Genomic DNA, 57048 nt, shown 5'->3' on the forward strand with positions numbered 1-57048 from the left:
GCCGCCCCGCACCTGCGCGGCGCCCCCATCACCCTGCTGCACCTCGCCACCCACACCTCCGGCCTGCCGCGGCTTCCCCCCGGCCTGCTGCGCAGCGGGGCGGCCCACTGGTTCAGCAACCCCTACGCCGCCTTCTCCGCCACCGACCTCGCCGCCGCCCTCGCCCGCACCCGGCCGCGCGCCGCCCCCGGCACCCGCGTGCGCTACTCCAACCTCGGCGTCGGCCTGCTCGGCGCCCTCCTCGCCCACGCCGCCCACGGCCCCGGCGCCCCCTTCGCACCCCTGCTCGCCGCCCGCGTCCTCGACCCGCTCGGCCTGACCCGCACCAGCTGCGCCGCCGACCAGCCGCAGGCCGTCGGCCACTGGCACGGCAGGGAGCGCCCCACCTGGCAGATCCCCGCCCTGCCCGGCGCCGGAGCGGGCCGTTCCAGCGCCCGCGACCTGCTGACCTGCCTGGACGCCCTGCTCGACCCGGCCGCGGCACCCGCCGCCGTCCCCGCCACGCTGCGCACCGCGCTCGCCGACGTCACGACACCCCGCATCGCCCTGCCGCGCACCGGCCGACGCATCGCCCTCATCTGGAACATCCGCCCCCGCCCGACCCACGACCTCTATCACCACTCCGGCGGCACGAGGGGCTTCACCGCCTTCGCGGGCTTCAGCCCGCGCAAGCACGTGGCGCTCGTCGCGCTCGCCAACACGAGCCCCGCCCTGACCGGGACGTTCATCCAGCGGGCGTACCTGGAGCTGTGGGCGCTCGCCCAGACCGCGCAGCCGCGCCGGGACAGCCAGGGCGTGCCCTAGGGCCTGTCCGACGGGTCGGCGTGGCGTCGCGGCACGGGAGTCAGCCAGTCGGCCGACGGCGTGTTCTTGCCGGTCACCGCGTCCAGATACGCGTCCCGCAGCGCCGCCGTGACGGGCCCCGGGGCGGGCAGCGCCGTGGGGCGGTCGTCCAGGGACTCGACCGGGACGACACCGATGGCGGTGCCGGTGACGAACAGTTCGTCGGCGGTGTACGCCTCGGCGTGGGCGAGCGGCCGCTCGCGGACGGGGATCCCGGCCGCGCGCGCGAGGTCGAGGACTGTGGCGCGCGTGATGCCGGGCAGGATGCCGTCCTGCACCGGAGGGGTGTGCAGGACGCCGGACCGTACGACGAAGATGTTCGCGGCCGAGCCCTCGGAGAGATGACCGGCCGACGTCAGCATCAGCGCGTCGTCGTAGCCCGCGCCGAGCGCCGCCAGCTTCGCGAGCGAGGAGTTCAGATACGCGCCCGTCGCCTTCGCGAGGGGCGGGATGGTGTCCTGGTGATTGCGCCGCCACGCGCTCGTCATCAGCCGCCAGGCCCGCGCCGGCTGGTCCTCCCACGCCCACGCCGCGAGCGTGACCCGTACGGCGGACAGGTCCAGGGCCACCCCCATCTGGCCGTAGCCGAGATACACCAACGGGCGGACATAGCGCGGGCCCGCCCCGCCCGCGGCGATCAGTTCCGTCGTCGCGGTGGCCAGTTCGTCCGCGGAGAAGGGGATCTCCATGCGGTACACCCGGGCGGAGCGGACGAGCCGCGCGAGGTGGTCGCGCAGCCGGAAGACCGCGAGGGTGCCGTCCACCGCCGGGTGCGCGCGGATCCCCTCGTACACCGCCCAGCCGTAGTGCAGCGACTGGGTCAGGACGTGCACCTTGGCCTCGTCCCAGGCGACGAGGCGGCCGTCCATCCAGATGTGTTCGGCGGGGGAGAGGGCGCTCATCGGATGCTCCTCGTCATGGGATGCCGTTCGTCGTCGGGGCGTGCTGCGGGCGGGCTCGTCACGGGGCGTGGCGCGGCAGGGGGCGCAGGGTCGGCGCGGGCAGGCCGTGGCGGCGGGCGAGACGCTCCAAGGCCCGCGTCGTCTCCACGTCCAGGGTGATCCCGGACCGTGCCGCAGCCCGCTCGCTGTGCCGCTCCGGGTCGCCGGGGGAGAGCACCGCCGAGCCGTCGGCGGGCGGGGCCGCGCGGGTCGTGTCGACCAGGTCGCGCAGCCGCCCGTCGAAGGCGTCGCGGCCGCCGAAGAAGGCCGGGTCCAGGCAGAGCAGGAAGTGCGCGACGCGGCGGCCGCCGCCGGGCCCCGCCTGCTCGATGTGGTCCAGCTCCCAGTCCAGTGGGGCGTCGGCCAGCCCGGCGGTCATCAGGGCCACGACCATGCCGAGGCCCTGCCCCTTGTGGCCGGGGCCGAGCGGGGACAGGGCCGCCGCCCGGTCCGGATCGAGGGTGGCGTGCCCGCGGCCGTCGGTGGCCCAGCCCGGGTCCAGGGGACGGCCGCGGCGGCCCCGCTCCCGTACCGTCCCCAGACACACCTGACTGGTCGCCATGTCGAGGACGAACTCGTGGTCGCCCGCCCCGGCCGCGACACTCACCGGATTGGTGCCGAGCAGCGGATCGCGCCCGTGGAACGGCGCGACGCGCGCCGACGCCGACGTCATCGCCCAACCGGCCATCCCCGCCCGGGACATGACCCGGCTGTGGATCGAGGCCGCCGCGAAGTGGTTGGAGTTGCGCACCACGACGGCCCCGACCCCGAACCGCGCGGCGCGCCGCACGGCTTCCCACGCGCCCGCCGTCCCCGCCACCACGCCGAGCGCCGCGTCCGCGTCGAGCAGCGCCGAAGGGCCGTTCTCCCGGACCACGGCGATCCGCGGCGCCGGATTGGCGATCCGCCGCGCGAGGTCGTCCAGATAGCCCGGCAGCAGCCGAAGGCCGTGCGTGCCGATCCCGCGCGCCGACGTCTCCACGAGGGCGTCGGCGACGAGCGCGCAGGACTCGTCGTCCACGCCGTGCGCGCCGAGGGCGCACACCGCGACGGCGCGCGCGGCGTCCGCGTCGACGAGATACGCCGAGGCGCCCGGGTCCCGCGCGCCCGACGCGGGCCCGGACGTGCCCTTCTCCTTCTCCGGCAGTGACACGGTCGCACCCCTTCCTCGGGTTCCTCACAGGACGTACGGCAGTCGGCCCGACACCTTCACGCTCGACCAGTCGAACTCGAGCCGGTCGAGCACGTCGAGCTCGGCGAGGACCTGGTGCAGGCCGCTGTAGTCCCGCAACAGCGCCGTGCGCCCCGCCGACCGGCAGTCCTGGAGCATCTCCGCGCCGCCCTCGACCCCGACGAAGCGCATGATCGCCTCCCAGGCGCGGTAGTCGTTGGCCGAGTACGCCTCCAACGCCCGGCACAGCGCGTCGAGCAGGAACCTTTGCTGCTCTTCGGTGAGTTGGGGGTAGAGGACCTTGAGGAGCTCGCCGCTGATCGAGCCGTGGCAGACCTCGTCGTGCCGGTGGAGGCGCGACAGGGCCACGTTCATGGGCTGCACCCCCTCGGCGCCCGCGACCAGTTCGAGGTACGCGCCGATGGACAGCTCGGTCGTGGTGGAGAACGCGAGCGTGAGCAGGCTGCGCTGCCAGCGTTCCACCGCCCGGTCGGTGAGCTCACGGTGCGTCACGGAGACGTAGGGCAGGGGGAGTTGCTTCTCCTGGTACTGCTCGCCGCGCAGGGCCCGGGTCACGTGGCTCGCCATGCGGTGCATCAGGATGTGGTACTGCTCGTCGACCATGGCCTGCATCAGCGAGACCTCCAGGGCCTCGCCCCACAGGCCCGGGAACTCGCCGCGCAGGATCAGTCCGAAGGCCGGGTTGACCACGTGCGTCTCGGAGTACTCGGTGTTGCGGTTCAGGGCGATCATCGCCCAGGTGAGGACGGCCGACCGCTGTTCGGGCGGGAGTGCGGTGTACGTGGGGTGGTCGGCGAAGGGGACGATCTCCTCGGGGTAGTCGGGCAGCGCGGGGTCGAACAGGTCGAGCAGGTCCGTGTCGGCGCGCTTGACGGTGGCCCGCCGCTTCCAGTTGGCGGCGAGGCGGTGGATGACCGGGTTGTCGACGGCGCCGAACATCACGGAGCCGAAGGCGTCTTCCTCGGAGTTGCTGACGAAGCGCTCGTCCATCGTTCAGGTTCCTCTCGGGCTCTCGTGGGGTTCTGTCACCGTGCGCCGGGACTCCGCCGCCATCGGAAGGGGCGATCCCGCGGGCGGCAGGGGGCCGACGGGCCGCGGGCCCGGGCGTGCGGAGGTGCGCATCGTCCGCTGTGCGAGGGCCACCCCCGCCAGGACCGTGACGACGCCCGCGCACTGCACGGGCGTCAGCGTCTGGCCGAGGAACAGATACGCGGCCCCCGCCCCCGCCACCACCTCCAGCGTCGCGAACAGGCTCGCCGCCGACGGCGCCAGGAACCGCTGGGCCGCGATGCCGCTGACGTACGCCACGAGCGTCGCGACGAACGCGGCCCACAGCACGACCCCCCAGACGGGCGCGGACACCGACTCGTGGTGGACCGTGTCGCCGAGCATGCCGTAAGGGAAGCCCGTGACCGGCGAGACGACGTTCAGGGCGAGCGCGCCGACCGCGATGCCGAGGGCGGTCACGGTCACCGGATCGTGCTTGACCAGCGCCCGCCCTGCCACGAGGAAGCGCACCGAGAGCGCCGCCGCCGTCCCCAGCGCCGCGAGCACGCCCACCACGTCGAGCCGGAGGCGCGACCACACCTCGCCCACGAGCAGCAGCCCCACGAGCACCACGGCCGTCCCCGTCCACACGAGCCGGGGCTGCGGCACCCGCCGCACGCACCGCAGCCAGCCGACGACGATGACCGGTGCGAGGAACTGCAGCACCACGAAGACGCCGACGGGTATGCGGGCGACGGCGACACCGCACAGGGTCTGCAGCGTCGCGAAGGAGCAGACGCCGAGCACGGCGATGACGCCGTAGGCCTCCCGCGCCGCGGCGACCAGCGCCCGCGGCCGGGTCAGGGCGACGAACGCGAGGAGCAGCACGGCCGCGACCGACAGGCGGGCCTGGGCGATCTCCATCGCCGTCAGGCCCGCCGAGTCGAGGACCTTGGTGGCCGGGCCGACCGTGCCGAAGGTGCAGGCGGACACGGCCGCGAGCGCGACACCCGTCGCGGAGCCCGCCGGGGAGGCGTTCAGCGCGGGCCCCCTTGTCGTACGGGCACGGGCGGCGCGCCCCGCGGGAAGAACCGCCGGTCGTGGTCCGCGGACGGGACGAGATCGGACCACCACTGCGCGTCCGGGTCCCACCGGGCGTGGAAGGGACGGCCCACCAGCTCGGGGTCGCGGGCCTGGAGGAAGCGCAGCGAGAACGCCCACTCGCCGCCCGGGAGCCGCGTCGGCCCGTCCACGGTCACCTTGCCCTCGGTCGTCGACATGACAGGACCGCGCGCGGTGCGCCCGAGCCCCGAGAGCTGCGTCGTCGCGTCCCGGTGGATCTCGTACGCGCGTTGGATCGGCAGGCCGAAGTAGCGCCGCGCCCCGGTGTCCCGCTCGACGAACAGGTAGTACGGGTGGATGCCGAGGGCGAGTTGGGCGCGCCAGGAGTCCGCCCACACGCCGGGGTCGTCGTTGACGTGCCGCACGACGGGCGCCTGCGAGCGCAGTTCGGCGCCCGTCGCACGCAGGGCGGCGACGGCGAGCCGGGTCAGGTCCGGCTCCAGCTCGCGCGGGTGCGAGACGTGCACCATGACGGCGACGTGCCGCCCCGCCCGCACGATGCGCTCCAGGAGCCGCAGCAGCGGCGCCGCGTCCGGGTCGCTCACGAGCCGCGCCGGGTGGAAGGACAGCGCCTTGGTGCCGATGCGCACCGTAGTGATGTGCTCAAGGCCCGGCCGCAGCAGCGCGTCCACGTACGGCTCCAGGAGGTCGGTGCGCATCACCAGCGGATCCCCGCCGGTGAACAGGACGTCGCTGACCTCGGGATGGTGCCGCAGATAGTCGGTGACGCGGCGCGGCCCGTCGTCGGCGATGCGCAGCCCCGGGTCGCCCACGAACTGCGCCCAGCGGAAGCAGTAGGAGCAGTACGCGTGGCAGGTCTGGCCGTGCCGGGGGAAGACGAGCGCGGTCTGGGCGTACTTGTGCTGGACGCCCTCGACCGCGCTGCCGTCGTCGCCCTCGTCGAGGCGCGGGATGTTCATGGTGAGCTGCTCACCGGGGTGCGGGTTGAGGTCGCGGCGGACGGCGGCCACGGTGGCCCGCAGCTCCGCCGGGTCCCCGAGGGCGCGCTCCACGGCCCGGAAGTGCGCCGGGTCGATCATGTCGCGGTGCGGGAAGAGCAGCCGGTACAGCGGGTCGTCGGGGGCGCTCTTCCAGTCCACCAGATGGTCGATGACATGGCCGCTCACCTTGAACGGGAGCACCTGGCCGACCACGTCGACATCGTGCGCGAGGTCCGCGTCCGCGCACCGGTCACGCACCAGGGCGGCCAGCCTGCGGCCCGACACCGTGCGGGTTCCCCGGCCGCTCATGCGGCGATCCAGTAGCGGGTGAGGTGGCGTTCGGCGTCCTCGTACGCGGAACGGGCGTGCAGCATCCGCTGGTTGTCCCAGATGAGCAGACACCCGTCGGGCACCAGGATCCGCGTGCGGTACTGGTCGAACAGCTCGCCGACCCGGCGGGCCAGGGCCGCGCCCGCCCGCCCGAGCGGCAGCAGCTCGGGATCCGGGGCGGCGTCGAGAGCGGCGTCGTAGTCGGCGGCGGTCAGCAGGTTGTAGCTGAACCTGAGCACCGGGCGGCCGTTGGCCTCCTCGTACAGCATCGGCACGGTGACCGTCCCGGCCCCGGGGCCGGGGAAGGCCAGCCGGGGCTCGGTGAGGAGGGCGTGCTCGGCCGGGCCGAGCAGCTTCTCCAGGAGCCGTCCGTCGAGCAGGTCCGTGTGGCCGCCGCCGCAGCGGGCCTGGCGGTGGCAGTACAGGGCGAGGTGGCGCGGGCTCGGGTCCCAGCCCGGGGCCTCGGTGTGGGCGCGGATCGTGTTGCGGCTCTGCGAGTAGGCGCGGCCGTCGTTGCCGGGCCGGTGCACGACCTCGTGCTCGACGGTGCCCGTGTACTGCGGCACGAACCGGCCGATGTCCTGCAGGAGTTCGATGGCGTGCCGCTGTCCGGAGAGCCTGTGCACGACGGTGTGCCCGTCGGCCTCCAGAACGGCACGCACGCTCTCGGCGCGTGGCATGGGCATGTGCTTCCCCCGTTGTCTTCCGCTGCTGATCGCCGCTGGGGCGATGGCTTGGCTCGGGCGGGTGGATGCCGGGTTCCGGTGGTCAGCCGGTCCGGCCCGGCGCCGCGTCGGCGCCCGCGAGACGCCGGCCACGCCGGTCGTGCGACGCAGCCTCGCAAAGGGGCCCGGGGACGTATTGAAGAAAACCGACTTCGCCGGGGGATGGCTCGATCCGGTATGCGAGGGCCGGTGTCCGGGAAACGCGCGCGGGCGGACGCTGGGACAGTGTGGGACCGGGTCAGTCCGGCAGGACCAGGCTCGTCGGCCTGCGCTCGCCCCGGTCCACCTCCGCAGGGCCGCTGTGGGCGAGGCCGCGGGTGCGGGTGAACCGCGACAGGGTCCAGCCCGTCATGCCCTTGAACTCCCGGCTCAGATGGCCCTGGTCGGAGTAGCCCGCGAGGGAGGCGGCCGCGGCGCCGTTGTGCCCCTGGGACAGCAGGCCGACGGCGCTGCGCAGGCGCAGGACGCGCGCGGCGGCCTTCGGGAGCAGACCGAGTTGCTGCTCGAAGCGCCGCTCCAAGTGCCGCTCGCTCCAGCCGCATTCGCGGGCGAGGGCGTGCACGGGGATCCTGCCCGCGGTGCGGTTGAGCCGCCGCCAGGCCCACAGCACCTCCGCCGAGCCGTGCGGCCCGTCCTGGAGCCAGCTCATGAGGGTGGTGTCCAGGAGCGCGAAGCGCGTGGCCCAGTCAGGACACAGGCCCAGCCGCTCGTCCAGGCCCCGGAACCGGTGCCCCAGCAGATCCGCGGGCTCCACCAACTGGTTGGCCAGCGCGTTCATCGGCGTACGGAAGAGCGTGTACGCCGCCCAGGGGGCGATCACCACCTCCACGCCGCTGAGCCGACCGTCGTGCTCGCCGAGCCGGGCCCGCGACTGCATCCCGGCGTACACGGAGCCGTACGTCGACCGGGTGGCGCGCCCCGGGCCCGCGGCCTCCCACACGCTCAGGCGCTGCCCGAACAGGATCACCAACGTCGTCATGAAGTCGGGGAGTTCGAGCCGCCGCCGGGCCCTGGCCAGGTCGAACCGGAAGCCGCGGTAGCCGACGACACCGGGCCTGAGCGCGGGCGCCGGGCGGGCGGCGGCCCGCTCCCACGTTCCGTCAGGGCAGCACGTGTACCTCACCGGATCCCCCGTCCCGTGTCCGACTGCCGCCATTGTCGGCCGGGGGAGGGGGCCGGGCAGGGGGCGCTTTCGCGCCAGTGTCCCCGTCATGCGCATGCCGTTTATGCGCATGACGTGTGCTCTTCCGCGGGCGTACGTCCACCCGTCACCCTGCATGAGCACGTAAGAGCCTGCGAGCGCACGCGGTCGGACAGGACGCCGGGTGCGCGCCGCGCGTCCGGGACGAACCGAAGTCCGCCGAGAACCGCAGCCGTCGACAGCCGCAGCGGTCAACAACCGCAGCCGTCAAGCACCGCAGCCGTCACACGCTGCGTCCGTCAGGAACCGAAGGAGCCCTTCCGTGCCCAAGGCCCGTATCCGCAGACCGAGCATCCTCGCCGTCGCGACCGCCCTGGCCGCGCTCGCCGCCGTGGCCCCCGCGCAGGCACACGTGCAGGCGCACGCGCCCGGCGCCCTGCCCGCGCTCACGCCCCGGGCCGAGACGGCGCCGCTGTACGACGACGAGGCGGGCGGCAACTCCGACGCCGACGACCCGGCGATCTGGCGGAACACCGCGGACCCGGGCCGCAGCCTGGTCGTCGCCACCGCCAAGGAGGGCGGCCTTCGGGTGTACGACCTCGACGCGCGGCAGGTGCAGCACCTGCCCGCCCCCGCGGGGCCGGCGCCCGGCGACGCCCCCGGCCGCTTCAACAACGTCGACCTGGTGCACGGCCTCAAGCTGTCCACCGGCCGCGCCGACGTCGCCGTCACCACCGACCGCGGCAACGACCGGCTGCGGTTCTACCGCATCGACCGCGACCGCCCCGGCGGCCCGCTCACCGACGTCACCGACCCGGCCGCCGCCCCCGTCTTCTCCGCCGGCCAGGGCGAGATCAACGAACAGCGCACCGCCTACGGCCTCGCCACCTGGACCGACCGGGCCACCGGCCGCTCGTACGCCGTCGTGAGCAGGCGGGAGCGGACCCGCGTCGCCCTCCTGGAGCTGCTGCCCGGCCGCTCGGGCACGGTCGGCTACCGCACGATACGCACCCTCGACCTGCCGTCGGCCTTCCGCCTGCCGAACGGCACCTCCTGGACGCCGTGCGGCGAACCGGGCCAACTGCCCCAGGTCGAGGGCATGGTCGTGGACCCCGCCGACGGCACCCTCTACGCGGGCCAGGAGGACGTCGGCGTCTGGCGGCTGCGCGCCGACCTCACCGGCACGCCCACCCTGGTCGACAAGGTGCGTGAGTACGGCGTGCCCGGCACCTACGACGAGGACACCGACGAGTGCGTGCCGGGCGCCGACCCCGGCTACGGCGGCAAGCGGCTCGCCGCCGACGTGGAGGGCCTCACGCTGCTCACCGAGCGCGACGGCGACGGCTACGTCCTCGCCTCAAGCCAGGGCGACAACACGTTCGCGGCGTACGATCGCGAGCGCGGCGAGGACAACGAGTACGAGGGCGGCTTCCGCGTCACCGCCGCCTCCACGGCCCTCGACGGCTCCGAGGAGTGCGACGGTGCCGCCGCCCTGAACGCCCCGCTCGGCGCCAAGTACCCGCACGGGCTCCTCGTCGTCCAGGACGGCGACGAGACCCCGCAGGCGTCCGGGCGCGAGGCCACGGGCTTCAAGTTCGTCCGCCTCGACGACGTCGTGGACGCCCTGGAGGACTGAGCGCCGCCGGGGCACCGACAGCCGTGTGACGTGTGCGCGGCTGTCGGCGCCCCGGGGTTCGCGTGCGTGCCCGGGCGCGGGTGCACAGGGTCCGAGCGGACTTCCGTGATCAGGCGGTGTGCAGCCGCAGGCCGTAGCGCCCGAGTATCTCGTTCACCGGCTGGTACCACGTCTCGCCGCCGCTGCTGCAGTTGCCCCAGCCGCCGGAGGTCACGCCCTGGGCCTGGTCGCCGCTGATGAACGAGCCGCCCGAGTCACCGCCTTCGGCGCAGACGCTGGTCTTGGTCAGCTGGTGCACGACCGTGCCGTCCGAGTAGTTGACGGTCTCGTTCTTGGCGAGCAGACGCCCGCAGTGCCATTTCGTGGTGGACCCGGAGCGGCAGATCGACGAGCCGACCGGCGCCTCCGCCGAGCCGCGCACGAGCTGGTCGGGGATGGTGCCCCAGCCGAGGACGACCGGAACGGTCCACCAGCCGTGCCCGATGGACACGTACGCGTAGTCGTCACCCGGGAACGACGAGCCCTGGAACGTGCCCATGGCGGACCCGTCCCAGCCGCGCACCGACGCGCCCGCGCGCCCGCAGTGCCCGGCCGTCACGAAGCCGCCGTGCACCGAGAAGCCGATGGAGCAGCGGACGTTGCCGGTGTAGTACGGGTCGCCACCGACCGTCCCCGCGGCGAAGGTCTGCGGCCCCTCGGGAACCGTCGCCACGCGCACGGGCGCGGTGGCGCGCGCCTTCCGCAGGAAGCTGCTGACATCGTTGTCGCCACGGTGTCCGGCGACGACGTCGACGACGACGCGGTTGGCCTTGTGGTCGACGCGCCAACTGGCCACGTCCGCAGGCGCGTCGAGCTTGTCGACGCGGGCCTTCGCCGCGTTCAGCTCCTTGGCGCTGTGCTCGACGAGGCGGGCGTCGGCGCCGGTCGCGCGGACGTCGGCGAGGGCGCCCCGCCGTGTCACGGCGACGGTGAGCCCGCCGCGCTTCTCGTCGAACCAGGCGCCGCCGAACGCGGCACCGGCGGCCTTGCGGGCCGCCCGTTCGGTCCTGGTGGCGCGCTGTTCGTCGGCGAGCCGCTCGCGGGCGGCGGCGGGGGTCAGGCCGAGGTCGCGCTCCATGGCGTCCAGGAGGGCGGCGGAGGCGGGGGGCCGGGAGGCGGGGTCGGCGGCCGGTTCGCGGTCGGCGGCAGCGGCGGAGGAGAGCCCGGTACCGGCGCAGGTGGCCATCAGGAGCAGGGCGGACAGGCCGAGGCGGGTGCCGCCGGTGCGTCTCGCGGATGCGGTGCGTCTCACAGTGGGGGACCTCTCGTCGTTCCAACGGGGGTGTGGTGGACCAGAGTTGCTGAGAGCGCTCTCAGTTCGTGAGGGCAGAGCGTAGGGAGGCCGCGCGGGCAAGTCCATACCCGCGGCGCGGCTCGGGTCCTCGCGGGTCAGGTCTCGCGGCGGGAGCAGGGGGCGTCGTCGGGGCCCTTGAAGCAGGCGGTGATGGTCTTGCCGTCCGCCGTGGGGTGAATGCTCCAGGTGTCCGCGAGGGCGTCCACGATGGCCAGGCCGCGGCCGCTGACGCTGCTGTCGTCCGCGGAGCGCGGCGCGGGGGATCCCGGCCCGGAGTCGTGCACGGTGAGGTGCAGCCCCTTGCCGTCCCAGGTCAGCACCACCTGGGCGCTGGTGCGGGCGTGGTGGTGGGCGTTGGTGACCAGTTCGGACACCGCGAGGACGACGGAGTCCACCGCGTCCGGGTCCGTGTGCGCCCACCCCAGGGACTCCATGTGGGCGCGGGCCCACTCCCGCCCGGCCCTGACGCCCCGGGACACGGGGAAGGACTGGGCCCAGCCGACGGCCCGCAGCGAAGCATCCGACATGACGCACCCTCACACGGTTGGTTCAGCCTGCCCTCCGGGTACCCCGCCGCGTGCGCTTCAACGGCCCTCATGTACAGGGCACGGAAGGCGCATCGGCCCTCCACCGCCCGCCCGCCGCTCCCGCGTGGCGGATTCGCGCGCATCGTGCCGCGGGAGCGGGGCACTCGCGGGGCCATGGGATTCGACGGTGTCGTACGCGACGGGACACAGCAGGCGCACCGAGTGGCGAAGGGGCGTGGTGTCGGAGCGGCGGCACGCGCGGGATTCGTGGCGCGGGGCGTGCTCTACGCGCTCGTCGGCGTCCTCGCGCTGCGCATCGCGTTCGCCGACGACGGCGGGAAGCAGGCCGACCGGGGCGGCGCGTTGACGGAGATCGCCGACAAGCCGTTCGGGAGCGCCCTGCTGTGGCTTCTCGGGCTCGCCCTCGTGGGCATGGCGGTGTGGCGGCTCTCGGAGGCGCTGTTCGGGCAGGCGGGACCGGACGGCCACAAGGCCAGGAAGCGGCTCGCGTCGGCGGCCAGGGCCGTGTTCTACGGAGTGGTCGCCTACTCGGTCCTCGCCTACGTCACCGGGGACAAGGGCAGCGGCAGCGGCTCCTCCGACCGCCAGAGCGACGACGTGACGGCGACCGCGCTCGGCTGGCCCGCCGGACAGTGGATCGTCGGCGCCGTCGGCGCGGGCGTGGCCGTGGCCGGCGTGTGGATCGCTGTGCGGGCGATGCGGCGCAAGTACCACAAGCATCTGCGGATGAACGAGATGTCCACCCCGGTACGGCGGACCGTGGACACCCTCGGTGTGGTGGGCGGCAGCGGCCGCGGCGCCGTCTTCGCCGTCGCCGGGGTCTTCGTCCTGGTGGCCGCCGTACGGCACAAGCCGGGGGAGGCCAAGGGCATGGACGACGTGCTGCGCTCGTTCCGGGACACCCCGGCGGGCCCGTGGCTGCTCATGGCGGTGGCGGTGGCGCTGGTGGCGTTCGGCCTCTTCTCCTGGGCGTGCGCGCGCTGGCGGCGGGTGTGACGGGGCTCCCACCGGGGTGCGACTGGCCGGGCCCGCCAGGTCAGCGCAGGGCGGCCGCGGCGGTGTGGAGGTGTTCGAGGGCGTCCAGGACGCGGGTGCCGCGGTGCCAGGCCAGCCAGCGGCCGACCTGCTCCCCGACGGCCTCCAACTCGTCGAGCTGCGCGCGGGTGAAGCCGAGCAGGGGGCGTTCGTGGTGCGAGGAGACCATGCCGAGCACCGCACCGCCCGGCCCCGTCAGGGGAACGCTGTGGCAACCACGGCTGCCCGCCCGCAGGATGGTGCGGCGGGAGTCCTCGTCGAAGATCTCCGCGACGGCCACGTCCTTCACGGTCACCTGCCGCCCCTCCTCGGCGGCCCGGGCGCACGACGTCGTCGAGTCCTGCACGAAGGCGAAGAAGTCGGTGAACTCCCGGCTCAGCCCGGTGTGTCTCTCCAGGCGCAGCATCCCGTGCTCCAGCACCTGCACGTTGCCCATCCCGGTCTGGGTGACGTGCAGGACCCGCCGCAGCGTGGACTTCAGCACGGCGCCGTGCCCGGTGCGGTCGCCCTCCGGCTCCACCAGGCCGGGCAGCGGCGGCGGGCTGTAGCGGGCCCGGCCGGGAAACCACAGCTCGGCGCCCGCGTCGGGGCCGGGCACCCGGATCACCGCGTCGGCCAACGTGTGCAGCTTGATGTTCATCTGCTGCGACGTCCGGCGCAGCAGATCGAACGCGTCGCGCGAGGAGTCGAGGCCGTAGCGGGCCCTCAGCACGTCCTGGGCGCGCTCGACGCAGGCGTGCGCCAACTGACGGTTGCGCAGGGCGATGTCGTGCTGCCGCGGTCCCGGCACCGCGTCGGCCGCGGGCGGGGCGGCGACCTCACGGCCGGAGTCGTTCGGGGTCGGGTCCAGGGGGTCCTGACGCACGGTTTGGTCTCCCTCGTAGCCTGGTCACAGCACACATCAGCGCTCCGCGGACACACGTGTGCCCGCGGATACTCGCGGCCGAACCTTTTCCCGCTTCAGCCGCCAAGTCACCTGTCGATGTGCCTATTTCCCAAGCACCCGCCCCACGGTAGCGGCCGTCGCCGGTCCGCGCAGGGATCTACGTCACGACGCCGGTCCGCCGTGCGCCCCCGACCCGGCGGGCCCCTCGCCGTCCGCCACCCGCCCCGCCGCCTCGACCAGCCCGGACTCATAGGCGGCGATCACCGCCTGCGCGCGGTCACGGACGCCGAGCTTGCCGAAGATGCTGGTGATGTAGTTCTTGACCGTCGAGACGCTGATGTCGAGCGCCCCCGAGATCTGCGCGTTGTCGAGCCCGGTCGCGATCAGCCGCCACACCTCGACCTCGCGGGGCGTCAGTTCACCGAGGTCCACCGCGGGCGCTGCCTGCCGGGAGTGGTGCGGGGCGCGTACGTACGTGGAGATGAGCCGCGTGAGCAGGCGCGGGGCCACGGCCGCCTCACCTGCGTGCACGGTGCGCACCGCCGCGATCAGCTCCTCCGGCGAACTGTCCTTCGGCAGGAATCCGTACGCGCCCGCGCGAAGCGCCCCCACGACGTACTCGTCCATGTCGAAGGTGCTCAGCGCGAGCACCCGGCAGCGGGGCAGCACCCGCGCCAGCTCCTCGGTCGCCCTGACCCCGTCGAGCACCGGCATGCGGATGTCCATGACGACGACGTCGGGCCGCAGCCGGTGCGCGAGCGCGACCGCCCGCTCGCCGTCCTCCGCCTCGCCGACCACCTCGAACGCCGGGTCGGGTGCGAGGATCAGGGCGAGCCCGCGCCGCACCAGGGGCTGGTCGTCGGCGATGAGCACACGGACGCGGTCCGGCGGCTCGCTCGCCGGGACGGGGACGTGGTCCGGTGTCCCGCTCGTGGAGACGGGCACCTGGTCCGGCGAGTCGCTCGCCGGGAAGGGGGCCCGGTCCGGTGTCCCGTTCATCGGGGCAGCGCCTCCCCCTTGCCCGGAGCCAGCGGCAGGCTCGCCGTCACCGCGAAGCCGCCGCCCTCCAACGGCCCGGTCGTCAGGGAGCCGCCGTGCAGCGAGACGCGTTCCCGCATGCCGACCAGGCCGTACCCGGGGCGCGCCGAACGCGACGGCGCCTTGTGCCCCGCCGGTACGAGCGTGCCCCCGCCGTCGTTGCGCACCTCCACGTCGACCCGGTCGTCGCCGTACGTCAGCCGCACCTCGGCCCGCGCCTCGCCCGCGTGCTTGCGGGCGTTGGTGAGGGCTTCCTGGACGATGCGGAAGACGGTGAGGCCCACGGTCGGCGGCAGCGGGCGCTCCTCGCCGTGGACGCGGAAGTCGGTGGGCAGCCCCGCGAGGCGGGACTCGGCGACGATGCGGTCGAGGTCGTCGGCACCGGGCTGGGGAGAGGGGGGTGCGTCGTCCGGCTCGTCGTCCGCCCGCAGTACGTCGAGGAGCTGGCGCATCTCGCGCAGCGCCATACGGCCGGAGTCCTCCAGGGTGACCAGGGCGCCCCGTGCGACCTCGGGGTCGTGCGCGAGGTTGGCCCGGGCGCCGCCCGCCATCAGCTGCATGGTGGTGATGTGGTGGGACACGATGTCGTGCAGCTCCCGGGCGATGCGGCGGCGCTCCTCGGCCACCGCCCGGTCGGCGAGGAGCCGCCGGTTCGCCTCCACATCCCGCTGCCAGCGGTTGACGGCGGCCGCGGCCCCGATGACCAGGACGGTGGCGAGGGCCGTGCCCACGAGGTCCATCCGCGCGGGCCACGGCCCGTTGATCCGGTCGACGAAGGGCAGCGCGAGGCTCGCCGCGCCCGCCGCCACCGTCACCCGGACACTGCCGCCGCGCACCACCGTGAACAGGGCGACGACGAGCGCGGCCGAGAGACCGCGCGGCCCCGCCATGACCAGACTGATCAGCGCGCCGAGGGCCAGCGCCCCCGCGAACGCCGCCACCGGGTGCCGACGCCGGAACAGCAGCGGCAGCCCCGACGCGGCGACCACGGCCAGGCCGGGCACGGTGGCCGGATTGCCCTCGTCCGCACCGCTGAGGGAGTAGCCGAACAGGTCCAGGGCCGTCACACCGGCGACGACCAGGCCGTCGGCGCGCGACCACGGCAGCGCGACCGCGCCCGGCGCCCGCTCGACGCGGTGTCGTTCCGTCAGCATCGTCTTCGTCTCCAAGCTCCGGCTCCGCTGCCGGGCCGGTGCCGGGTGCGCTGTGACGGTCGTACAGGACCCATTGTGGCACTGGGTGTCAGCGCCCGGCCGGGACCCGGTGGGGAGCCGTGGACCAGGACCAGGGTCCTGGTCGGGGGCGGACCTCGGACCTCGGTCCCGGTGCCGTTCTCGTCCCTGGCCCGGACGATCTCCGCGTTCCCCGGTGATGGGCTTGAGAACGGCCGGGGACCCCCGGTGACAGGCCGATGCCGGAGGAACGACGTGATCCGCGCCCTGACCGGGTTCTCCACCAGAAACGCATGGAAGGTGATCGCCGTCTGGTCGGTGGTCGGCGTCCTCCTGGCCATCGTGGGCCAGGCACTCATCCACCGCGTGACCCAGACCCAGACCGGGGACTTCCTGCCGCGTACGTACGACTCGGCGGCGGCCCTGAAGATCGCCGAGGAGGAGTTCGGCGAGAAGCCCGACGCGAACACCGTCACCCTGCTCGTCGCCCGGTCGGACGGCGAGCGCCTCACGGCCGCCGACCGGCGGCGCATCGGCGAGCAGGCCGACGACCTGGGCAAGCGGCGCGTCACGATGCCCAAGGACAAGGACGCCGGGCCCATGGAGTTCCTGCGCGAGGACCACTCGCAGACCCCGCGCCTGAGCCCCGGCATGGTGGCGCCCGACCGCACCTTCGAGCTGGTCTCCGTCAAGCTGACCGGCAACTCGTCGGACCCCGGCCTCCAGGACGTGTTCCGCGAACTCAGGGACGACGCCGAAGCCGCCTTCGGCCGCATCGACATGCGCACCGGCTTCACCGGCGGGATCGCCGACACCGTCGACACCACCGACGCCGAGGAGAATGCCACCAAGATCACGGGCATCCTCACCTTCGGGCTGATCGTGCTGCTCAACGTGCTCGTGTTCCGCAGCGTCATGGCGGCGATCGTGCCGCTGATCGCCGTCGCCGTGATCGGCGGCGCGGCGGCGGGCGTCGTGGTCGGCTTCGCGCTGCTCACCGGCGTCAAGCTCGACACCTCCACCCCGCAGCTCATCAATGTCGTGCTCCTCGGCATCGGCATCGACTACTTCCTGTTCCTGCTGTTCCGCTTCCGCGAACAGCTGCGGGCCCGTCCCGGACAGCACCGGCGCGACGCGGCCGCCGAGGCCACGGGCCGGGTCGGCACCGCGATCACCTCGGCGGCCCTGACGATCGTCGCCGCCTTCGCCACGCTCGGCGTCGCCTCCTTCGGACAGTTCCGCGTGCTCGGCCCGGCCATCGCCGTGTCCGTCCTCGTGATGCTCTTCGCCAGCCTCACCCTGATGCCCGCGCTGCTCGCGGTCACCGGACGCGCGATGTTCTGGCCCTCCCGGTCCCTGCGCCGCACCCCCGAGGAAGGCTCCGCCGGACGGTTCGGCGCCCTGGTCGCGCGGCGGCCCGTGACCCTCGTCCTCGCCTCGGTGGCCCTCCTCGGCGCCCTGGCCGCGGGCATGACCGGCATGAAGATGAACTACGGCCAGTCCGGCGGACCCGACGACACCAGGGCCGCGCGGACCGCGGCGGAGATCTCACAGGCCCTGCCCGCCGGAGTGTCCGACCCGACGACCGTGTACATCAGGGCCAAGGGCGGCGCGGAACTCAGCCGCGCCGACACCCACGGCCTGACCCGCGCGCTCGCCCGCGTCAAGGGCGTGGGCAAGGTCGGCGCCACCACCTTCGACAAGGACCACGACGCCGCCCGCATCGACGTGTACCTGTCCGCCGACCCACAGTCCCAGAAGGCCCGCGACCTGGTCACAGGACCCGTCCGCGACACCGTGGCGGAGCACCGGCCCGACGGCTCCGAGGCCCACGTCGGGGGCACACCGGCGATCTTCGCCGATGTGTCCGAGGCCGTGGACAAGGACCTGAGGGTCGTCTTCCCGGTCGCCGCCGTCCTGATCGCCCTGATCCTGTTCCTGCTGCTGCGCAGCCTGCTCGCGCCGGTGATCCTCATGATCTCCGTCGGCCTGGGCTTCGCGGCCACCCTCGGCGCGTCCACCCTGGTGTTCCAGCACCTCCTGGGCAAGCCCGGCGTCGACTTCACCCTGCCGCTGGTCCTGTTCCTGTTCGTCGTCGCCCTCGGCACCGACTACAACATCCTGATCAGCGACCGCATCCGCGAGGAGATGGAAGACCCGGGCCCGGCCCGCCCGGCCGTGGCCCGCGCCGTCCGCCACACCGCTCCGGCGATCGCCACGGCGGGCCTGGTCCTCGCGGGCTCCTTCGGCAGCCTCGCGGTCAGCCGGTCCCCGGGCACCCAGCAGATCGGCTTCGCCACGGCCCTCGGCATCATGCTCTCCGCGTTCGTGCTGTCTGTCGTCCTGGTGCCCGCCCTTGCCGCGCTGCTCGGCCGGGGCATCTGGTGGCCGATCCGTCCCGGCAGGGCGGGGCGCCACAGCTCCGCGCGGCACACCGGGGACGCGGGCCCGGTGGATCCGGTCCGGGCGGGGCACGTGCCGCCCCCGCCCGGCGAGTTCTCGGTCAGGGAGTGACGCTCCCGCCGGCCGGCCTGGTGACGTTCTTGACCGGCAGGTCCTTGCCGGCCCCCGCGATGTAGTAGTCCTTCGGCGCGGAGAAGACCACGAACTCGTTGTCGTAGCCGCGGATCTTGGCGCGGACAGTGAACTTCCCGCTCGCGTCGGTCTTGGCCTGCGCGTTGTACGCCGACTCGTAGTACGTCCGCAGGAACACGCGGGTGCCGGCGACGGGGCCGTGCCCGGCGGGCCACGTGACCTTGCCGGTGACGATCAGGGTGTCGCCCTCGCGGACCTTGGTGCGGTTCACCTTGTAGCTGATCTTGCTGGTGACCGGCTGGGCGGCGACCCTGGTCTCGCCGAAGTAGATCTCGTTGTCGTCCGGGTCGCCCGGGTCGTAGGAGGCCTGGAACTCCACGCGGTGACGGGGGAACAGGAAGATGCTGGGCTTGTCCTCCCAGCGGTCGGCCTTGACGTCGGGAAGCGTGAAGTTCCCCTTGGCGTCCGTGCGGACCGTGCCCAGGTTCAGGGTCTCCCGCTCGGTCGGGTCGATAGGGTCGCCCCACGGGTTCCAGGTGTCGTAGAGGACGGACTTGAGCAGCACGACCGGCGCGTCGGCCACGGGGGTGCCGTCGGTGCGGGCCACCGTGCCGGTCAGGTCGACGTCCCGGTGGGCGTAGTCGGTCGTGCTCTCGCTGCTGGTGAGGCTCACCGTGTAGGGGGCCGGGGGAGGGTCGTCGCTCGCGCGGGCGGTGTCCGCGGCGTGGGCGGGCGCCAGGCCGAGGGAGAGGGTGGCGAGGGCGAGCGCGGCGGTCGCGGTCAGCCGGGCGACCGGTGGGCGGGTACGCAGGTGCACGGGAACTCCGTTGGTGTCGTGGGTCGGTGACGCCGGTGCTTGCGGCGATGGCTCGCCGGTGGTCCCGGCGCAGGCTTCGACACGGGGAGCGGCACGGGTGGTTGTAGGGCTCGCCGAGCGTGCATGTGCCGTACACGGGGCGTTCGACGGGGAGTTGACCGCCGGACCCCTCCGTGCTCCCGCTCCGCTTCCGAGGCCGGTGCCACGGATCCCGGGTTACCCGCGAACGGCGGGAACCAGCACACTGGCAACGGTCTACTCGCTCGACCTGGCTCCGTCTCCCGTGAGGAATGATGAACGTGGCAAAGATTCTGACCGTCGGACTCCGCCCGAGTGCGATCGACTACAGCCTCTTTCCGGGCCTGGACGAGGCCACGCTGACCGCACGGGTCGAGCAGGGCCTCGGGGCCGTCCGGGCGGCGGGCTTCGACGCCCTCCACTGCCCCATCGGCGTGGACCCCGACGAGGCGGAGAAGACGGTGCGCGCGGCGGTGGCCGGGCATTCCGTGGAACTGGCCATGATCGGCGCCGGAGTCCGCATGCCGGCCGAGCACACCGAGCTGTTCGAGCGGCTGATCAACGTCCTCGTCGAGCTGGCTCCCGGGATCCGCTTCTGTTTCAACACCTCACCGGAATCGACGATCGACGCCCTGCGCCGCTGGAGCTAGGGCCTGTCCGATGGGTCGGCGCGGCCGCTACCCGGACTGCCCCGGGGCGGCCGCGGCCCCGGGCGGCGCCAGGGTCTCCCCGGTGCTGAGCCGGGCGCGCACCCGCGCGTGCGCGTCGCGCGGCGCCGGTTCCGCCAGGGTCCTGCCCCGCTCGGAGACGTCCACGTCCCCCGTGACGTCGATGCCGGTGACCTCGCGGCTCCCCGCGGCGAGCAGATAGCGCCTGCCGGAGTCCGCCCGCCAGGTGGTGCTCGCCACGATGTGCTGGCCGAACCGGCCGCAGGCGGCGGTGGACCGGGCACGGGCGATCACGGGAGCCGACGCGGTGTCCCGTGCCGCCGGTGCCTTGAACTGCAGGAGTACATCGCCCGGGCCGCGCCAGGTGGTGGCGCGGGCGCAGGACCACAGGGCACGCCCGTCGTCCTCCGGCAGATCCTGCTCGGCGAAGTCCCAGACGTTGACCGACCGCGTGCCCCTGCGCAGCTCGGGCAGCTGGCAGGCGGTCCGGGCCCAGCCGGCGAGCGCCTGCGGGCTCATGGCCTCGCGCGGCTGGCGGGCGGGGGCCCCGGAGCCGGGCAGCGGCGTGTACGTCAGGTGGACGGGCAGCAGGCCGCCCAGGTCGGTGACCAGGAACGCGTGCTTCTCGACGATGCGCGAGGAGGAGCGCAGCTGCAGCGCGGGCCAGGCGTCGCAGGAGCGGCCGATGGCGGGGTCGGGCACGGGCGCGGTGATCCCGTCGGCCGAGACCTTCAGGGGCGTGCTCGCGGTGTCGGGGCGCAGCAGGTCACGGGTGTGTGTCTCGGCGATCCACGGCGCGGTGAGGTAGCGGGTGCGGCCGTCGTCGCGGCTGACGGCGACCGCGGCGGCCGTGGTCACATCGGCGTTGTCGGCGCGGGCGAAGTCGAGCGCGGGCGCGGCGCCGGAGGAGTTCTCGCTGTAACGGATGACGCGCTCGGCGTCGTGGAACAGCACGACGGTACGGCCGCCGACGACACCGGCGTACAGCAACCGCGGTGCCCGGCCCGGCGGTTCGGTGGACGTGGCCGGGGCGGACGTGACGCGCACGCCCCGGCCGGGGCGTGCCCAGACGGCGAGGGCGCGGACGAGCAGGGCGCGGTCGTCCGTCCGCGGCCCCCGGGGCGGCCAGGCGGTGAAGTCGACGCGGGCGGTGTCGGCCCACTCCGTGGCGGGGGCGCGGCGCAGCCGGTCGGCGGTGGCCGCGGCGGGCCCGGTCGAGGGGCCGGATCCCTGGTCGCCCTTCGCCTCCAGGCCGGTCAGGACCAGGCCGCTGAGGAGCAGCAGCGCGACCGCCGCCCAGACGAGCCGGGCCCGGCGCCTGCGCCGCAGCAGGTCGGTCGGCCGGGTCTGCACGGAGCAGGCGTCGAACTCCCGGGACCGCAGCAGCGATTCGGCCGCCGGTCCCGCCATCTCCTCCAGGCGGTACGAGGCACGCAGCGCGTCCCCGGGCCGCTCGGCGCCCGCGGCGTCGAGCAGCTCCACGACCTCCGCGTCCGCGAGCCCGTCGAGGCGTCGCAGGACGAACGCGGCGCGGGCGGCGGGGGAGACCTGGGCGCAGGCCTGCCCGAGCGTGACCTCGTCGACCCCGCCCGCCCGCGGGAACAGCCGCAGCCCCCACACCACGGGCAGCACCAGCGTCAGCGCCCTCGGCGGCGGCAGCCGTCTCGGCCAGCCGCGAGGACGCCGCTCGTACGCCAGCGCCGCCCGTACCACGCGAAGCAGCAGCCAGGTGGCCCCGGCGCGGCCGCCGCCGGTGCGCTGCGCGGGGACCCGCGCGACCGTGTCCCGGGAACGGAAGCCCCAGGGCCCCGGCAGCGCGCGCTGCACCAGGGCGTGCGCGACGAGGACCCGGCGGTGCCGGGAGAGCGCGACCGGAAGGATCAGGTAGGCGAGGCGCACCAGGTTGGTGTAGCGGTCGACGAGGGCCGCCTCGGCCTGGCCGAGCGAGATCCGCTGCGCGGGACCCGAGGTGCGGGCATCGGACGTGGGCATGGAGAGGCCGCCTCCCAAAGGCTGATGACATCGGCCGCTGCCCTCCGTCAAACGAGTGAATCTTGGGATGGTCACAGCCCGCGCCGCGGTACGTCGGCGGGCCCGCGCCGCGCCGACGTGACGGGTGGGCCGGGAGCGACAGACCACGACGATGTCGACCTCCAGCGTCACCTTCGCCCCGACCACGACCCCGGTCGCGGCGTTCCAGTTCACGCCCCAGTCCTCGCGGTTGATGACGCCGCCGCACGCCCCCGGTCCGGCCGCCGACGCGCCGATCTCACATTTCGCGGGGCTGTCCCGTCGTACGGGTGACAGCGCACGCGACCGAGGGAGCCGACCGCACCATGACCACCCCTTCCGACTCCGGACCCGGCCTGCTAGCCCCGGGCCTGGACGCGCTCATGAGCGAGCGGCGGCAGCTGATCGGTGTCGCGTACCGGCTCCTTGGCTCGCTCGCCGACGCCGAGGACGTGGTGCAGGAGACGTACACGCGCTGGTACGCCATGTCCCGGCAGCGCCAGGAGGCCGTCGCGTCGCCCGGGGGCTGGCTGACGAAGGTCGCGAGCCGCATCTGCCTCGACCTGCTCCGCTCGGCACGGGTCAGGCGGGAGAGCTATGTGGGCGAGTGGATCCCCGAGCCGCTGCCCGGCCCCGCGGAGTGGGTCGACGGGCGGTCGGGCGCCGCGACGGCCACCGCCGACCCGGCGGACCGGGTCACCCTCGACGAGTCGATCACCATGGCGTTCCTCGTCGTCCTGGAGTCGATGACCCCGGCCGAACGCGTCGCGTTCATCCTGCACGACGTCTTCCGCTACTCCTTCGCGGAGGTGGCCGACATCGTCGGCAGGACCCCGGCGGCCTGCCGTCAGCTGGCCTCGTCGGCCCGGCGCCGGGTCCGCGACTCGGCGGCTCCCGCGACCCCGGCGGCCCAGCAGGCCGGCATCGTGCGGGACTTCAAGCAGGCGTGGGAGGCCAAGGACCTGACCGCCCTCATCGGCCTCCTCGACCCCGACGCCCTGGCGACCGGTGACGGCGGCGGTCGCGTCGCCGCCTCGCTCCACCCGGTGGCGGGCGGCCCGCAGATCGCCCGCGGCCTGATCGACATCGTCGGCCGGGTGCCGGACCTGGTCTTCCTGGAACGCACGGTCAACGGCCGCCCGGGATTGGTGGCGCAGCAGGACGGCGCCACCTTCGGGGTGTTCGCGTTCGACGTCGTCGGGGACCGCATCAAGAGCATCTGGGCGGTGCGGAACCCGGAGAAGCTCAGGCCCTGGACGACGGGTCGGCACCCCCGGGCAGCCACCCCCGCGAAAGGGAGTTGAGCCGCCCCGCCACGCCGGGAGAAGGTCTGGCCATGGAATTCCTCTGCTACCACCGTGACCGGCCCGGCTCCCTCCCGCTGCGCGAGGAGTTGCAGGAGGAGCACTGGTCCTACATGGACGGGTACGCGAAGCAGCTGATCGCGCGCGGCCCGACCTTCGCCGCCGACGGCGAGACGCCCACCGGCAGCGTGCACATCGTCGACGTCCCGGACGCCGCCACCGCCCGCGCGTTCGCCTTCGACGAACCCGTCCACCAGGCCGGCGGGTACCGTGACGTGCTCGTGCGGCGCTGGCAGAACCTCCTGGGACGCACGATGTGGGACTTTCCCGGCGGACTGACCGGCGGCAACCGGTACTTGGTCCTCGGCCTCGGCTCCGGACCGGCCGCCGACACCGAGGTGACGCCCGACCGGGACGACCTGATCGCGTACGGGCCGCTCCTGTCGGACGACGGCTCCGCCTGGCTGGGCACGGCGGTGCTGATCGAGGCCCCGGACGCGGACGCGGTACGCGCCGTCCTGACCGCGGACCGGTACGCCGCCGTCGAGGTCCACGACTGGGAGTGCGGCGGACGCCGCTGACGCGCCCGTGCCCACGGCACGGCGGGACTCCTGGAGCCAGCGGCCCTCAGAGGTGACCGTGATGGCCGAATGCCGTCTGTTCACGGGTGGGCGACGCCCATAGGCTCTGCGACCTTCACATCCTGGGGGGTCTCGTGAACGGTCTCCGTGCGCTCCTGGTCTGCCTCGTGCTCGCCTGTGCCGCGGTGGTGTCGCCGGCCGCGCCCGTGCCGAGGGCCGCGGCGGCGACGCCGGGCTGGTCGGCGCTGCCCGTGCCCGCCGCCGCCTCGCCGGTGACCGTGAAGGACCTCGCAGCCCGCGGGTCGCGCGAGGCGTGGGCGACGGGTTACGAGGGCGAGTTCACCGGCATGAAGCCGCTCCTGTACCGGTGGGACGGCGCGAAGTGGAGCCGGGACACCACCTTCCCCGGCACCGGCGGCCCTGGCTGGCTCGGCGAGGTGCAGTTCGTCGGCGACGAGGTGTGGATCCTCCACAACCGCGACGGGGAGGGCGAGATCCTGCGCCGCTCGGCGGCGGGGGAGTGGAGCGCCGTCCCACTGCCGCAGACCCTGTGGGTCTACCAGGACTTCACCGCCGTACCGGGCGGCGCCTGGGTGGTCGGTGAGGACAGCACGGGACTCAAGGTGCTGCACTACGACGGCTCCCGCTGGACCACGGAGTCCACCCCGGACGACGTGCTGTACCTGATGGGGGTCACGGCTCGCACCTCCACCGACGTCTGGGCCTGGGCGAGCACCCGCACCGGCGAGCGGACCGTCCTGCGGCACGACGGCACGGGATGGCGGTACGCGGACGTGCCGCTGCCGCCGAACAGCAACGTGCACACGATCCTGCCCGAGCGCTCCGGCCGGGTCACGATCGGCGGCAGCCAGTACACCGACGGCGTGGCCCGCACCTACCTCACGACCTGGAACGGCCGTGCCTGGCGCACCACCTACCCGCCCCTGGGCGACACCTACACCGAGGACATGGTGCGCGGCCCGGACGGTGCCCTGTGGGTGCAGATGCGCAGCGACCGCGCGTTCCAGTCGAAGTACGCCCGCGTGGACGGGCCCCGCACCACCTTCACCCGCGGCCCGGAGCGCACGAACGCGATCGACGTGAAACCCCAGGCGTTGGCGCGGGCCGGGTCCACGCTCCTTTCCATCGGCACCGTCGAGATCTACGGCTCGAAACCGAACCTGATGAGCGAGCGGCTGGGAGGCTGACCATGGCACCGAGACCGACCCTGGCCCGCAGACTTCTCGTCGCGGCCCTCGCGGTCGCCATGACCGTCGTGGCCGTGCTGACCGCGGCCGCGGCCGAGGCCCCGTCCTGGCAGCACGTGCCGGTCCCGGCACAAGTGCGCCCGCAGAGCGGCCTGAACGAGGCCGCGGCGTTCGGCCCCGACCGGGCCTGGGCGGTGGGCGCCGACGCCGTCGGCCGCGAGGCGCCGGGCTTCCCGCTGGTGCTGCGCTGGGACGGAACCGCCTGGCAGCGCCAGAGCCTGCCCGGGATCCGCTGGCAGGGCGAGCTGCTCTCGATCGCCGGGACCTCACCGGCCACGCTCTGGGCCGTCGGCCGCGACTCGGCGGGCGGCAGCCGCCTGCTCCGCTTCGACGGCAAGTCCTGGCGCGACAGCCGGCCCCCGGCCGGGGTCCGCCTCGACAAGGTCGTCGCGGGCGGCGGCGAGACCTGGCTGATCGGCGGCCGGGACGGCGGGGCGGCCCTGCTGCGCTGGGACGGACGTGCCTGGCAGGACCTGCCGGTGCCGCCGGGAGCCGTGTACGGCCTGCACATCAAGGCGGCCGACGACGTCTGGGCCGCGGGCGCAGCCAACGACGGCGCCGCCGTGGCGCACTGGGACGGGAAGGCGTGGCAGCAGACGCAGGTGGACGGGTTCCCGCGGTCGGCCGTCGGCAGCATCCTGGCGGTCTCGCCCACCGAGGTGTGGGCGGGCGGCACGGGCGGGTTCGTCGGCGGTCCGCCGGGCAAGCCGATTCCGCCCCTCCTCGTCCGCTTCGACGGGCAGTCGTGGAACCGGGTGCGCATCCCTGCAGACTTCGGCGGCATCACCTCGCTGGTGCCCGGTGCCTCCGGCGAGCTCGGCTGGATCGCGGTGGCCCGCTCGCTGAAGTGGGGCCCGCCGGGCAGCACGCCGCCGCTGATCCCCGGCCCTGACTTCCTCGCCTGGAACGGCCAGTCCTTCGCCGAGCACAGCGAACCGGTCGTGGCCGGGGAGGGCGACTCCTCGTCGCTGCGCCTCGCGGCGGTGCCGGGCACGGCGACGGTGTGGTCGGTCGGCCGGGCCGGGGGGCCCGAGGGCACCTTCGCCCCGCGGATCCTGCGGTTCGGCTGAGCGGCGGCCTGCGGTGCGGTGACCGGTGTCTTCCGGTGCGGCGACCGGTGCCTTCCGGTTCCGCCGAGCCGTCGCACCGGACTCCGTCCCTCCCTCACCAGGAGGCCTGTCCTGACACCACCTGTGCCACTACATTTGGTGTCATGACTGCCATCACTCTGCGGATCCCCGACGCGATGGACCAGCCGCTGCGCGACGCCGCGGCCGACGCGCCGTCGCTGAACGACTACATCCTGCGCGCCGTGCGCCGGCAGATGACGCTCGACGCCGGCCGCAAGCTCGCCCTCGTCGCACCGCTCGACCTCGACGGCGAGGGCGACTCCCTGTGACGATCGGCAAGGGCGACGTCTGGGACCTCGACACCGGCAAGGGCAACCGCACGGTGCTCGTCGTCAGCCTCGACGGCCTCGCCGAGGCCTACGGCGCCGTGGTCGCCCTGGTGCTGCACGCCCCCGCCGTGCACCCCGACACCGCGATGAGCGTGCGCCTGACCGCACCGGTCGACGCCTCGGTCGTCGCCGTCAACGTCCTGCAGCTCTCCGCGTCCCGCTTCGAGACGGGCACGCTGCTCGGCAACATCGGCCCTGAGCAGCAGTCCCTCGTCGACAACGCGCTCCGCGCCGTACTCGACCTCTGACACACATCAATCCCGCCGCCATGCCCCTGGCCGCCGCACTACTCCGTGATACTGTGTAGTGGTACTCGGTGCTACGCAGTACTGGGGGATTCGGAGGGGAGGCCCGCGATGGACGACCTGACCGAGATGCTGAAGGGCACGCTCGAAGGCTGCGTGCTCGAGATCATCAGCGGCGAGGAGACCTACGGGTACGCCATCACGCGTCGGCTGAACGAACTCGGCTTCACCGACGTCGTCGAGGGGACCGTCTACACCATCCTGCTGCGCCTGGAGAAGAACGGACTCGTCCAGGTGACGAAGAAGCCGTCCGGGATGGGGCCCCCGCGCAAGTTCTACGCACTCAACGACGCGGGCCGCGAAGAACGCGAGAGGTTCTGGGTGAAATGGCAGTACCTCTCCTCGCGCATCGACAAGCTCAAGGGGGGCGGGAGATGACTTTCTGGGAAACCATCACCGGCAGCGATCTCACCAGGGAATACCAGGCGTTCGAAGCCCGGGCCAAGGCGCTGCCCGCCGAATATCAGGACGCGTGGGAGCAGATCAAGCTGCACCTCACCCCCTACGGGGACTTCACGGGCCGCAATCTGATGCCGATCCTCGACGGCGCCCTGGGGCTGCTTGAGGAGACGGCGGGGGACGGGCAGAGCGTCCGCGACGTGCTCGGCGACGACGTCAAGGGCTTCTGCGCGGCGCTGGTCGGCGGGGAAGGGTCCCGGGACCATCGGGACCGTTGGCGCGAGCAGTTGAACCGGAACGTCGCGAGGAAATTGGGCCGGCTGGGAGGCTGACGTGGGAATCCAGGACCTCATCGAGGGCAAGAAGGAGTGGCGGGCGCACCAGGCGCGGGTCAAGGCGCTCCCACCGGACTACCGGATCGTCTACAAGGAGATGCAGAAGTACTTCTTCAAGGTCGGACCGGTCGACCTGCCCGACGGGCCCCTGCTCCCGGGAATCGTCGACTTCTTCGAGGAGGGCGTCGCGGCCGGAAAGGGCGTCCTGGAACTCATCGGTGAGGACGTCGCCGCCTTCTGCGACGGCCTGATCAAGGAATCGCGCACCAACGCGGACGTCATTCAGGAGTCCCTCGCCGGGAAGCCCGGCCCGGCCGGGACATAGAACCGCCCGGCAGCCGGAACACGTGCGGCGGCGGGTGCCGGGACGTCCCTCTCAGCGCCCGCCGCCCGCCTGCTCCCGCAGTTCCCCGAAGAACCGCCGCACGTCGTCGACGAGCAACTGCGGCTGCTCCATCGCCGGGAAGTGCCCGCCCCGGTCATGGTTCGTCCATCTCACGATGTTGTTGGTCCGGTCCGCGATGTGGCGCAGCGGTACGAAGTTGTCGTGCGGGAAGACGGCCAGCGCCGTCGGCGTCGGCGAGGGCAGCGGCAGGGTGCCCTGGTAGTCGGCGTGTGCCCGCTCGTAGTAGATGCGGGCCGCCGAACCGGCCGTGCCGGTGAGCCAGTACAGCATGACGTTGGTGAGCATCTGGTCGCGGTCGACGGCCTCCTCCGGGCGCTCCCGGGAGTCGGTCCACTCCTTGAACTTCTCCACGATCCAGGCCAGTTGCCCCACAGGCGAGTCCGTCAGGCCGTACGCCAGGGTCTGCGGGCGGGTCGACTGGATGTCCGCGTAGCCCTGCAGGTCCCGGCTCCACACCTGGTAGCGCGCCCACGACTCCAGGGTGCGCTCACGCTCGTCCACGCCGAGGGTCGCGAGCTCCGCCGCGTCGGGTTCCCGGGTGGGGGTCGCGTTCGGCAGCAGGTTCAGGTGGACGCCGATGACCCGGTCCGGCCGGATCCGGCCCAGCTCGCGCGAGATCGCCGCGCCCCAGTCGCCGCCCTGGACCCCGTACCGGTCGTAGCCGAGGCGCTCCATCAGCTGCCCGAACGCGGCGGCCACCCGCTGGAACTCCCACCCCGTGTCCCGGGTGGGGCCCGAGAAGCCGAACCCGGGGATGCTCGGCAGGACCAGGTGGAAGGCGTCGGCCGGGTCGCCGCCGTGCCCGCGCGGGTCGGTGAGGGGGCCCGCGACCTCGATGAACTCGGCGATCGACCCCGGCCAGCCATGGGTCATCAGGAGTGGTGTCGCGGTGGGCTCGGGGGAGCGGACGTGGGCGAAGTGGACGGTGGCGCCGTCGATCTCGGTGGTGAACTGCGGCCATTCATTGAGCCGTGCCTCCGCCGCCCGCCAGTCGTACGTGTGCCGCCAGTGGTCCACGAGTTCCTTGAGGTAGCCGCGCGGAATGCCGTAGTCCCAGCCCACCCCGGGCAGCTCGTCGGGCCAGCGGGTCCGGTCGAGACGTTCGTGGAGATCGTCCAGGGCGTCCTGGGGGACGGCGATGCGGAACGGGCGGAGGGCCTGGCTGGTGGGGATGGCGGTGCTCCCGGGGTCCGGCGACGTCGTCATGCTCCGGAATGGTACGGGTGCCGGTCAGGACGCCCGCGGGGCTGGCTCCCGATCACGGCGGCACCGCACGCGCTGCTCACACGCCCTGGTCGGGGCCGGACCGGATCCGGAACGTACGGCGGTAGGCGTCCGGCGGCACCCCGACCGCCCGGTGGAAGTGGCGGCGCAGCGTCGTCGCCGTGCCCATGCCGGTGGCCTCGGCGACGGCGTCGACACTGTCGTCGGTGGTCTCCAGCAACTCCTGGGCGCGGTGGATCCGTTGGGTCAGGAGCCACTGCAGCGGGGTCGTGCCGGTCGCCGACCGGAACTGCCGGGTCAGCTGGCGCGAGCTCAGCCGTGCCCGGCGCGCCAGGTCCTCCACGGTCAGCGGCTCGTCGAGCCGCTCGACCACCCAGGCGAGGAGCGCGGCGAGCGGATGGTCGGGCCGGGTGGGCACCGGCGTGGCGACGAACTGGGCCTGGCCGCCGTCCCGGTGGGGCGGGACGACCAGGCGGCGGGCGACGGCGTTGGCCGTCGACGAGCCGTGGTCGAGACGGACCAGGTGCAGACACAGATCGAGGGCGGCGGCCTTGCCCGCGGAGGTGAGCACGCTCCCGTTGTCCACGTACAGGACGTCCGCGTCGACCTCCACCTGTGGATAGCGCTCGGCAAGCACGCCGGTGTGCGCCCAGTGCGTCGTCGCGCGCCTCTGGTCCAGGATCCCGGCGGCGGCCAGGACGAACGCGCCCGTGCACAGGGACGCCACGCGCGCACCCGCCTCGTGGGCCGCGCGCACCGCGCCGATCAGGTCGGCGGGCGGGGCGACGTCGACGTCCGCCCAGGCGGGGACGATCACGGTATCGGCGTGCCGGATCCGGTCGAGGCCCGCGTCGGGCTCCAGCGTGAACCGGCCGACCCGCGCCGCCCCCGAACCGCACACGACGAGGTCGTACCACGGCCCGGGCACGCTCGGCGGGGCGGAGCCGAACACCTCGTACGCGACGGTGAGTTCGAACGGCATCATGCCGTCGGTGAGGGCCAGCGCGACAGTTCCCATGTCGGAAATTGTACGAGGCATGTCGTTCCAGACACTCGTCGAGCCCGCCCACGCCCGCCAGGATGGTCGTAGTGGATCACGCGGAGACACGGGCAGACGGAGAACGGGGAGAGGTCGAGGTCATGGGTAGGGGACAGCGGGTGCTGGTGTTCGGCGCGTACGGGCACACTGGTCGGTTCGTGGTGGCGGAGCTGAGGGACCGCGGCTTCGTGCCGGTCCTGTCCGGCCGCGACGCGGACAAGCTGCGCTCCCTCGCCGCGGCGCACGAGGGGCTTCAGGCCCGCCCGGCGACGGTCGACGACGCGGACGCGCTGGACCGCGCGCTCGCCGGCACGGCCGCCGTGGTCAACTGCGCCGGGCCCTTCGCGACGACGGCAGCCCCGCTCATCGAGGCGGCGCTGCGCGCGGGCATCCCGTACGTGGACGTGGCGGCCGAGATCGAGGCCAACGCCGACACGTTCGCGCGCTACGCGGACCGGGCCCGCGCCGAGGGCGCCGTGATCGTGCCCGCCATGGCCTTCTACGGTGGCCTCGGCGACCTCCTCGCCACCGCGGCGCTCGGCGACTGGACGGCCGCCGACGAGGTGCACATCGCGTACGGCCTGAGCAGTTGGCACCCCACCACGGGGACGCGCACCGCGGGCGCGGTCTCCCGGGAGCGCCGCGACAGCCGACGCGTCCTCTACACGAACGGGCGCCTGGAGTACCGCGACGACGAAGCACCCACCCTGACGTGGGACTTCCCGGACCCGATGGGCACCCGGGCCGTCATCGGCGAGTTCACGATGGCCGACGCCGTCACCGTCCCCAGCCATCTGTCCGTGCCCGAGGTGCGCGGCTACATGACAGTCGAGGCCGTCCGGGACCTCACGGCCCCGGACACACCGGCGCCCGCCCCGGTCGACGCCGCCGGGCGCTCCGCGCAGACCTTCCTGCTCGACGTCGTCGTGCGCTCCGGCGGCGAGGAACGCCGTGCCGTGGCGCGGGGCCAGGACATCTACGCCGTGAGCGCGCCCCTCGCCGTCGAGGCGGTCGAGCGCGTCCTCGACGGCAGAACGAGGACGACCGGGGTCGCGTCGGCGGGCGAGCTGTTCGACGCGGAGGACTTCCTGCGCGCACTGTCCCCGGACGTCTCCGTCGACCTGTTCCGGTAGGCGTCACAGCGAGAAGCCGCCGTCGACGCCGAGGACCTGCCCCGTGATGTAGGCGGCACGGTGGGACACCAGGAAGGACACCAGGTCGGCGACCTCGTCGGGGGTGCCGGGGCGGCGCAGCGGGATCCTGTCGAGCTGCTCCTTGCGCTTCGCCTCGCCGAGGTCGTCGGTCATGTCGGTCGTGATCATGCCGGGCGCCACGCAGTTGGCCCGCACGCCGAACCGGCCGAGCTCCTTCGCGATCGACCTGGTGAACCCGATGATCCCGGCCTTCGACGCCGCGTAGTTCGACTGGCCGACGTTGCCGTAGATGCCCGCGACCGAGGAGATCGTGACGATGGCTCCGCTGTCGTGCCGCATCAGGGAGCGCGCCGCAGCACGGCAGACGTGGAAGGTGCCGTCGAGATTCGTGCGGACCACCGTGTCCCACTCGTCGTGGGCCATCCGGGCCAGCTGCCGGTCGCGCACGACACCGGCGTTGGCCACCACCGCCCCCAGGGGGCCCAGTTCTGCCTCTGCCGCGGACACGAGTTCCTCGGCCTGGCCCGGGACCGAGACGTCGGTCCTGCGGGTCAGCACCCGCGCGCCGGCGCGGCGTGCCTCGGCGGCGACCTCGTCGGCCCGCTCCCGGCTGGCGAGATAGCAGAACGCCACGTCGAAGCCGTCGGCCGCGAGACGGAGCACGACGGCCCGCCCGATGCCGCGCGATCCGCCGGTGACGACCGCGACCGGCCTGTCCCCGCCGGTCATCAGGTCGCCCCGACCTTGGCGGTGACGAGCCGGTGGATGGCCGTCAGCGACGTGAGGTTCGGGATCTCCGCCTCGTCGATCTTGATGCGGTACTTCTTCTCGATCTGGACGGCGACCTCCATCGCGGTCAGGGAGTCCACGTCGAGGTCGTCCTTGAGGTGGGCCTCGTCGGTCACTTCCTCGACGGGGAGTTCGAGCTCTTCGGCGAGCAGCGCGCGCAGGTCCTCGAGGTCGACTCCGGCTGTCCGGTGGTCCGCCATGGTGCGGCTCCTTTCGATCGCGGTTCGGATGACTCGATCGCGGTGCGGGCGAGTCGAGCGCGGTTCACACGACGAGGGCTTCTCCGCCGTCGACTCCGATGACGTTGCCGGTGAGCCACGCCGAGTCGGACGAGGACAAGGTGACGATCGCCTCGGCCACGTCCTCGGGGCGCGTCAGCCGGCCGCCGGGGTTGATCTCCCGGCAGTGGGCGATGAGCTTGTCGCTGCCCGGGATCTTCCGCAGCGCCGGGGTGACCGTGGTGCCCGCCCGGATCGCGTTCACCGCCACGCCCCGGGGCGCGAGTTCCACCGCGAGGTCGCGGACGTGGGCCTCCAGCGTCGCCTTCGCCGCCGACACGGGCGCGTAGCCGGGAAGGACCCGGGTCCCGCCCGCGCTGGTCATGGCGAAGACCTTCGCGCCGCGCGGCAGCAGTTCCGCCCTCACCAGGTCCTGCATCCAGTACACGAGGCTGTGCCCCATGACGTCGACCGTCATCGTGAGCTGTCTGGGCGTGACCTCCGGGGCCTCGCCCTCCTGGCCGCCGGGCGCCGGGAGGAGGGACGTCAGCGTCCCGTAGGCGACCGAGTGCAGGACGACCCGGGTCCCGGCGCCGGACGTCAGGTCGCGGATGACGGGGACGAGCTCGGCGCGGGCCTGTTCCGCCGCGACATTGCGGTTGAAGAAGTGCGCCTCCACGCCGAGTTCACCGAGCGACTCGGCGTACTCCTGCGCCCGCTGCCGCCCCTCGGCCAGGTCGAAGTGCACCCCGATGATGTTGCAGCCCGCGGCGGCCAGGGCCCGCGCGGTCTCCTTGCCCATGCCGCTGGAGACGCCGAAGACCAGGGCCCAGGACCCCTTGAGGGGAACGAACATGGCTTTCCTCCCTGCTGGTCGGGTGCTGGTCGGGTGCTGGCCGGGGCCGAGCCGGTCAGGCGCGGGCCTTCGGTTCGGTGCGCGCGTCCGGCTCCCCGGCGCGGCGGGGTGTGACGGTCAGGTCGGCCCACGCGAGCGTGCCCTGGGCGGAGGCCGCGAGGACCGCGCGCCGGGTGGGGGCCGGGTGCTCCTGCGCGAACAGGCCGAGGGCGCGCCGCAGGGGGACGAGGCACCCCGCCTGCGCCGGAGACGGCACCAGGACGACGTCGCACCCGCTGAGGCCGTCCAGCCACCGGGCGACGGCCGTCCCCACCGCGGAGTCGTCGAGGACGGCGTCGATCCGGCCCGGCGGGTCGGCGCCCGCCAGCGGCCCGAGGACGGCGGCGACGTCGCGCGCCGCCGCGGCGGGATCCAGGAACGCGCCGCGCGTCCGGCACGTGCCGTAGCCCGCGTCGCCACCCGCGACGGGCTCGCACTGCAGCACCGCCGCACCCACCTCCGAACGGGGCCCGGTCGCCTGGGCGGGCGACAGCGCCTCCTCGACCGCGCACACCAGGACCGCCCGGGCCCGGCCCGCGGCGACCGCGCGGGCCGCTGTGCCCAACGCCTCGAGACCTGCGGTGACGGGGGAGTTCACGGTGAGGTTGAAGCCGGTGATGTCGTGCTCCATCGACAGGCGGCTCGCGAACGAACTCATGGCGATGAAGGGGCTGCTGGACGGCGACATCTCCTCGGCGCCGTCCCGCATGATGATGTGGTCCAGCTCTTCCAGGAGAGCGGCGCCGGTGTTGTTGACGGCCACCGCCGCCGCCCGCAGGTTCCGCTCGGTCTTCGCGAACCGGTCCCCGGCGTCGCCGACCGCCAGCCTCGACGCGGCGAGGAGGTACTTGCAGGCGTCGGGCAGCCGCCGGTAGCCACGGCTGGGCAGCGCGACCTCGGGCCGGAACCAGCCGGGAACCGCCTCCCGCGCCGGATCCAGCGCTCCCTCGGGCCCCCGGACACCCGGCGCCACCAATCCCAGGCCCACGACGGCCAGTTCACCTGTGGTCACCGCGCGCCCCCTCCGCATCCTCCCCGGCCACGCCCGTGCCGACCCGGGCCGCACCCTCGCCGCCCCCGGCCATGTCGCTGACCGCTCCGGCCACGTCCCGGACGACGAGCGACGTGTTGTTGCCGCCGAACGCGTACGTGTTGACCAGGACCGCGGGCGCCTCCAACCGCACCGGACGCTCCTGCGGAACCCACACGTCGCACTCCGGGTCCTGCTCGATCGGGGTGTTCGCCGGGCTCGTCCGGTGGCGCAGCATCAGCGTCGCCGTGAGGCAGGCGAACGCGCCCGCCGCACCGGTCGTGTGACCGATCATCGCCTTGAGCGAGAAGAGCGGCAGCGCCCGCGTCCGCCCGCCGAACACCCGGTGGAGCGCCTGGCTCTCCACCACGTCGTTGAGCGGTGTGCCCGTGCCGTGGGGGATGACACAGCCCACCTCGGAGCTGCTCAGACCGGCGTCGGCCAGCGCCTCGGTCATCGCGCGCACGATCTGGTCACCGGACGGATCGGGGGCCGTCGGATGGTAGGCGTCGCAACTCCAGGCCGCACCGGCAAGCTCGGCGTACGGCTCGGCGCCGCGCCGCCGGGCGTGCCCGGCCGCCTCGAGCACGAGCATGGCCGAGCCGTCGCCGAACATCGTGCCCGCCCGGTTCCGGTCGAACGGCCGACAGCGCACCGGATCCGCGGCCCCCAGCCGGTTGAAGGCCCCGATCCCCGCCCGTGTGATCCCCTCGGCCCCGCCGACCAGCACCGTCGTCGCCTCACCCGCGCGGATCATGTCCAGAGCGATCGTCAGCGCGTAGCCACTGGCCGAACAGGCGTTGCCCACACTGGTCGACGCCGCCCGCGAGCCGATCTCCGCGCCCACGACAGCGGCCGCGGGCGTCAGCGTGGTCCACGCCGTCCGGCCCGCGCTGCGCTGGATCTCCTGCATGTCCGCGTTGCCGAGCTCCACCCCGAGCACCACGGGAACAGCGGCGCGCGCCGCCTCCTCCACACCGGCGTCGGCGAGCGCCTGTTCGGCCGCGGCCACCGCCAGGCGCGGGCTGCTCCCCAGCTCCACCCCGGCGTGGCTCGCCGGTTGCGCGGGCACGTCCGCCCGGTCGACCAGATACATCTTCGTCGTCCGCATGTTGAGGTGCGGCAGCGGCACCTCGGCGGGCTCCCCGCCGCCCGCGAGCAGGCCGTCCCAGTGCGCTGCGACACCGGTGCCCAGGCAGGAGATCGCGCCCAGGCCCGTGATGACGACACGTCGGTCGCCGTCGTACGTGTTCATGTGTGCCTCCCCCGGGAGAGCCTGAGGACCAGCGCGGCGACTGAGGTCCCGTCGCTCTCCCCGGTCCCGGCACCCGCGACGGCGAGCACCGCCTCACCCTCCGGAACGTCCGGGTCATCCAGCCGCTCCACGGCCAGCGCGCACTGCACCACGCCCAGGGCGCCCGAGCACCGCCCGAACCGTGCGTTCGCCTCGGCGCCCAGTCGCGGGACCGCCGTGGCGCCCGCCGCCCGGACGGCCGACCGCTCGTCGTGCGCCCTGCCGTATCCGGCGATCTCAGCGCGGATCCGCGCACCGCGGCGCACGGCCTGTCGCACCGGCTCGATCACCAGGCCCACGGCCCCGTCGATCCATCGGGAACCGGCGGTCTCCCGGTGCAGCCTCGCCACCGCCGGGCTGTCCGGCTCCACGCCGATCACCAGGGCCGCCGTGGCCCGGCCCGCCGCGATCAGGTTCCGGGCCGCTGCCACGGCGTCGAGGCCGCCCGAAGCGCCGTTGCACAGCGTCAGATTCGGGCCGCGGATGCCGTGGTCGAGCGCCACCCAGGCCGCCGAGACGGCGCTCGACAGCTGCGGTACCCGCATCGGGCCGATGTCCGTGCTGCCCCCGGCGGCGAGTGTCGTGACGGTGTCGCACACCGGGTCCAGGTTCCCGAAGTTGCTGGAGACGACCACCGCCGCACCGTCCAGCTCGGGTGCGTCGAGCAGACCGGCGTCCTCGAGCGCCCGCCGCGCCGCCCGCACCGCGAACCGCGACGCCCTGTCCTTGTGCCGCATGCCCCGCACGGCCAGCGCGGTCACCGGGTCGAAGTCGGGTCCCGCCACCGCCCAGCCCACACCGGTGACAGCGGTCCGCACGGTCGCGCCCGTCCTCACCGCGGGGCCCCTTCCACGATCGCCACAGCGTTGATGCCGCCCATACCGACGGCGTGCACCTGTGCGGTGCCGAGCGGCTCCGTGGCGGGCCGGCCGGTCACGATCCGCAGCTCTCGCGTCTCCTCGATCGGCTCGGTGAGGTCGCTGATCGGGGGCACGGTCCGGGAACGGATCGCCTCAAGCGCCACGACGAGGTTCAGCAGTCCCGCGCCGCCGGAGATGTGGCCCATGCCGCCCTTGATCGCCGTGACGAGCGGGCCGGGGGCGGCGCCCTTGAACACGTCACGCAGCGCGACCGCCTCGGCCAGGTCGCTCTGCGGCGTGCCGCTCCCGTGCACGATCACCAGGCCGATGTCCTCAGGGACGACCGACGCGCGATCGTGCGCCTCCTCGATCGCGCGGACGATCCCCGCGGCATCCGGCGCCGTCGGATGCGACGCGTCGCAGTTCATGCTCACACCGCGGACCAGGCCGTGGACGGGGCCGGGGTGCGTACCGGGGCGGCGCAGCACCACCGCCACCGCGCCCTCGCCCATGATCATGCCGCGCCGGGACCGGTCGAACGCGCGGATCGTGTCCGGCGGCGGGAACTGGATCCGGTCGAAGCCGCCGAACGAGCTCTCGGTGATGGCGTCGGTGCCCGCCACCACCACGGTGTCCGCTTCCCCGAGGGCGATCAGGTCGGTGGCCATCCCCAGGCCGTACAGCGAGGCCGCGCAGGCGCTGGCGATCGTCTGCACGTCGGACAGGCCGAAGGCGGCCCGCAACGCCGAGGTGAAGTGCAGGTCCGTGGGGGAGAGGCCGCCGTCGTGCCGCCACCACAGCTCGGCGGTCCGCATCTCCCGGTGCGTGGTCCCGACCAGGACCGGCAGCCCGGGCTCCGGTTCCGGCAGTCCCGCGTCGGCCAGCGCCTCCCGCACGGCACGGACGAGCCAGCGGGTCGCCCGGAGGGGTTCGTCCACACCGGCGCGCACCCGGTCCGGCACCTCGTACGCCGCCCCCGCGCGGTACTTGGACCTGTCGAACGCCGAGAGCGGCGCCGGGCCCGACCGCCCCGCGCACAGGGCGCCATGGATCCCGGCGACGGTGTCGCCCAGCGCACAGATGGCGCTCATGCCGCTGATCTCCCAGCTCATGTCCCACCCTCCGGACCGCCGCCCGGGCCGGAGTCCGGACCACCGCCAGGTCCGCCCTGCGGACCGCTGCCAGGACCGCCCTCCGGACCGCGGCCCGGGCCGCCCTCGGGCCCACCGGTCCTGTCGCGCAGCCGGAAGCGGGCCAGCTTCCCGTTGGCGGTCACGGGGAGCCGGTCGATGATCTCGACCCGGGACGGCCTCTTGTACGGCGGCAAGCCGACGCGCAGCGCCACCCGCACCGCCCTGCGGACCTCGTCCGGACGGGCCGGGTCCCGCGCCACGACGTACACCGTCGCCCGCTCGAGCCCCGTGGCGTCCGTGTCGCCCGCCACCGCGCAGTCGGCGACCGCGGCGACCTGCCGGACCACGTGCTCGATCTCGGCGGGTGCGATCCTGTAGCCGCCGAGCAGGAGCATGTCGTCGGCGCGGCCGACGTGGCAGAGGTCGCCGCCGGTCGCGCGGAAGGCGATGTCCCCGGTGTAGACGCCGCCGTCGGCGAACGCGCGGGCGGTGTCCTCGGGCCGGTCCAGGTAGCCGAGCGCGGCCGACTCCGTCGCGATGTGCAGGCGGCCGTGGACTCCGGCGCCGACCGGTCGTCCTTCGTCATCGCGCACGGTCGCCGTCACCCCGGGCACCGGGAAGCCGATCGACCCGGGACCTGCGGCCGCTCCCTGCCCCACGGCGGCCGCCACGACCGTGTGCAGGACCTCGGTCGCGCCGAACCCGTTGAGCAGCGGCACCGCGAACATCTCGGTGATCCGGGCGGCCAGTTCACCCGGCAACTGCTCCCCGGTGGCCACGGCGAGCCGCAGCGAGCCGGTCTCGACCGCCTTGCCCTGCTCGGCGAGCCCGAGCAGGCCCGCGTAGAGGCGGGGCACGGAGAACAGCACGGTCGGCCGGTACGTGTCGAGGGCCGCCGCCACGCCGTAGGCATCCGCCGGCCCGTCGAGGAGCACCGAACACGCGCCCGCCGCGAACGGATGGAGCAGCGAGTTGCCGAACCCGTACCCGAACGACAGCTTCGCGGTGGACAGGACGACGTCGTCGGGAGTGAGCGCCAGCATGCTGCCGACGCCGCGCAGGATCGCGTGCACCGCCCGCAGACAGTGCCGTACGCCCCGAGGTCTGCCGGTGCTGCCGGAGGTGTACTGCACCAACAGCTCATCGTCCGCGCGGAAGCGGGCCGGTGGCGGCGGGGCCTGGCCCGCGCGCCCGGGACCGAGGCCAGGACCAGGGCCGGTGCTGGTACCGGTGATCGGCCCCACGCGCCCCACAAGCCCCGCGCGTCCCGCCGCCCGCCGCTCCACGTCGACCCCGCCCAACTCGGCCCGCAGCGCCGCCTCCCGCGCCCCGGCGACGTACAGCTCGACGTACTCCGCCCCGCTGTCCCGCACGATGAAGCCCAGCTCCGCGGGCCGCAGCATCGGGTGCAGGACAACGGGCACGCACCCGTGCCACCACAGGGCGAGCACGGCGGTGACCGCGGCCACGGAGTCGTCGGAGACGACGACCGCGCGACAGCCGGGCCGGACTCCGGCGGCCCGCAGGGCCCCGGCGCGGTCCGTCACCGCGGCCCGCATCCACGCGTAGCTGACCTCGCCGACCCGGCGGTCCACGGCACAGGGGCGGCTGCCGGGATGGCCGAGCAGCAGCTCGACCGGGTTCGCGGCGCCGGTGGCGGGACTCATGGCACCTGATGCCGGTCGTGCAGCAGCCGCATCACGTCCCCGACGCTGTCCATCCGCGCGGCGTCCGCCGGGTCGAACTCCGCTCCGGTGGCCCGTTCGAGGGCCACGACGAACTCCGCCTTGTGCAGCGAGTCCATCTCCAGGTCCCCGTAGAACGACTTGTCGATCCCGACATCGGCGACGTCGCGTTCCAGGACGCCCGCCACCAACTCCCGCACATCCCGGTCGGTCAACACGGCATTCTCGTCTCCTTCACCGATTCGTCGTCGGAGCGCACGGCGCCGGTTCGGTCGCTCGCGCGGACACGCACGCTCAACTCATCTCCTGGCTTTTCTGATCGCCTCGGTGACGACCGACTCACTGGTCACCCTTCCGCCCTGGAGTACCGAGACACGGACCACGGCGGAGCGCTCGTCGATCGTGTCGAGCGTGGCCTCGGCGCACACGTCGCCGGGGCGCGTCATCGTCAGGTACGTCACGTTCAACTGGGTCGTGGCGAACACCATGTCGTCCTCGAGAACGCTGAACAGGGCGAAACCGGCGGCCTGGTCGTGAATGCCCGCGACATGGCCGCCGAAGGCCACATTCGGCTCCACACAGAGTTCATCGGGAATGTGGAAGGCGACCGCGACGAACCCCGACCGCCATTCCATCGCCACGACCCGCAGACACAGGCGCTCGACATAGGGCGGCACCGGGGTGTTGCCGGCGGCGATCACATCGAGCATCTTCTGCCGCATCGTCACGGCACCCGACGGCGAGGATCCGTCCACGTGCGTTACCACCTTTCCTGTCATGGAGTTGGACCGTCGCGGTCGGCACGGCTGCCGCGGGCGATGAGCCACACGAGCGCGGACGCGAGGGCGAAAGCCGTCACCACCACGACGAGCCCGAGCATCATGTCGGTCCGCAGACGCGGATAGTCGAGGTCCGTCAGCTCCCCGTGGAACCCACGGAAGAACGCGAGCCCCATCACCGCCACACCCAGCGAGGAGCCGAGCTGCTGGGCGGTGGAGAGCGCCCCGGAGACCGCCCCGGAATCGTCATGGCGCACCCGGGCCATCACGAAGTTCAACAACGGCCCGAGCACCAGGCCGAGGCCCAGACCGGTGAGCACCATCGTCGGCGCCATCGCCCACCCGAGATGCCGCCCCGAGCCGTTCCAGCCGATCGTGGCGATCATCAAGGCGCTGCCGACCACGCAGAGGGCGCAGCCGGCGAGCAGCGTGCGCGGCGCGGTGAAACGGGCCACGACACGCGCCGACCACAACGACGTGACCGTGCTCCCCACCGCGTACGGCGCCATGGCCGCCGCGGTCGCGAGCGCCCCGTAACCGAGGCCGTACTGCAGGGTGATGGAGAAATAGAGGAAGAAGGGCACGACCGCGGAGAAGTACACGAGATACAGGGCCAGGGAGAGGCGGAAGGCCGGATCGCTCCACAGCCCCGGCCGCAGCAGCGGAAACCTCCCCCGCCTCTCCAGCGCGGACTCGAGCCGGAGGAACACCACGAGCAGCACCGGCGCGCACAGGAGCAGCAGCCAGCCCCACAGCGGCCAGCCCTGGTCACGGCCGATCGTGAGCGGCACCAACAGCGAGATCAGGAGCAGCACGACGGTGACCGAGCCCGCGTGGTCGAGCCGCAGACGCAGCCCCTTGTGCGCCGGGACCATCCGGGGTGCGAGGGCGATCAGGACGATGCCGACGGGCACATTGATGAGGAAGATCGGGCGCCACTGCAGCCCGGCGACGTCCGCGGCGATGAGCAGCCCGGCGATGATCGGCCCCGCGATCGTCGCGCAGCTCACCACCGCGCCGAGCAGCGCGAACGCCCGCCCTCGCCGTACCGCGGGGATCGCGATGTGCAGCGTCGCGATGATCTGCGGATACAGCACGGACGCGGACAGGCCCTGCCACACCCGCGCGGCGATGAGCTGGCCAGGCCCCTGCGCCAGACCGCAGGCGAGGCTCGCCAGCGTGAAGGACACGGCACCGATCATGAACATGCGCCGTCGGCCGTAGAGGTCGCCGAGGCGGCCACCGGTGATGAGCATCACCGCGTACGCGACCACATAGCCCGCGACCACCAACTGCACCTCAGGGACGCTCGCCCCGAGGTCGCGCTGGAGGCTCGGCATGGCCACGTTCACGATGGAGGTGTCGGCGAGCAGAATGAAGGCCGCGCCGAGCACGAGCGCCGCCGCCCTTCTCTCCGCCGGGAGGAACCGGTGGGAGACCGATGCCGCCGACGTGGCGGAGCCACTCATCCGAGGGTTCCGGGCGGGAGCAGCCGATGGCGGCGGACCTTCATCGTGCCGGTGAGCGGAAACTCCTCCCACGGCCGGTAGTCGACCCTGGTGTCCTCGGGCAGCCCCGCCTTGTCGCGGGCCTGCTGCCAGCGGTCCTCGTCGACCGGTTTGCCGTCGGCCGTGGCGGCCACCGCGGTGACCGTCCCGTCCCTGCCGACGATCACGACCTCGGCCAGGTCCGGCAGTTCGTCGAGCAGGATGTCCTCGGCGCGCAGGGTGCTCGCCACGCCGGGGACCTGGTCCACCTGCCGGTCGAGCAGCTCCAGGTGACCGTCCGGGCGGAGCATGCCGATGTCGGCCATGGGCCACCAGCTGTCACGGCCGGGCAGCGGCGGTCGGCCGATCATCGATTCGGCGCGGGCGGGCGTGCGGACCTCGATCTGTCCGGGCGTTCCGGGCGGAAGCACCGCTCCGGTGTCGTCGACGACGCGGATCTCCATGCCGGGGAACGCGACGCCCACGTCACGGGAGTGGAGTCGGCCGGGCTCCCTGATGTCGGAGCGCCTGGTCATGAGGATCGTGACCGGGCCGGTCTCGGTCTGTCCGTACGCCTGGATGAAGGTCGGGTCGGGGTGGTCCGTCGCTTCGAGGAGCGTCCGCAGGGTGCGCGGGTGCAGTGCGTCGAAGCTGCTGATGTAGCGCTCCGCCGTGCTGAACGGGTTCGGTGTCTCGCGCGCCAGCGCTTCCCAGCGCAGGAACATGTTGGGCTGCGCTTCCAAGGTCTGCGGCCGGTGGCGCAGGAGCGCGGCGCGCACCGAGGCCGGGTCGGGGGAGGAGATGCCGAGGAACGGCACGCCTGTGTTGAGCGCCGTGAGGATGCCGGTCGACATCCGCACATGCACGAAGGACAGGCATTTCGCGCTGATCCCGGCGTAGTCGAGCGACTGCACCACATTGATCTGGGGCGCCACGTGGGCGTACAGCGAGTCCACCGTGTGCACGAGGAGTTTGGGCTTCCCGGTGGTGCCGGACGAATGCGTGATGAGGGTCGGGTCCGTGCCCGGACGGCGGGTGACGCGGTGGTTTCCCGGTTTGTTGAGTTCGACCGCCCCGGTCAGTGCCGCTTCGGGCGAGAGCGTGAGGACGCCGGCCGCGATGTCGCCGAGCTGGTCCTGCCAGGGGCGCAGGGCGGCGGCGCCGTCGGCGTCGGTGAGGACGTGGGGCCGCTGGAGTTCCTTGAGGCAGTGCAGGAGATCGGCCGGTTCCATCGCCACCGACAGGAGCGCGGGCAGGGCGCCGACGCGGACGACGGCGCACTGGATGGCCTGGATGTCCAGGTGGTTGGCCTTGATCAGCGCGACGACCGCGCCCGGCCGCACCCCGGCGCCCCACAACCGGTCGGCGTAGTCCGCGACCACGACCGCGAAGTCGCTCACCGTTTCCGAGGTGCGGCACGCCGAGGTCCAGGGCGTGTCCGCGCACAGGGGGGTCTCACCGTGGTGCTCGGCTGCGCTCTCGGGCAGCAGGCCAAGATCTGCGACAGGGAGCACGGCATCCTCCTCCGCTAGGACCACTCTTGTGAAGTAGCACGATCCGGCGTCCCGCGCGGGAAGCGCCAGGGAGAGTTCATGGTTGGCCGGTCCACGACGCACAGGTCCGCGCGTCCGGCCAGGACGATCGTGTCGACGTCGGACACGGGGATCGAGCCCGACGCGATCACCGCGAACGTGCGGCCGCCGCCTGCCTGGTTGCGGATGCGGTCCGCGTACGCGTCCGGGTCCGCGCAACCGTCGCGGTCGGCCCGCGGCCCCGCGCAGACGTGCACCGCCGTCGCGCCGCGCGCGGCGAACTCGTTCGCGATCCGGACCACCGCGTCGACACCGTCCGCGTCGGGGAACCACCGCGCCGGTGAGATGCGCACGCCGAGCGGCCGCTCGTCCGGCCACACGGCACGGACCGCGTCGAAGACGTCGAGCGGGTGGCGCAGCCGCCCGTACGAGGTGCCCAGGCTGCCGTGGGCGCAGTCCAGTTCCAGCAGGTCGAACCCCGCGGCATCGGGCGCGCCGGGCCCGGTGCCGGCGGCGCGCCGGGCCGCGGCGGCGAACGCGCGGCGCAGCTCGCCCAGGGCTTCGGCGGAGCCGTCAGGGCCGTAGTGGCCGAGGCGTACGCCGATCCTCGCCGGTGAGTGTGTGTGGACGAAGTCCGCCACCCGCCGCCACCCGGCCGCCTGTTCACCGCTGCACAGTCCGGCCCTGCCGGGCCCTGCCCCGCCCGTGGCGGACACGGCCACCGGCCCCGTCAGCACCAGGCCCGCCCCACCGAGCGCCGCCCCGCCCAGGCGCACCAGCTCAAGGTCCCCCGGCACGCCGTCGTGGGCGGGGACCCGCGAATCGGGGGACACCACGACGCGGTTGACCAGCTCCAGGCGGCCGAGCGTGAACGGCTGGAGCATCGGCGGGCCCGCATCGCCGCACACCTCGCCGCCCGCCGTGCCGCCGACCACCGCACCGCCCGCCGCGTCGGCGAACCACCGCTCCGCCCGCGCGGTGAACCCGGGGTCCCGTCGGCGCAGGCCGGCGTAGGACACCCGGCGGCTGCGGGTCAGGAGGTTCACCGCGAACTGCTGCGGCTCCTGGTGGGTGTAGCGGTCGACGTTCTCGAACCACTCCCGGCTGGCCCGCGCCGCGCGCTGCAGGGAGCCGATCGCCGGGCGGCGCTCGGCCTCGTACGCGGCGAGGGCCGCTTCCGTGTGCGGCTGCTCGCACAGGTTCCGGGCGAGGGCCAGTGCGTCCTCCATGGCGAGCTTGGTGCCCGATCCGATGGAGAAGTGCGCCGTGTGCGCGGCGTCGCCGATCAGGACGACGTTGCCGTGGCTCCAGGTGTCGCACCGCACCGTGGGGAAGCGGAGCCAGCGCGAGTTGTTCCCGTACAGCTTCTGTCCGTCGAGGATGTCCTTGCACAGCTCGGCGATGATGCCGATCGACCGTTCGTCGCTCTCTCCCGGCGCGAGCCGTGGGGGAGTGGCGGTGGCGAACCCGGCCGCGTGCCAGGCGCTTTCGGAGAGCTCCAGGATCAGGGTGCTGGTATGACGCGCATCGGGATAGGCGTGCACCTGCGCGGCTCCGCCCGGCGTGTCGAGGACGTGGAACGTGAACGAGCCGAGTTCCAGGTCGGTGCCCAGCCAGATGTACCGGCAGGTGCCGGTGCGGACCGTGGGCCGGAAGGTCTCCGCGTACCGCGCCCGGACGAGGGAGTTCGCCCCGTCGGCGGCCACCACGACGTCGTGGTCGGCGGCGAGGGCGTCGACGTCGGTGGCCTCGCTGCCGTGTCGCACCGGAATGCCGAGCTGGGCGCAGCGCCGCTGCAGGGCGAGGAGGAGCCCGGCGCGGCTCATCGCGGCGAAGCCGTTGCCGCCCGCCGTGAAGGTGGTGCCGCGGTAGTGCACGTCGATGTCGTCCCACCGGGCGAGCATCGGCCGCATCTCGGACAGGACGGCCGGATCGGCGCGCTCGATCCCGCTCAGGGCCTGGTCGGAGAGGACCACGCCGAACCCGAAGGTCTCGTCGGGCGCGTTCCGCTCCCAGACGGTGATCTCGTGCCCGGGGTCGAGCTGACGGACCAGGGCGCTGAAGTACAGCCCACCGGGACCACCACCGATCACAGCGATCCGCACCAGGACCTCCCGCGGTCTGCCGATGCGTCCAGGGCCCGCGCCGGCGCGTCCATCTAGGCCCCGCGGACGGGGGACGAGGCGGCCGACGACGTCAGGATGTCCTCGATCATCTGCGGCGGGACGGTGGCGTCGTCGAACCAGCGGCCGCCGAGCGGCCGGGGGACCGGCATGATCTGGTCGTTGGTGTAGGCGAGGACCTTGCGGTTGTAGTGCCGGATCTCGTCGCGGAGGTCGGCCGGGAGCTTCTGGTCGAGCAGGAGGGCGCGTTCCATTTCCCCGAGGAGTTCCCGGGTCTCCTCTATGGTCCTCAGCACGGCCTTGCAGAATCCGGCGGGGAGCACTCCGTACTCACCCTTGATCTCCACCAGACGCGTGATCGCCTCGTACGAGACGTCCTGCAGCGCGCGCCGGTCGAGCCACCGCGTCTCGTAGTTCAGCCGCCGGTACCACAGGGGTTCGACCATGGCCTGACGGTGTTCTTCGAGGGTGCGGTGGTGGATGCGGTAGCCGTGTTTCTCCGGTTCCTCGAAGAACTGGGAGCCCGGGTCGAGGAACGGCACCATCGGGCAGATGAGCGGAAGGGCGGCCCAGCCGCCGAACTTCCGGATGAGCCGTTCCGAGTACGCGATCGTGTCCATCACCGATTGCCGGTCCTGGTGGGGCATGCCGATGAAGAACCAGATCATGATGCCTTTCACACCCGCGTCGAGGGCACGCGGAATCCATTCCTCCATCTGCTCCATGGTGTAGTTCCCGCGCCCGGCCGCCTTGCTGATCTTCAGGTCGTGGGACTCGGGGGACAGCATGATGTAGGAATCCGTGGACTCGCCCATCTTCCGGAGAATGTCGAGGGGCGTCAGGCTGAACTGCTCGAAGTGGACACTCTTGTAGCCGAGTTCTTTCACGGCGTCCAGATACTGGTGCATCCGCGTGCGGTTCTCGGAGTAGCACTGGAGGGCGTATATCGAGGTGCGCTTCGCGGCCTCGCGCATGGTGCGGAGCTCTTCGACGACGAGGTCGTTGTCCTTCTGCACCAGGGTCCTGCGGACCCCCATGATGTTGCGGTAGGCGAACCGCGATCCGCCGCACCAGCCGCAGTCGTGCGCGCATCCGGTGTTGGGCAGCGTCATGATGAGTTTGGCCGCCGAAGGGCCGCCGTCGGGTGTCTCGCGGTAGTACGACCAGTCGTTGCGGACGTTGTTGTAGTTGCGGTCCGGCGTGTGCGAGAAGCCGGTGGCCCGGACCTCGCCGTCGACCTTGTACAGCAGGTTCGGGATGGACCGGAAGTCCCTGTCGCCCCGCCGGACCCTGCGGACGAGTTCGGTGACCGGGTCGAGGGTGTCGTATCCCTGGACGACGACGTCGACACTCGGGTACGTGATGAGCTGGTCCGCGTAGTACGTCGCCGAGATGCCGCCGAAGATGGTGAGCGCCTCGGGGTGCACTTCCTTCACGACGGCGGCGAGCTCGACCGAACCGTGACAGTGCGCCATCCAGTGCAGGTCGAACCCGAAGATCGGGGCCTCGAAACGGGCGAGCAGCCGTTTGACGTCGAGTTCGGGATGCAGGAGCATCAACGAGGCGACATTGACGATTTTCGTGTCGAATCCGGCGTCGGCAAGGCGTTGTTTTATCGAGAACCAGCCGATGGGATAGATCTCGTACACCGAGGTGACATTGACGCTGTCACTGTCGCTGAGATAAGCGAACAGCATGTCGTCGCGCTCACGGAATTCATAGACGCTGGGCGCGTGCAATAAGAAGAGATCAGCTTCAAGGCGCGATGTTGACGGCTGCTCCGTGATGGTCATTCACGGCCTCCCCTGGCTCACTCGTCGCCAGCAAGATTCACCATGGTTTCCGCCGACTGAAAGGTTTGTCAAGGGTCGTACGACCGGCGCCGTAATGCCATGAAGCGTTACTGGTCAACAGAAGTCCGTAACCGGAATCTGACCAGTGCGTTTTAAGTGTCAGAAGTCGCCGAATTGACCAGGTCGGTATGCCGGTATCCCGGTAATTGATCCGCGGCGATTCGACGGTTACCGTTCGTATCTGCGGATGCGATAGCGGAGACCGGAGGTGGAGGTCTGCCAGCCCGTGTCCTCGGCGACCTTCCACATCGGGTCCAGCGCCGGGGCATACGTGTCGCCCCGCACCGGTGCGTCGACCTCGGTCACCGAGAGCGTCGTGGCGTGCTCCAGGGCCGCCCGGTAGATCTCGCCGCCGCCGATCACCCACGCCGTGGCGGGGGCGTCGGGCGCCGGCGGCTCGGTCGCGCGTTCCAGGGCCTCAGTGATGGACCCGGCGCGTTCCGCGCCCTCGGCCGCCCAGAGCGGATCGCGCGTCACCACGACGTTGCGCCTGCCGGGCAGCGGACGGAAGCGCGCGGGCAGCGAGTCCCACGTCCTGCGGCCCATCACCACGGGATGACCGAGGGTGGTGGCCTTGAAGTGCGCCATGTCCTCGGGCAGCCGCCACGGAATGCCGTTGTCCGCGCCGATCACGCCGTCGAGGGACTGCGCCCAGATCAGCCCGACGTTCATGCCGCCCGTCCCGACGCTCCCACCGCTCCGCCCGGCGTTCATACGGCGACCGGGGCCTTGATGGCCGGGTGGTGCCGGTAGTCGACCACTTCCACGTCGGAGTAGGCGTAGTCGAAGAGCGAGTCGGCCTGGCGCAGCCGCAGCCGGGGGAACGCGTACGGGGCGCGCGAGAGCTGTTCGGTCACCTGCTCGACGTGGTTGTCGTAGATGTGGCAGTCGCCGCCGGTCCAGATGAAGTCACCCGGCTCGAGGCCGACCTGCTGCGCCACCATGTGCGTGAGCAGGGCGTAGCTGGCGATGTTGAACGGGACGCCGAGGAACAGGTCGGCGCTGCGCTGGTACAGCTGGCAGGAGAGCTTGCCGTCGGCCACGTAGAACTGGAAGAAGGCGTGGCACGGCGCGAGCGCCATCTTGTCGAGCTCGCCGACGTTCCAGGCGGAGACGATCATCCGGCGCGAGTCCGGGTTCCGGCGCAGCGTGTCGAGGACCTCGCTGAGCTGGTCGACGTGCCCGCCGTCCGGGGTGGGCCAGGAGCGCCACTGGGCGCCGTAGACGGGGCCGAGGTCGCCCTTGGCGTCGGCCCACTCGTCCCAGATGGTGACGCCGTGCTCCCGCAGCCAGCCGACGTTCGAGTCGCCGCGCAGGAACCACAGGAGTTCGTACACGATGGACTTCAGGTGCACCTTCTTGGTGGTGACCAGCGGAAACCCCTGGGAGAGGTCATAGCGCAATTGGTGCCCGAAGATGCTTCGGGTGCCGGTGCCCGTCCGGTCGGCCTTGGCCGTCCCGGAGGTGAGCACCGACTTCAACAGGTCTTCGTACTGGGTGTCCGCCACAGGCGTCGATTCTACGGGCCACCTGCGGGTGCACTCGACGACCGTGCGTCCGCGCGCGCCGGGGACCCGTGTCCGGCTCCCGCGCCGGGGGACCCGTGTCCGGCTCCCCATGCCCCCCGCCCCCCGCTACTCGAAGCGCGTGGTGTCCCCGGCACCCCGGCGCACGATCTCGATGTCGCCGCCGGAGAAGTCGATGACCGTCGTCGGCTCCGTGCCGCAGTCCCCGGAGTCGAGCACGGAGTCCACGACGTGGTCGAGGCGCTCCTTGATCTCCCAGCCCTGCGTCATCGGGGCGTCCTCGCCGGGCAGCAGCAGGGTGCTGGAGAGCAGCGGCTCGCCCAGCTCGGCGAGGAGCGCCTGGGTGACGACGTGGTCGGGGATGCGGACGCCGACCGTCTTCTTCTTCGGGTGCAGCAGCTGGCGCGGCACCTCCTTCGTCGCGGGCAGGATGAAGGTGTAACTGCCGGGCGTCGCCGCCTTGATCGCGCGGAACACGTCGTTGTCGATGTGCACGAACTCGCCGAGCTGAGCGAAGGTCTGGCACACCAGCGTGAAGTGGTGACGGTCGTCGAGATTCCGGATCGAGCGGATGCGGGCGATGCCGTCGCGGTTGCCCAACTGGCAGCCCAGCGCGTAGCAGGAGTCCGTCGGGTACGCGACGAGCGCGCCGGACCGGATGCTGTCCGCCACGGTGGTGATGGTGCGCCGCTGCGGGTTCTCAGGGTGCACGTCGAAGTACTTGGCCATCCGCTGAGTCTAGGCGCGGGCTGGTGGGCCCGAAGGGCAGGACGTGGCCGATGGGGCACGTGCGCGATGGCCGAGTGACGGGGGGTGCGGTCCGGCACCCTTGCGCCGGACGTGGCCCGTGTAGTCACCTAACCCTCATGGGGAAGAGGAGCATTGCGTCGCTGATCGCCGTCATCGCCGCGGGAGCGCTGGTGACGGGCACGCCGAACCCACGGGCGGAGGCCGCCGCGCCGGATCCCGACGGCCCGGCGCCGACGGGCTCGTCCCGGGCGGGCACGGCCGGTTCCGCGGGCCTGCCCGACCGTTACCTCGACACGGTGACGATCCCTCAGCTGCAGGCACGCATGGCGGACGGTTCGCTGACCTCGTCCACGCTCACCCGTGCCTATCTGCAACGGATCAAGACCGTCGACCCCAAGATCCACGCGGTCCTGCGCACCAACCCGAAGGCACTGCGGCAGGCGGCCGCCAGTGACGCCAGGCATCGGCGCGGCAAGCCCCTCGGCCCGCTCGACGGCATCCCCGTGCTGCTCAAGGACAACGTGAACACCCGTGACATGCCGACGACCGCCGGGTCCCTCGCCCTGGCCGGGAGCCCGCCGGGCACCGACGCCGTCCTCGTGGCCAAGCTGAAGGACGCCGGGGCGGTCATCCTGGGCAAGGCCAACCTGTCCGAATGGGCCAACTTCCGGGCGGCCAAGCCCACGTCGGGGTGGTCGGCAGTCGGCGGCCAGACCCACAACCCCTTCGTGCTCGACCGCAACCCCTGCGGCTCCTCCTCCGGGTCGGCCGCCGCGCTCGCCGCCTCCCTGTCCCAGGTGGCCATCGGCACCGAGACGGACGGGTCCATCGTGTGCCCGGCCGGGATGAACGGCGTGGTCGGCCACAAGCCGAGCCTCGGCCTGGTGAGCCAGAGCGGCGTCGTGCCGATCTCCGCCGAGCAGGACACCGCGGGCCCCATGGCGCGCAACGTCGTCGACACCGCGCTCACCCTGTCGGTGCTCTCCGGCGACGCCACGCCCCGCCTCGGCGGCACACTCGGCTCGCTCGGCGACGCCGGGAAGCTCCGCGGCGACCTGCGCGGAAAGCGCATCGGGCTGTGGCGGCTGCCCTCGCTCGGCCCCGAGGTCGACGCCGTCATGACCCGCACCGCACGGAAGCTGCGCGCCGCCGGAGCCGAGGTCGTCGAGGTGACGCCGCCGTACCAGAAGCGGATCGCCGAGCTGGAGTTCCCGGCGCTCCTCAGCGAGTTCCACCGGGACATCGACGCCTACCTGGGCACCCGCAAGGGCCCCCGCGACCTCGCCGCGCTCATCGAGTTCAACCGCACCCACCCCGCCGAGCAGACCTGCTTCGCCGGGCAGGAACTCTTCGAACAGGCCCTCGCGGCGCCGCCCACCACCGACCCCGAGTACCGGGCCATGCGCGCCGAGTTGAAGGACCTCTCCAGCCGTTCGGTGGACGAGACCATGGCCGCCCACGACCTCGACGCCATCGCCGCGCCCACGAACCCGCCGGCCTGGACGACCGACTGCGCCCGGGGCGACAACGACATCATCCCGTCCTCCACGCCCGCGGCCGTCTCCGGATACCCGTCCCTCTCGGTGCCCGCGGGCCAGGTGAACGAACTTCCGGTCGGCCTGCTCCTGATGGCGGGCGACCGCCAGGACGCCGAACTCCTCTCGCTCGGAGCGGCGGTGGAGCACCGACTGAACGCCTGGCGGGCGCCGAAGTACCTGCCGACGCTGGGACGCTGACGCTCCACGGACCCTGACGCTCCCCGTCCACCTTTCTCCCTGTCCACCGCTGTCCGGTCGACCGCGGTCCATCGCACCGCAAGAGGCGTACGCCTCCCCGCCCTCCACGTCTCCTGTGCGCCTGCCACGCCCGGCGCACAGGGTCGGGGACCCGGCGTGGGAGGCGTACGCCGTTCCGGGGCACGCCCCTTGGGGCGATCCGCACCACCTTCTGCGTCCGACCGCCGCCCGGGCGGGCTTCCCCGCTGCCTCCCGGGACTGTTTGGCTAGCCCATGCAGCTCGTGCAGCCCGCACATCCCGGCGGCATACACCGTCACGACGCTGCCGCCATGGCGCCGCCCTCCCCGGAAACCGTCCCTGACCGCAGCCGCCCGACGATGACGCCACCGCCCCCGAGTTCACCCCCGTACCGCGACCGGTCCACCGCGGCCGATGATCGCGAAGCCGCTTCCGAAGTCGTGACACACCCGTAGACGTCCACCGCGGCCACGCGCCGCCGCACACGTCTGCCCGCACACCCGCGCACCAGCCCGTCCACGCACCTCCGCTCATGTCCGTTCACGAACAGGGAGGCAATGTGACCACGTCCGAAAGCGCCGCCGGACCCAGCACCGAACAAGGCGACGAGACCGCCGCCGAGGCACAGCGCACCAGCCTCAGTACCCTCGCGGCGCGCCAGCTCTCCACGACCACCAAGTCCGAACCGCAGATGCAGGCCATCACCTCGCGATGGCTGCTGAAGATGCTGCCGTGGACGGACGTCAGGGGCGGTACCTACCGGGTCAACCGGCGGCTCCAGCTCAAGGTCGGCCGAGGGCGTGTGCAGTTCGAGCAGAACGGCGCCGACGACATCAAGGTCATCCCCGAGACCCTCACCGAACTGCCCGTCCTGCGCGGCTACTCCGACACCGGCGTCCTCAAGAAGATCGCCGACCGCCTCCGGGTGCGGCAGGTGCGCGTCGGAGAGGTGCTCTTCGACGCCGGACAGCCCGTCACCGAGACCTACCTCGTCGTGCACGGCCGCTTCACCCGCTACGCCACCGGCAAGTTCGGCGAGGAGGAAGTCATCGGCGTCGTCACCGACGGCGACCAGATGGGCGACGAGGCCGTCGGCAGGCCCGACCCGCTCTGGCTCACCTCGGTGCGGGCCGAGACGCCCGGCGTCCTGCTCGTGCTGCCCTGGGACTCCCTGCAGCAGATCGTGGAGGGCGCACCCACCCTCGCGGCGCACCTGGACGCGTACGCGGAACGGCAGAGCAAGCCCATGAACCGCAAGGGCGAGGCCGACGTCCCCGTGCAGGCGGGACACCACGGGGAGCCCACCCTCTCCGGCGGCTACGTCGACTACGAACTCGCCCCGCGCGAGTACGAACTGTCGCTCACCCAGACGGTGCTGCGCATCCACACCCGGGTCGCCGACCTCTACAACAACCCGATGGACCAGACCGAGCAGCAGCTCCGCCTGACCATCGAGGAGATCCGCGAACGCCAGGAGTGGGAGCTGGTCAACAACCGCGAGTTCGGGCTCCTGCACAGCGTCGACTACGGCCAGCGCATCAGCACCTACACAGGGCCGCCCACCCCCGACGACCTCGACGAGCTCCTCGCCATGCGCCGCAAGACCAAGCTGTTCCTCGCCCACCCCAAGGCGATCGCGGCGTTCTTCCGCCAGTGCAACAAGCGCGGCCTCGTGCCGGGCACCGCCACCGTCGACGGGCACGAGGTGCCCGCGTGGCGGGGCGTGCCGCTGTTCCCGTGCGGCAAGATCCCGATCAGCGAGGAGCACACGACGAGCATCATCGCGCTGCGCACCGGCGAGGCCGACCAGGGCGTCGTCGGGCTGCACCAGACGGGCATCCCCGAGGAGTACCAACCGAGCCTGAACGTCCGGTTCATGGGCATCAACGACGCCGCGATCATGCGCTATCTGGTCACCGCCTACTACTCGCTCGCCATCCTCGTCCCCGACGCGGCCGGGATCCTGGAGAACGTGCAGATCGGTCGGACCGCCGAGTGAGCGCACCATCCGAGTCCGTCGAACCCACCACCCTCGTGCCGGAGGAACCACTGATCCCCGCACCGCCGCAGCCACCGGTCGCCACCGCCGCCCGGCCCGCGATCCACACGCCGGAGCCCCAGCCCGCCCGGCCCCCCTGGCGACCGCCGGGCCCGCCCAACCCGGCCCGTTCCCTGCGCCCCACCCGCAGGGGCGGCCCGATCCCCGGCCTGCACCACCGGCCCGCCGTGCCCGCAGAACCCGCCAAGGTCGCCGAGGTCGACCGCAGGCTGGAGGCCTGGGCGCACGAGCACGACCTGTTCCCCGCGGCCTGGAAGGGCGACTTCGCGGGCTTCCAGTTCGGCCGGGCCGTGGTGCTGCAGCATCCGGGCGCCGTCGACGTGGAGCGCCTCACGGCCGCGGGCAAGCTGCTGCTCGCCGAGAACCTCGTCGACAGCTGCTACTGCGAGGCCGAGGAGGGCAGGGGCGGCACTCCGCGCGGCCTCGGCGGCCGCCTCGTCCTCGCCCAGGCGGCGATCGACCCGTTCCACGGCGCCCCCGCGGTGGAGGAGCAGTGGCGCCGCGGCGTCCAGGGCGACGGTCCGCTCCGCTCGTACCACCAGGCCATGAAGGACTTCGCGGCCTTCGCCACGCCCAGCCAGAGCGACCGGTTCGTGCACGACATCGCCCGGCTGCACCTCGGCTACCTCGGGGAGGCCGCCTGGGCCGAGACCCGGTACGCGCCCAAGGTGTGGGAGTACCTGGTGATGCGGCAGTTCAACAACTTCCGCCCCTGCCTGTCGATCGTCGACGCCGTGGACGGCTACGAACTGCCCGAGCCGGTCTACGCCCGCCCGGAGATCCAGCGGATCACCGCGCTCGCCTGCAACGCCACGACCATCGTCAACGACCTGTACTCCTTCACCAAGGAGCTGGCCGGCGACCCCACCCACATGAATCTGCCCCAGGCCATCGCCGCCAACGAACGCTGCGGCCTCAAGGCGGCGTACCTGAAGGCCGTGGAGATCCACAACGAGGTGATGGCGGCCTTCGAGGAGGAGTCCGCGGTCCTCGCGGCCACCTCACCGCTCGTCGAGCGCTACGCCAGGGGCCTCGCCGCCTGGGTGGCGGGCAACCACGAGTGGCACGCCACCAACACCCACCGCTACCACCTGCCCAACTACTGGTGAATCCCGTCACCGGCGGGTCCGCCCGCCCGACCCGTCGCCGCCCGCACCATGAGGAGACCCTGTTGACCATTGCCGACGCCCGGCCCGCCAACGCCGTACCGGTGCCCGCCCAGTCCACGTACCAGAACCGCGTCGCGGACTACTGGAACGCCGAGGAGAACCCGGTCAATCTCGAACTCGGGAGGATCGACGACCTCTACCACCACCACTACGGCATCGGAGCGGCCGACCGGTCCGTGCTCGACGTGGCCGACCCCGCGGCCCGGCAGGAGCGGATCACCGCCGAGTTGCACCGGCTCGAACAGGCCCAGGCCGACCTGCTCGCCTCCCACCTCGGCCCGCTCTCGCCCACGGACCGGGTCTTCGACGCGGGCTGCGGGCGCGGCGGGGGCTCCGTCGTGGCCCACCTGCGCTACGACTGCTACGCCGACGGCGTCACGCTCTCCGAGAAGCAGGCCGACTTCGCGGGCGAGCAGGCCCGCAAGCGGCACATCGACGACAAGGTGCGCTACCACCACCTGAACATGCTCGACACCGGCTTCCCGACCGGCGCGTTCGCGGCGTCGTGGAACAACGAGTCGACGATGTACGTCGAGCTGGAGCTGCTGTTCGCCGAGCACGCCCGGCTGCTGCGCCGCGGCGGCAGGTACGTCACGATCACCGGCTGCTACAACGACACCTACGGGCGGGCATCACGCGAGGTGTCCCTCATCAACGCCCACTACATCTGCGACATCCACCCGCGCTCGGAATACTTCCGGGCGATGGCGCGCCACCGCCTCGTACCGGTGCACGTGGAGGATCTGACGGCCGCCGCCATGCCCTATTGGGAGCTGCGGCAGGAGGCCGACCATCTGGTGACGGGAATCGAAGAAACGTTCCTGAACGCCTACCGCAACGGCAGTTTCCAGTATCTGCTGATCGTCGCCGACCGCGTGTGACGCGCCGCGCGCCGCGGCTGTGACACAGCGGCGCGACGAAGGCCGGGCCCTCGCGAGGGCCCGGCCTGTGGTGCGAGAGAGCGCGGTGCGCGCTGCTCAGTGGGCGGTGTTGGAGGCCCAGACCGCGCGGCTGCCGTCGTAGATCACGACGTTGCCGTCGTCCTGGACGACCAGGCGGGAACCGGGGCGTCCCGCGGTGTTGGAGGCCCAGACGGGCGCTCCGCTGCGGGTGTAGACGACGAAGTTGCCGTCCTCCTGCAGGCGGGCGGTCCAGCCCTTGCCAACCGTGCGCGAGGCCCATCTGGCCCGGTTGAACTCGTCGTAGACCACGAGGTTGCCGTCGGACTGCATGACCAGTCTGGCCGTCTCGGAGCTGACGGACTCGTTGTGGTTCAGGGTGAAGGGGGCGTAGCGCACTTGATCCGAGAGGATTCCCGCCCGTGCCTTGCCGCTGGTGGCGGCGCTGTGGTCGGTGGGAGCCGCACTCGCCTGGCCGACGAGGGCCATCGAAGCGAGTGCGGCGGTTACGAGAAACGTGCCGGCTTTCTTCCCCACGAAAGGAACTCCTTGAGTCAGGCAGTTCTTCCAGCGGTGCCCTGTTGGGCGCCGCATCCGGACGATGCCATCGCTTTCGCACCGGAAGGCAAGGCTCCGTGACAGTTGGCGGTTTGATGTCCTTCAATGACCGGAAGGTGCGGGATGGGAAATGCGCCGCCCATATGACCCAAGAGGCCGATATATGGCTTCCCGAAAGGGAGCGGTTCCGCCAGGATCGGCCGCACGAAAAACGTCCAGGTCGGCCGATTCCGGCCGACCTGGACGTCCGTGCTGTGAGCCGACGTCAACAGTCAGTCGACGTCAGGGACTTCTCAGCCGAGGTCGAACCGGTCGAGGTCCATGACCTTGCTCCACGCGGCGGCGAAGTCGCGCACGAACTTCTCCTTGGCGTCGTCGCTCGCGTAGACCTCTGCCAGCGCCCGCAGCTCGGAGTTCGAGCCGAAGACCAGGTCGGCGCGGGTGCCGGTCCACTTGACCGCGCCGCTCGCGTCGCGGGCCTCGAACTCGTCCTGCGCCGAGGACGTCGACTTCCACTCCGTCCCCAGGTCGAGGAGGTTGACGAAGAAGTCGTTGGTCAGCGTGCCCGGCTTGTCGGTGAGGACGCCGTGCTTCGACTGCCCGTGGTTGGCGCCCAGGACGCGCAGACCGCCGACGAGGACGGTCAGCTCGGGGGCGCTCACCGTGAGCAGGTTCGCCTTGTCGAGCAGCAGGTACTCGGCCGGGAGGCGGTTGCCCTTGCCGGTGTAGTTGCGGAAGCCGTCGGCGGCGGGCTCCAGGGCGTCGAACGACTCGACGTCCGTCTGCTCCTGCGTGGCGTCGACACGGCCCGGCGAGAACGGCACCTGGACCTCGACGCCGCCGTCCTTGGCCGCCTTCTCGACGGCCGCGGTGCCCGCGAGGACGATCAGGTCGGCCAGCGACACCTGCTTGCCGCCCGCGGAGTCGAAGGCCTCCTTGATGCCTTCGAGCGTGCGGAGGACCTGGGCGAGCTCGTCCGGGTTGTTGACCTCCCAGTTGCGCTGCGGCTCCAGGCGGATGCGGGCGCCGTTGGCGCCGCCGCGCTTGTCGCTGCCGCGGAAGGACGAGGCCGCGGCCCAGGCGGTGGAGACCAGCTGGGAGACGGTGAGGCCGGAGCCGAGCACCCGCTCCTTGAGGTCGGCGATGTCGGCGGCGTCGATGACCTCACCGGTGCGCGCGGGCAGCGGGTCCTGCCACAGCAGTTCCTCGGCGGGGACCTCCGGGCCGAGGTAGCGGACGACCGGGCCCATGTCACGGTGCGT

At 72.7% G+C, this 57048-nt stretch carries 54 protein-coding genes (2 of these 54 running past the window's edge); 19 read left to right on the plus strand and 35 right to left on the minus strand.

Annotation, left to right across the window (positions count from 1 at the left end; all coding sequences use genetic code 11):
* Nucleotides 1-804, plus strand: partial view of a serine hydrolase domain-containing protein gene (locus OO63_RS02760; RefSeq protein ID WP_199819443.1) — the 3' portion only. 282 nt of this gene lie to the left of the window's left edge; the window shows 804 of its 1086 coding nt (coding positions 283-1086); its start codon lies off the left edge, out of view; its stop codon occupies nt 802-804.
* On the opposite strand, the gene OO63_RS02765 is transcribed toward OO63_RS02760, so the two are convergent.
* The 7 genes from OO63_RS02765 to OO63_RS02795 form a co-directional block, all read right to left on the minus strand.
* The gene (locus OO63_RS02765) at nt 801-1745 is read right to left on the minus strand and encodes a branched-chain amino acid transaminase (RefSeq protein ID WP_033263708.1); all 945 of its coding nucleotides are present in this window, start codon (nt 1743-1745) and stop codon (nt 801-803) included. The two genes, OO63_RS02760 and OO63_RS02765, sit on opposite strands and share 4 nt — an antisense overlap.
* A 58-nt stretch (nt 1746-1803) precedes the next feature.
* On the minus strand, nt 1804-2937 hold the full coding sequence (locus OO63_RS02770; protein WP_051810459.1) for an Ldh family oxidoreductase: 1134 nt from the start codon (nt 2935-2937) through the stop codon (nt 1804-1806).
* Between the two features lie 24 nt (nt 2938-2961).
* Entirely contained in the window at nt 2962-3966 is a 1005-nt protein-coding gene (locus tag OO63_RS02775) for a diiron oxygenase (protein WP_051810460.1), read from the minus strand.
* A 3-nt stretch (nt 3967-3969) separates the two neighbouring features.
* Nucleotides 3970-5115: an EamA family transporter gene (locus tag OO63_RS02780; protein WP_078618799.1), complete on the minus strand. Its 1146-nt coding sequence runs from the start codon at nt 5113-5115 to the stop codon at nt 3970-3972.
* Entirely contained in the window at nt 5001-6335 is a 1335-nt protein-coding gene (locus OO63_RS02785; RefSeq protein WP_051810462.1) for a KamA family radical SAM protein, read from the minus strand. Before OO63_RS02785 ends, OO63_RS02780 begins: the two co-directional genes overlap by 115 nt.
* The gene (locus OO63_RS02790) at nt 6332-7042 is read right to left on the minus strand and encodes a TauD/TfdA family dioxygenase (RefSeq protein ID WP_030356799.1); all 711 of its coding nucleotides are present in this window, start codon (nt 7040-7042) and stop codon (nt 6332-6334) included. Before OO63_RS02790 ends, OO63_RS02785 begins: the two co-directional genes overlap by 4 nt.
* Before the next feature lie 277 nt (nt 7043-7319).
* Complete coding sequence (locus OO63_RS02795) at nt 7320-8204, minus strand: helix-turn-helix transcriptional regulator (RefSeq protein ID WP_125262708.1); 885 nt, start codon at nt 8202-8204, stop codon at nt 7320-7322.
* A 340-nt stretch (nt 8205-8544) separates the two neighbouring features.
* On the opposite strand from OO63_RS02795, the gene OO63_RS02800 reads away from it, so the two are divergent.
* Nucleotides 8545-9858, plus strand: a complete 1314-nt coding sequence (locus tag OO63_RS02800; protein ID WP_030356797.1) for a phytase — start codon at nt 8545-8547, stop codon at nt 9856-9858.
* 109 nt (nt 9859-9967) lie between these two features.
* Here the strand turns inward: OO63_RS02800 and OO63_RS02805 are convergent, their stop codons facing one another.
* Entirely contained in the window at nt 9968-11083 is a 1116-nt protein-coding gene (locus tag OO63_RS02805) for a S1 family peptidase (RefSeq protein ID WP_051810483.1), read from the minus strand.
* A gap of 203 nt (nt 11084-11286) precedes the next feature.
* Entirely contained in the window at nt 11287-11718 is a 432-nt protein-coding gene (locus tag OO63_RS02810) for an ATP-binding protein (protein ID WP_030356795.1), read from the minus strand.
* A gap of 174 nt (nt 11719-11892) precedes the next feature.
* Between OO63_RS02810 and OO63_RS02815 the strand changes: the two genes are divergently transcribed.
* Nucleotides 11893-12735 (plus strand): DUF1206 domain-containing protein, encoded by an 843-nt coding sequence (locus OO63_RS02815; protein ID WP_078618803.1) that lies wholly within the window; start codon nt 11893-11895, stop codon nt 12733-12735.
* Nucleotides 12736-12775: 40 nt separating this feature from the next.
* Here the strand turns inward: OO63_RS02815 and OO63_RS02820 are convergent, their stop codons facing one another.
* The 3 genes from OO63_RS02820 to OO63_RS02830 all read right to left on the minus strand — a co-directional run bounded on the left by OO63_RS02820 (nt 12776) and on the right by OO63_RS02830 (nt 15867).
* Entirely contained in the window at nt 12776-13639 is an 864-nt protein-coding gene (locus OO63_RS02820) for a GAF and ANTAR domain-containing protein (protein ID WP_106983278.1), read from the minus strand.
* Nucleotides 13640-13822: 183 nt separating this feature from the next.
* Complete coding sequence (locus tag OO63_RS02825) at nt 13823-14659, minus strand: response regulator transcription factor (RefSeq protein ID WP_078618805.1); 837 nt, start codon at nt 14657-14659, stop codon at nt 13823-13825.
* Nucleotides 14656-15867 carry a sensor histidine kinase gene (locus OO63_RS02830; protein ID WP_248782201.1) on the minus strand — a complete coding sequence of 404 codons (1212 nt, stop codon included), beginning with the start codon at nt 15865-15867 and terminating at the stop codon, nt 14656-14658. Before OO63_RS02830 ends, OO63_RS02825 begins: the two co-directional genes overlap by 4 nt.
* A gap of 258 nt (nt 15868-16125) precedes the next feature.
* Here OO63_RS02830 and OO63_RS02835 point away from each other — a divergent pair, with 258 nt between their 5' ends.
* The gene (locus tag OO63_RS02835; RefSeq protein WP_030356790.1) at nt 16126-18384 is read left to right on the plus strand and encodes an MMPL family transporter; all 2259 of its coding nucleotides are present in this window, start codon (nt 16126-16128) and stop codon (nt 18382-18384) included.
* On the opposite strand, the gene OO63_RS02840 is transcribed toward OO63_RS02835, so the two are convergent.
* Complete coding sequence (locus tag OO63_RS02840; RefSeq protein ID WP_051810463.1) at nt 18374-19222, minus strand: hypothetical protein; 849 nt, start codon at nt 19220-19222, stop codon at nt 18374-18376. The two genes, OO63_RS02835 and OO63_RS02840, sit on opposite strands and share 11 nt — an antisense overlap.
* A gap of 299 nt (nt 19223-19521) precedes the next feature.
* Between OO63_RS02840 and OO63_RS02845 the strand changes: the two genes are divergently transcribed.
* Nucleotides 19522-19890, plus strand: coding sequence for a hypothetical protein (locus OO63_RS02845; protein WP_234311047.1), 369 nt, complete (start codon nt 19522-19524; stop codon nt 19888-19890).
* A gap of 27 nt (nt 19891-19917) precedes the next feature.
* On the opposite strand, the gene OO63_RS02850 is transcribed toward OO63_RS02845, so the two are convergent.
* Nucleotides 19918-21900, minus strand: a complete 1983-nt coding sequence (locus OO63_RS02850) for a hypothetical protein (RefSeq protein ID WP_030356787.1) — start codon at nt 21898-21900, stop codon at nt 19918-19920.
* Between the two features lie 344 nt (nt 21901-22244).
* Between OO63_RS02850 and sigJ the strand changes: the two genes are divergently transcribed.
* The 9 genes from sigJ to OO63_RS02895 all read left to right on the plus strand — a co-directional run bounded on the left by sigJ (nt 22245) and on the right by OO63_RS02895 (nt 27894).
* Nucleotides 22245-23222 (plus strand): RNA polymerase sigma factor SigJ, encoded by a 978-nt coding sequence (gene sigJ / locus OO63_RS02855; protein WP_051810464.1) that lies wholly within the window; start codon nt 22245-22247, stop codon nt 23220-23222.
* A 32-nt stretch (nt 23223-23254) separates the two neighbouring features.
* A complete protein-coding gene (locus OO63_RS02860; RefSeq protein WP_030356785.1) occupies nt 23255-23803 on the plus strand; it encodes a YciI family protein in 549 nt (182 codons plus the stop codon).
* Between the two features lie 134 nt (nt 23804-23937).
* Entirely contained in the window at nt 23938-25011 is a 1074-nt protein-coding gene (locus tag OO63_RS02865) for a hypothetical protein (protein WP_030356784.1), read from the plus strand.
* A 2-nt stretch (nt 25012-25013) separates the two neighbouring features.
* Nucleotides 25014-26141, plus strand: a complete 1128-nt coding sequence (locus tag OO63_RS02870; RefSeq protein WP_234311046.1) for a hypothetical protein — start codon at nt 25014-25016, stop codon at nt 26139-26141.
* 143 nt (nt 26142-26284) lie between these two features.
* Nucleotides 26285-26470 carry a hypothetical protein gene (locus OO63_RS02875; RefSeq protein ID WP_030356782.1) on the plus strand — a complete coding sequence of 62 codons (186 nt, stop codon included), beginning with the start codon at nt 26285-26287 and terminating at the stop codon, nt 26468-26470.
* Nucleotides 26467-26778 carry a hypothetical protein gene (locus OO63_RS02880; protein WP_087887163.1) on the plus strand — a complete coding sequence of 104 codons (312 nt, stop codon included), beginning with the start codon at nt 26467-26469 and terminating at the stop codon, nt 26776-26778. The genes OO63_RS02875 and OO63_RS02880 overlap by 4 nt, the downstream gene beginning before the upstream one ends.
* A gap of 108 nt (nt 26779-26886) precedes the next feature.
* On the plus strand, nt 26887-27213 hold the full coding sequence (locus OO63_RS02885; protein WP_030356780.1) for a PadR family transcriptional regulator: 327 nt from the start codon (nt 26887-26889) through the stop codon (nt 27211-27213).
* Entirely contained in the window at nt 27210-27566 is a 357-nt protein-coding gene (locus OO63_RS02890; RefSeq protein WP_030356779.1) for a DUF1048 domain-containing protein, read from the plus strand. The genes OO63_RS02885 and OO63_RS02890 overlap by 4 nt, the downstream gene beginning before the upstream one ends.
* A 1-nt stretch (nt 27567) precedes the next feature.
* Entirely contained in the window at nt 27568-27894 is a 327-nt protein-coding gene (locus OO63_RS02895; RefSeq protein ID WP_030356778.1) for a DUF1048 domain-containing protein, read from the plus strand.
* Between the two features lie 51 nt (nt 27895-27945).
* Here OO63_RS02895 and OO63_RS02900 read toward each other — a convergent pair whose 3' ends face one another.
* Together OO63_RS02900 and OO63_RS02905 are read right to left on the minus strand one after the other, a co-directional pair.
* Nucleotides 27946-29181 carry an epoxide hydrolase family protein gene (locus tag OO63_RS02900; RefSeq protein WP_030356777.1) on the minus strand — a complete coding sequence of 412 codons (1236 nt, stop codon included), beginning with the start codon at nt 29179-29181 and terminating at the stop codon, nt 27946-27948.
* A 76-nt stretch (nt 29182-29257) separates the two neighbouring features.
* Complete coding sequence (locus OO63_RS02905; RefSeq protein ID WP_033263709.1) at nt 29258-30217, minus strand: helix-turn-helix domain-containing protein; 960 nt, start codon at nt 30215-30217, stop codon at nt 29258-29260.
* Nucleotides 30218-30339: 122 nt separating this feature from the next.
* Between OO63_RS02905 and OO63_RS02910 the strand changes: the two genes are divergently transcribed.
* Nucleotides 30340-31371, plus strand: coding sequence for a saccharopine dehydrogenase family protein (locus OO63_RS02910; RefSeq protein WP_030356775.1), 1032 nt, complete (start codon nt 30340-30342; stop codon nt 31369-31371).
* 3 nt (nt 31372-31374) lie between these two features.
* Here OO63_RS02910 and fabG read toward each other — a convergent pair whose 3' ends face one another.
* The 17 genes from fabG to OO63_RS02995 all read right to left on the minus strand — a co-directional run bounded on the left by fabG (nt 31375) and on the right by OO63_RS02995 (nt 49325).
* Nucleotides 31375-32121: a 3-oxoacyl-ACP reductase FabG gene (gene fabG, locus OO63_RS02915; protein ID WP_030356774.1), complete on the minus strand. Its 747-nt coding sequence runs from the start codon at nt 32119-32121 to the stop codon at nt 31375-31377.
* Nucleotides 32121-32381 (minus strand): acyl carrier protein, encoded by a 261-nt coding sequence (locus tag OO63_RS02920; RefSeq protein ID WP_030356773.1) that lies wholly within the window; start codon nt 32379-32381, stop codon nt 32121-32123. Before OO63_RS02920 ends, fabG begins: the two co-directional genes overlap by 1 nt.
* 64 nt (nt 32382-32445) lie before the next feature.
* Nucleotides 32446-33255, minus strand: a complete 810-nt coding sequence (locus tag OO63_RS02925; RefSeq protein WP_030356772.1) for an SDR family oxidoreductase — start codon at nt 33253-33255, stop codon at nt 32446-32448.
* 55 nt (nt 33256-33310) lie between these two features.
* The gene (locus OO63_RS02930; RefSeq protein WP_051810465.1) at nt 33311-34306 is read right to left on the minus strand and encodes a beta-ketoacyl synthase N-terminal-like domain-containing protein; all 996 of its coding nucleotides are present in this window, start codon (nt 34304-34306) and stop codon (nt 33311-33313) included.
* The gene (locus OO63_RS02935) at nt 34293-35579 is read right to left on the minus strand and encodes a beta-ketoacyl-[acyl-carrier-protein] synthase family protein (protein ID WP_063750346.1); all 1287 of its coding nucleotides are present in this window, start codon (nt 35577-35579) and stop codon (nt 34293-34295) included. Before OO63_RS02935 ends, OO63_RS02930 begins: the two co-directional genes overlap by 14 nt.
* A complete protein-coding gene (locus OO63_RS02940; protein WP_157853930.1) occupies nt 35576-36436 on the minus strand; it encodes a beta-ketoacyl synthase N-terminal-like domain-containing protein in 861 nt (286 codons plus the stop codon). Before OO63_RS02940 ends, OO63_RS02935 begins: the two co-directional genes overlap by 4 nt.
* 14 nt (nt 36437-36450) lie before the next feature.
* Nucleotides 36451-37590, minus strand: coding sequence for a beta-ketoacyl synthase N-terminal-like domain-containing protein (locus OO63_RS02945; protein ID WP_030356768.1), 1140 nt, complete (start codon nt 37588-37590; stop codon nt 36451-36453).
* Nucleotides 37587-39278 carry a class I adenylate-forming enzyme family protein gene (locus OO63_RS02950; protein WP_051810467.1) on the minus strand — a complete coding sequence of 564 codons (1692 nt, stop codon included), beginning with the start codon at nt 39276-39278 and terminating at the stop codon, nt 37587-37589. Before OO63_RS02950 ends, OO63_RS02945 begins: the two co-directional genes overlap by 4 nt.
* Nucleotides 39275-39514 (minus strand): acyl carrier protein, encoded by a 240-nt coding sequence (locus OO63_RS02955; RefSeq protein ID WP_030356766.1) that lies wholly within the window; start codon nt 39512-39514, stop codon nt 39275-39277. Before OO63_RS02955 ends, OO63_RS02950 begins: the two co-directional genes overlap by 4 nt.
* Nucleotides 39515-39595: 81 nt before the next feature.
* Nucleotides 39596-40018 carry a PaaI family thioesterase gene (locus OO63_RS02960; RefSeq protein WP_157853931.1) on the minus strand — a complete coding sequence of 141 codons (423 nt, stop codon included), beginning with the start codon at nt 40016-40018 and terminating at the stop codon, nt 39596-39598.
* A gap of 53 nt (nt 40019-40071) precedes the next feature.
* On the minus strand, nt 40072-41544 hold the full coding sequence (locus tag OO63_RS02965) for an MFS transporter (RefSeq protein ID WP_051810468.1): 1473 nt from the start codon (nt 41542-41544) through the stop codon (nt 40072-40074).
* On the minus strand, nt 41541-43076 hold the full coding sequence (locus OO63_RS02970; protein ID WP_051810469.1) for a class I adenylate-forming enzyme family protein: 1536 nt from the start codon (nt 43074-43076) through the stop codon (nt 41541-41543). The genes OO63_RS02965 and OO63_RS02970 overlap by 4 nt, the downstream gene beginning before the upstream one ends.
* 14 nt (nt 43077-43090) lie before the next feature.
* Nucleotides 43091-45199, minus strand: a complete 2109-nt coding sequence (locus OO63_RS02975; protein WP_051810470.1) for an oxidoreductase — start codon at nt 45197-45199, stop codon at nt 43091-43093.
* A gap of 53 nt (nt 45200-45252) precedes the next feature.
* Nucleotides 45253-47010, minus strand: coding sequence for a B12-binding domain-containing radical SAM protein (locus OO63_RS02980; protein WP_234311045.1), 1758 nt, complete (start codon nt 47008-47010; stop codon nt 45253-45255).
* A 228-nt stretch (nt 47011-47238) separates the two neighbouring features.
* Nucleotides 47239-47742 carry a dihydrofolate reductase gene (locus OO63_RS02985; RefSeq protein WP_030356760.1) on the minus strand — a complete coding sequence of 168 codons (504 nt, stop codon included), beginning with the start codon at nt 47740-47742 and terminating at the stop codon, nt 47239-47241.
* Nucleotides 47743-47780: 38 nt separating this feature from the next.
* The gene (locus tag OO63_RS02990) at nt 47781-48578 is read right to left on the minus strand and encodes a thymidylate synthase (RefSeq protein WP_030356759.1); all 798 of its coding nucleotides are present in this window, start codon (nt 48576-48578) and stop codon (nt 47781-47783) included.
* Nucleotides 48579-48704: 126 nt separating this feature from the next.
* Nucleotides 48705-49325 carry an L-threonylcarbamoyladenylate synthase gene (locus tag OO63_RS02995; RefSeq protein ID WP_030356758.1) on the minus strand — a complete coding sequence of 207 codons (621 nt, stop codon included), beginning with the start codon at nt 49323-49325 and terminating at the stop codon, nt 48705-48707.
* Nucleotides 49326-49462: 137 nt separating this feature from the next.
* On the opposite strand from OO63_RS02995, the gene OO63_RS03000 reads away from it, so the two are divergent.
* The 4 genes from OO63_RS03000 to OO63_RS03015 all read left to right on the plus strand — a co-directional run bounded on the left by OO63_RS03000 (nt 49463) and on the right by OO63_RS03015 (nt 55210).
* Complete coding sequence (locus OO63_RS03000) at nt 49463-51082, plus strand: amidase (protein ID WP_030356757.1); 1620 nt, start codon at nt 49463-49465, stop codon at nt 51080-51082.
* 578 nt (nt 51083-51660) lie between these two features.
* The gene (locus tag OO63_RS03005) at nt 51661-53100 is read left to right on the plus strand and encodes a family 2B encapsulin nanocompartment shell protein (protein ID WP_030356756.1); all 1440 of its coding nucleotides are present in this window, start codon (nt 51661-51663) and stop codon (nt 53098-53100) included.
* Between the two features lie 101 nt (nt 53101-53201).
* Complete coding sequence (locus OO63_RS03010; RefSeq protein ID WP_051810486.1) at nt 53202-54269, plus strand: family 2 encapsulin nanocompartment cargo protein terpene cyclase; 1068 nt, start codon at nt 53202-53204, stop codon at nt 54267-54269.
* A gap of 62 nt (nt 54270-54331) precedes the next feature.
* Nucleotides 54332-55210: a geranyl diphosphate 2-C-methyltransferase gene (locus tag OO63_RS03015; protein WP_030356754.1), complete on the plus strand. Its 879-nt coding sequence runs from the start codon at nt 54332-54334 to the stop codon at nt 55208-55210.
* Nucleotides 55211-55306: 96 nt separating this feature from the next.
* Here OO63_RS03015 and OO63_RS03020 read toward each other — a convergent pair whose 3' ends face one another.
* On the minus strand, nt 55307-55765 hold the full coding sequence (locus OO63_RS03020) for a hypothetical protein (protein WP_051810471.1): 459 nt from the start codon (nt 55763-55765) through the stop codon (nt 55307-55309).
* A 314-nt stretch (nt 55766-56079) separates the two neighbouring features.
* Nucleotides 56080-57048, minus strand: partial view of a catalase/peroxidase HPI gene (gene katG / locus OO63_RS03025; protein WP_030356752.1) — the final stretch only. Its footprint extends 1248 nt past the window's final position; the window shows 969 of its 2217 coding nt (coding positions 1249-2217); the start codon falls outside the window, past its right edge; it ends in the stop codon at nt 56080-56082.

The organism is Streptomyces alboflavus, from assembly GCF_000716675.1.
GTDB lineage: Bacteria > Actinomycetota > Actinomycetes > Streptomycetales > Streptomycetaceae > Streptomyces > Streptomyces alboflavus.

Excerpts from the sequence above, each read along its gene's own strand:
- OO63_RS02790 (WP_030356799.1), bottom strand. The coding sequence starts at position 7,042 with ATGCCCATGCCACGCGCCGAGAGCGTGCGTGCCGTTCTGGAGGCCGAC.
- OO63_RS02850 (WP_030356787.1), bottom strand. The coding sequence starts at position 21,900 with ATGCCCACGTCCGATGCCCGCACCTCGGGTCCCGCGCAGCGGATCTCG.
- OO63_RS02900 (WP_030356777.1), bottom strand. The coding sequence starts at position 29,181 with ATGACGACGTCGCCGGACCCCGGGAGCACCGCCATCCCCACCAGCCAG.
- OO63_RS02890 (WP_030356779.1), top strand. The coding sequence starts at position 27,210 with ATGACTTTCTGGGAAACCATCACCGGCAGCGATCTCACCAGGGAATAC.
- OO63_RS02945 (WP_030356768.1), bottom strand. The coding sequence starts at position 37,590 with ATGAGCTGGGAGATCAGCGGCATGAGCGCCATCTGTGCGCTGGGCGAC.
- OO63_RS02980 (WP_234311045.1), bottom strand. The coding sequence starts at position 47,010 with ATGACCATCACGGAGCAGCCGTCAACATCGCGCCTTGAAGCTGATCTC.
- OO63_RS02920 (WP_030356773.1), bottom strand. The coding sequence starts at position 32,381 with ATGGCGGACCACCGGACAGCCGGAGTCGACCTCGAGGACCTGCGCGCG.
- OO63_RS02905 (WP_033263709.1), bottom strand. The coding sequence starts at position 30,217 with ATGGGAACTGTCGCGCTGGCCCTCACCGACGGCATGATGCCGTTCGAA.
- fabG (WP_030356774.1), bottom strand. The coding sequence starts at position 32,121 with ATGACCGGCGGGGACAGGCCGGTCGCGGTCGTCACCGGCGGATCGCGC.
- OO63_RS02960 (WP_157853931.1), bottom strand. The coding sequence starts at position 40,018 with ATGCGGCAGAAGATGCTCGATGTGATCGCCGCCGGCAACACCCCGGTG.
- OO63_RS03000 (WP_030356757.1), top strand. The coding sequence starts at position 49,463 with ATGGGGAAGAGGAGCATTGCGTCGCTGATCGCCGTCATCGCCGCGGGA.
- OO63_RS02870 (WP_234311046.1), top strand. The coding sequence starts at position 25,014 with ATGGCACCGAGACCGACCCTGGCCCGCAGACTTCTCGTCGCGGCCCTC.
- OO63_RS02925 (WP_030356772.1), bottom strand. The coding sequence starts at position 33,255 with ATGTTCGTTCCCCTCAAGGGGTCCTGGGCCCTGGTCTTCGGCGTCTCC.
- OO63_RS02825 (WP_078618805.1), bottom strand. The coding sequence starts at position 14,659 with ATGAACGGGACACCGGACCGGGCCCCCTTCCCGGCGAGCGACTCGCCG.
- OO63_RS02775 (WP_051810460.1), bottom strand. The coding sequence starts at position 3,966 with ATGGACGAGCGCTTCGTCAGCAACTCCGAGGAAGACGCCTTCGGCTCC.
- OO63_RS02910 (WP_030356775.1), top strand. The coding sequence starts at position 30,340 with ATGGGTAGGGGACAGCGGGTGCTGGTGTTCGGCGCGTACGGGCACACT.
- OO63_RS02965 (WP_051810468.1), bottom strand. The coding sequence starts at position 41,544 with ATGAGTGGCTCCGCCACGTCGGCGGCATCGGTCTCCCACCGGTTCCTC.
- sigJ (WP_051810464.1), top strand. The coding sequence starts at position 22,245 with ATGACCACCCCTTCCGACTCCGGACCCGGCCTGCTAGCCCCGGGCCTG.
- OO63_RS02995 (WP_030356758.1), bottom strand. The coding sequence starts at position 49,325 with ATGGCCAAGTACTTCGACGTGCACCCTGAGAACCCGCAGCGGCGCACC.
- OO63_RS02985 (WP_030356760.1), bottom strand. The coding sequence starts at position 47,742 with ATGAACGTCGGGCTGATCTGGGCGCAGTCCCTCGACGGCGTGATCGGC.
- OO63_RS02765 (WP_033263708.1), bottom strand. The coding sequence starts at position 1,745 with ATGAGCGCCCTCTCCCCCGCCGAACACATCTGGATGGACGGCCGCCTC.
- OO63_RS02950 (WP_051810467.1), bottom strand. The coding sequence starts at position 39,278 with ATGAGTCCCGCCACCGGCGCCGCGAACCCGGTCGAGCTGCTGCTCGGC.
- OO63_RS02860 (WP_030356785.1), top strand. The coding sequence starts at position 23,255 with ATGGAATTCCTCTGCTACCACCGTGACCGGCCCGGCTCCCTCCCGCTG.
- OO63_RS02875 (WP_030356782.1), top strand. The coding sequence starts at position 26,285 with ATGACTGCCATCACTCTGCGGATCCCCGACGCGATGGACCAGCCGCTG.
- OO63_RS02805 (WP_051810483.1), bottom strand. The coding sequence starts at position 11,083 with ATGGCCACCTGCGCCGGTACCGGGCTCTCCTCCGCCGCTGCCGCCGAC.
- OO63_RS02935 (WP_063750346.1), bottom strand. The coding sequence starts at position 35,579 with ATGAACACGTACGACGGCGACCGACGTGTCGTCATCACGGGCCTGGGC.
- OO63_RS02815 (WP_078618803.1), top strand. The coding sequence starts at position 11,893 with ATGGGATTCGACGGTGTCGTACGCGACGGGACACAGCAGGCGCACCGA.
- OO63_RS02785 (WP_051810462.1), bottom strand. The coding sequence starts at position 6,335 with ATGAGCGGCCGGGGAACCCGCACGGTGTCGGGCCGCAGGCTGGCCGCC.
- OO63_RS02810 (WP_030356795.1), bottom strand. The coding sequence starts at position 11,718 with ATGTCGGATGCTTCGCTGCGGGCCGTCGGCTGGGCCCAGTCCTTCCCC.
- OO63_RS02885 (WP_030356780.1), top strand. The coding sequence starts at position 26,887 with ATGGACGACCTGACCGAGATGCTGAAGGGCACGCTCGAAGGCTGCGTG.